Source organism: Streptomyces roseochromogenus subsp. oscitans DS 12.976, from assembly GCF_000497445.1.
In the GTDB taxonomy this organism is placed as follows: Bacteria; Actinomycetota; Actinomycetes; order Streptomycetales; family Streptomycetaceae; genus Streptomyces; species Streptomyces oscitans.
Genome location: NZ_CM002285.1, coordinates 8,151,685 through 8,193,374, shown reverse-complemented (window position 1 = coordinate 8,193,374; position 41,690 = coordinate 8,151,685). Strand labels below are relative to the sequence as shown.

Genomic DNA, 41,690 nt, shown 5'->3' with positions numbered 1-41,690 from the left:
CCACCTCGCACACCACAGCCGGCACCGGGCCGACGTCGGCCACCTCGCCCATCCCCCCCGACACCGAACCGCCGTCGGCCACCTCGCCCATCCCAGCCGACACCGAACCGCCCTCGGCCACCTCGCACACCACAGCCGGCACCGGGCCGACGTCGGCCACCTCGCCCATCCCAGCCGACGCCAGGCCACCATCGGCGCCCTCGTGTATCGCCTCCGACACCGCCCGCACCACCCGCCGTACGTTCCCGTGCCGTTCGGCGAAGCGGGCGGCGAGGAAGCCGTCCTGGCCCACCGGCAGCAGCCCGCGGCGCGGATCGCGGGTGCCCAGCAGGGACGCGACCGCCTCGGGGTCGTCAGCCGGCGGTCGCGGGGCGTCCGGTCCGCGGCGCCGCAGGACCCGGTGGCCGCCCAGTACCACGGTCTCCGAGCCGTCGAGGGTGCGCAGCACCGACCGGACCGCCTCCGGCAGCCCCGACTCGGGGAGCAGCGCGAGCTGGCTGTCGAGGACGACCCCGGCGGCACCGCCGGCCACGGCGGCGGCCGCCGTACGCGGCCCGATGCCGCCGCACGCCCAGACCGGTACCGTGCCCGACTCCTCGTCGGACAGCAGCTGCTGCAGCAGCACGAAGGTGCTCAGCTCCCCGATCCGGCCGCCGCTCTCGGCGCCCCGGGCGATCAGCCCCTGGGCGCCGGCGCGTACGGCCGCGCGCGCCTGACCGAGGTCGGTGACCTCCGTCAACACCCGGCATGACGAGGGGAGCTCAGCCGGATTCCAGGTGGCGTCCGGGGTGTGGACCACCGTGTCGAGGGCGTCGCCGACATCGGCCGGGGTCAGGGCGCAGCGCCCGGTCACCCGTATCCCGAAGGGGCCCGGGGCGGCCCGTCTCAGCCGCGCCAGCTCCTCTCGTGATATTCGGTCGCCGGTACCGAGGTCGAGGACGCCGAGCGCGCCGGCGGCGCACGCAGCGGCGGTGAGACCGGCGTCGGGTTCTCCGCAGGGGGTGAGGCAAAGGACGAGGTCGAGGGCGCGCGCAGGGGGGGTCATGATGGCTCCGGCACGATCGTCGAGACTGCACGGTGGGGGGTGTGCGGCGGAACGCTCTGATGTGAGGGCACCGGAACCTAGCCCCGGGTTACTCACGGGTCAATAACGTCACGCCCTTTTCTTGGCTGGTGAGATCGATTCGGCCAGCGGGTCGAATTCCCCACAAGAACGGGGAAACGCTGTTATTCCGCTCGTGGGTGCGGGCGCGGGACCACCGGGGTCCACACGCCACACCACCACAAGCCCGTCAAAGCGTCCGACCGCTTCACCGTGCACTCACCCTGCCGCAACGCGCCGGGGCATTCACTCGACGTCGGTAAATTTCACATGACTTTAGCGCTGTGACTCGAACGCGATCAGGCGTTCGGGAGACGGCACGAGGCGGCAGGTCAGCGCAGCAGCGCCCCCACGGTCGCCGGTACGGCGGCGACCGCGTCGGCGGCCGACGACACGACGTCGTGGGCCGCGTGCACCGCCTCGGCCGGCGGCACGGGAGTGGCCCGCCGCCGGTCGCGTTCGGCGCTGACCGGAGCGATCCGGGTCTCGTTCGCCGCACCCGATTCACCCGGCTCCCCCGGCCCGCCGCCCGCGCCCTCCGGGTTGCCGCCCGACGCGTCTCCGTAAGGCGCGCCCTGGGCATCCCCCTTCGGATCCCCCGGCTGCCGGCCCCTCGGCACCCCGGCCCCGCCCGAAGCACCGTCAGCACCGTCAGCACCGCCGGCGCCCGAAGCAGCCGATGCGCCAGGAGCGCCCGGCTCATCCGGCCCGCCAGGCCCACCCCGCGCCGCATCGGGCCGCCGTACCCCGTCCGCCCCCGGCTCCAGCACCCAGCGCTGCTCAGGCGAACCGTCGCGCGGCGCCAGCCCGACCCGGGCTGACGTACCACCGGAGCCGCAGCCGGAGCAGGGAGCGAGCGCGAGGCCTTCCTGCCCGCGGAGCAGGATCTCGCCGCGCACGGTGAAGTCGTACGTCACCTCCCCGGCGTGGACCACACATCCGGCCAGTACGACGCTCTTCGTACCCGGGTCGGCGGCAAGGCACAGGGACGGGTCCGCGGCGCTGCGCAGCAGTCCGTCGTCCTGGTACGACCACTGCTGCGTGGCGGCGGACGAGCACGGTGCGAGCCCGACGCCCACGCCGGACTCCACGCTGTCCCCGATGACATCCAGACAGCGGCCGGAGCCAAGACCCCGCAGGTTGCCGAGGGCGACCTCGACGGGATCGCCGGCCGAGGCGGCGGAGGAGGCGGAAGAGGAGGCGGACCGGGCGCCGGTGCCGCCCGGCCGGGTGGTGCGGTCGGCGGGGGCGCCCCAAGTGGCGCCGGGCGTGGGGACACCGTTGTCATCGGACCAGCTTCTGACCACGAGGACGGTGGCGAGCAGCACGAGCGAGGTCAGTCCGACGCCGATGGCCAGAGCGGTGCGGCGGCCGCCGGGCGTGGTGCGGTGCCTGCCGCCGGGCGCCGCCGTCGGTTCATGCCTCGCAGGGAAGAACGCCGAGGGGGGTGGCAGCTCCTCGGCGGCGCCGCGGCCGGGGCGCGAGTCGAGATAGCGGCGGGCTCCCCAGCCGAGCACGGTCTCGGCGAGCAGGAGGCCCAGGCCGTCGTCGAACAGCGCGAAGGTCTCGGCGGCGTGCCGGCAGTACGCACAGACCGTCAGATGCTGCCGCACATCCGGCAGCAGGGCGCCGCCGCGGCGCATGGGGACGTCCAGGAGCCGGTTGTGGAAACGGCATTCCCTGGACGGCGCGAGTTCCCGGTGCGCGCGTACGCATCCCGCCCGGAATTGCTCACGCGCCTGCTCCAGGGCCGCCGACGCGGTGGCCGGGGCGATACCCAGCAGACCGGCGGGTATGTTTATGGGCTCGGCTTCGACCTCGGTGTGCCACAGAAGGCATTGCGAGGCACCGGGAAGGGCGCGGAAAGCGCGTTCGGCGAGTTGTCGCCTTTCTGGCGTTCCGGGCTTTGTCGCACGCAGTCCGCGACCACCGGTAGGCCTGCGCAATTCCGGCAGCGCCGCACAGGCCGCGTCGTCCGCCGCCCAGGCACGGACGGTGTCGCGGACGGCGACGAGCAGTTGGGGGCGCAGGGCGCCGCCGATCGCCCCGCCCTCCAAGCGGCCGAGAACCTCGTGGAAGGCGGCCGTGGCCACGAGGTGGGCGGTGGGACCGGCGGAGGCCAGGCAGACGATGGCGTGGTCGCGGGCGGCCCGCCAGTGGCGGGCCAGCAGCAGGGCGACGGCGTGATGGCGGGCGTAGTGGGGACCGCCGAGCCCGGCGACGAGATTGCGGTCGGACTCTCCGGGCGAACCGGGCACGGGCGGATACGGTGGGCGTGGGGGGTATGGGGACTGCACGGAACCATTTCCTTTCCAGCGACAGGGCCGCACACGAAATGCCGTCCTATCGGAAAGCAGTGCCGATTTGGTGCACACCTGGATCTGGTACATACCTAAAGGGCCGGCCGGGGCGCTCAACGCCTGCCTTTGCCCTCCCGCGGGAAGGCTTACCTTCGCACACGCGACTCACAGGAAACAAGAAGTTCGATTGACTCGACTTCAAAGTCGGCGAATTGCACAACAGTTACCGGCCGTATCACCGGTATCACCTCACAGCCGGTTCCCATGCTTCTCCGGGCGTGCTCTCATCCGCGTCCCGCAGCATGGGCCGCATGATCGCCCCCCACTCCTCAGCGACCCCCGCCGCCCGCCCCGCGGTCCGCAAGGCGGTCGTACCCGCCGCCGGACTCGGCACCCGGTTCCTGCCCGCAACCAAGGCCACCCCGAAGGAGATGCTGCCGGTCGTCGACAAGCCGGCCATCCAGTACGTGGTCGAGGAGGCGGCCGCGGCCGGTCTGGAAGACATCCTGATGGTCACCGGCCGGCACAAGCGCGCCATCGAGGACCACTTCGACAACGCCTTCGAACTGGAACAGGCGTTGGCGGCCAAGGGCGACACCGTGCGGCTGGACGCGGTGCGCGATCCGGCGCGGCTCGCCGACATCCACCACATCCGCCAGGGCGACCCGCTCGGCCTCGGCCACGCTGTGCTGTGCGCCCGCCACCACGTCGGGAACCAGCCCTTCGCGGTCCTCCTCGGCGACGATCTCATCGACGCGCGCGAGACCTTGCTGAGCCGCATGCTGGAAGTCCGCGAGGCTCACGCGGGCAGCGTGGTCGCGCTGATGGAGGCCGACCCGGAGCAGATCCACCTCTACGGCTGCGCGGCGGTGGAACCGACGGACGAGGAGGGTGTCGTACGGGTCACCGGCCTGGTGGAGAAGCCGGCGCCCGGGACCGCGCCGAGCCGGTACGCGGTCATCGGCCGTTATGTCCTCGACCCGGCCGTCTTCGACGTCCTGGAGCGCACCCCGCCGGGCCGCGGCGGCGAGATCCAGCTGACCGACGCGCTCCAGGACCTCGCGGCGGGCGGCACCGTGCACGGGGTCGTCTTCGACGGTCTGCGCTACGACACCGGGGACAAGGCCGATTATCTGCGCACGGTGGTCCGCCTGGCCTGCGCACGCCCAGACCTCGGACCCGAATTCACCGCCTGGCTCAAGGAGTTCGTGGCCGACCTGGAGGACGACGAAGCCGACGGCCGGGACGGGCACCGGGCCGCCTGAGGCGACGCACAGGCATACAAGAGGCGCCCCGGCGGGCCCCCTTCCCCATATGCCTTGCCGATCCTGGCTGTTGGGACGCAGCGTCCGGACGACCGTCATCTCGCTCGTCACGGCACCTCCGCGCACCGGATCCCGATCGCCGCGGGGAACTCGGGGCGCTCTCGGGCGTCGAGTTCGGCGCCACCCTCGGCGGGGCCGGGCAGCCGAGCGTGGCGGTGGAGACCAGCAGGCCGAATGGGTCGGTGAGCTGGTCGGTGTCGCGGCGCTGGCGGGTGGCCAGGAGCAGTACGCCGTTGCCGCGGTGCGGGTGGTGGGCGCGACGGAAGAAGCCGGGCGGGCGTCGTCCAGGGCGTCTTGCGCGACGCCGTAGTTGGAGTGCCGCTCGGTGGCGGGGAGCGTGTCCGGTGTCCGGTGAAGACACCGACAGTAGGGCAGTGGCAGCCAGTCGCGGTGAACGAATTGCGGCCCGGTGTCTACGCATGGGGTGCGGCGGCGGAACGGAAGGGCGGGTGCGGGCAGGGGCGGGAGGCGCGCACAGGGCACGGGCCGGGCGGCATGCCGACGTTGATTCGCGAGTCACGGTCGATGGCCGGGTGGGTGGCGTTCTTGTCGACGCCGGCGATTTCGGTCATGGACAGCGGTGCCGGTGAGGGTTGTGAGAAGTGCTTGCGGTCGCCGCCTGGGTGGGTGGGGGCGGCCGGCTCTGGGCTTGGCGAGTGTGAGGGGCGCACCGCGTGCAGCGGCCGGCATCCGTGTGCGAGGCCGTGTCGGGCCTGGCTGATGCCGCTGTTGGCCTGCCGCCGTCTCGTCAGTCGCCGGTTGCCGACGACCGCTGCTTGTCCTCCAGGCCCTCTTCACGCTGCGGGCGCCGGGTGAGCACGAGCGGACCTTCCTCGGTGATGGCGACCGTGTGCTCGGAGTGGGCGGTGCGCGAGCCGTCGGCCGAGCGGATCGTCCAGCCGTCGGGGTCGTACACGATCTTGTTCGTGCCGGCGGCGAGCCAGGGTTCGATCGCGATCGTCAGGCCGGGGCGCAGCTTGAAGCCGCGGCCGGAGCGGCCGTCGTTGGGGACGTGCGGGTCCTCGTGCATGGTGCGACCGAGGCCGTGCCCGCCGAACTGGAGGTTGACCGGGTATCCGTACTCCTTGGCGACGGCGCCGATAGCCGCGGAGATGTCACCCAGCTTGCCGCCTGGCTGGGCCACCTTGATCGCGGCCTCCAGGGCGACCTCGGTCGCCTCTATCAGCCGCAGGTCCTCCTCGGCCGGCGTGCCCACGATGAGGGAGTAAGCCGAGTCCGCGACCCAGCCGTCGATACTGACGGCCAAGTCCATGCTCAGCAGGTCCCCGTCGCGCAGCTTGTACGTGTGCGGCAGTCCGTGCAGCACGGCGTCGTTGACCGAGAGGCACACCACGTTGCGGAAGGGACCACGGCCGAACGCGGGCGAGTAGTCCCAGTAGCAGGATTCGGCGCCGCGCTCCTTGACCCGGCGGCGGGCGTGGTGCTCCAAGTCCATCAGATCGACTCCCGCATCGGCGAGTTCGCCCAGCTCCGCGAGCAGCTCGCCGATGAACTGACCGGTGACACGCATACGTTCGATCTGATCAGGAGACTTGAGCTCGATCACCAGCGATCCTCGATTCCCGCGACATGTAGAGGTATTTTTATACCAGACGGTGGAGTGGTTGCCCTCAACAAGGCCTGGCCATACCGTGGTTGCATGGTCCGCCTCCCCCTCGCCCCCGAACAGATCGCTGCTGGTCGACGCCTCGGGAGCGTTCTGCGCAGCGCCCGGGGCGGACGCCGCCTCGTCGAGGTGGCCCTGGAGGCGGGCATCTCGCCGGAGACCCTCCGCAAGATCGAAACCGGTCGGCTGCCCACACCCGCGTTCGGCACCGTCGTTCAGCTCAGTGAGGTGCTCGGCATCTCCCTGGCCGAACTCGCCGACGTCTGGCGCACCGGTCCGGCGCATGGCTCGGCGCGGGAGAAGGCCGCATTCGCCGCCGATGCGGTCGAGGCGGCGTCGCAGCACAGGTGACACCGAAGGGGCGCCTCACCCGCTCCGGGCCGCTGCGGCCTCACGTCTGAGCGCCCCGGACCGGACGCTCGACATGATGCTCCGCACGGGCCGGGACGGAACCCCCGAGGACCCCGTACCCACTGCGGCTCATCGGCCGACCTCGCACCCGTCGCGGGCATGGCGCACCTGAACGGTGCGGCTGCCCGTCCTGAGTCAACGGCGGCGGAATCCCGCTCCTGCCGGTGCACACCTCCCGGGAACCCCCAGGACAGACCAGGCAATCCCCCCACGCAATGTGGCCCCGACCGAGGCAAAACACCAGGTCGGGGCCACAAAGAAACAGGTCTGGGCCAAAAAGACAGACGAGTCGAGCTGTACGCCGGATTCTGCCTACAGTTGGAGACGGCGCCAAGGCGCGCACTCTGATCGAGCCGAGCCAACGGGGCTACGGCATCTCCCCCTGCGACTCAGCCATTCAGCCGCAAGGTCCATACGACCGTCATCTCGCCCGTGACGGCCCCGTCTTCGCGCTGTATGGCGATACCGACCGGAAACTCCGGCCGCCCGCCTGCGTCAAGCTCGGCGATGACCTCGGCCGCCGGGCGGCCCAGCGTCGCCGTGGCCGTCACCGGTCCCATGGCCAGCTTCTTGTAATCGATCTCGGCCCGCACCGCGAGCGGCACCGCACGCGAAAGCTGATCGCCGAAGGCCGTGAGCACGATGGCCCCACTGGCGGACTCGGCCAGAGTGAACATGGCGCCGGCATGGGGGCCGCCAATGTGATTGTGGTAGTCCGGCTGGTCCGGCAGCCGCAACACGGCACGCTCCGGGGTCACCTCGACGAACTCCAGGTTCAACGTCCGCACCATCGGAACCGCGGCGGCCAGCATCTCGCCCATCGAGGCGCTCTCAACTGTCATGAGCCAGATGTTACCGGCGGGTAGCGTCACTGGCCAGCCCCTGACGCCCGGCGGCGTGCCCACGTGGTGGTGATACGCGTCCTGGTCCCGCAGGCCCACGAGTTGCCGCCCACCCCACTTCGCTACCACCCTGACGAGGGCCGGTGACCGAATCGTGTCCCTGACAGCACTAGGGTTACTGGCCATGTGGCCAGATCAGCAGCCGCCAGGGGGCGCGCCAAACCCGCAGGGCAACCCACAGGGCAACCCGCAGCACAATCCGTATCAGCAGCCGGGATACCAACAGTCGGGTTACCAGCAGCCGGGTCATCAGCAGCAGAACCCGTACCAGCAGCCCGGGTACCAGCAGTATCCGCAGGCCGGGCCGTACGGTCAGCAGCCGCAGTGGGGGCAGCAACAGCCGCCCACCGCGCCCGTCCCGCAGGCCCCGCAGGGCGGCGGCCGCACGAAGCTGATCGCGATCGTCGCGGCCGCCGCAGTCGTGATCGCCGCCGGCGTGACCGGCTATCTCGTCCTCGGCAAGAAGGGCGGCAAGAACGACCAGGCCGACGGCGGCAAGGGCGGGCAGCACGCGAGCCAGTCGCCCGCCCCCCAGCCCACGCCCACCTCGTCGGTGACCGACGACCCGCGCGGCACCCAGTCGGAGAAGCCGACCATCCCCGGCTGGAAGGTCGTGGTGAACCCCAGGTGGGGCGTCGCCTACGACGTGCCTGCGGACTGGCAGATCCAGTCCCCGGGCCTCGACATCGGCTTCGACCTCCCGAAGCAGAAGAACGGGATGGCCGACAACATCATCCAGTCGGGCACCGCCGAGGACCAGCCGAAATGGTGCAGCTCCGACGACGACAAGGACGGCCGCACCGAGGACACCCCCCTGGCCGTCGTGGGCTCCAAGGGCGCGAGCGGCGCCAAGAGCACGGACGAGATCGCGATCAACACGCCGGCCTGGTGGGTCTACGGCGGCTACACCCAGCCCGACAAGAAGAGCATCACCTTTGACAAGAAGGCCACCCCCTTCAAGACCAATTCGGGCATCACGGGCAGCTACGGGTGGGCCCAGTCGGCCCACACGCCCCAGAAGGGCAAGTGCGCCAGCGACGGCAAGGCGCTCACCTTCGGCTTCCAGAACTCGGTCCACGACTACGTGTCGTTCAACTTCTACGGGGCCAAGGGCGTGAAGGGCGAGGTGCCCGAGGCGACCATCATGAAGATCCTCAGCACGGTCCGGCTGCACGGGGACCCCACGAACCAATGAGCCCGCGGGCCGGTCGGAGAAGCGCCCCGCACGGCCGGTTGGCGAGGCGGGCGTTCGCTGGAGAAATCGTTTGCCCGGGCGACGCGCGCCAGCGATAGTCGCCCGGTGAACCCAGCGTCCATCCCGCACGGCCCGCGCAGACCCGCCTGGGCGGGCCGCAACTACTCCCTGCTGACCACCGCCGCCGTCGTGACCAGCCTGGGTGCGAACGGCTCGCTCATCGCCGCCGCGTTCGCGGTACTGGACGCGGGCGGCGACGGCGGGGACGTGGGACTCGTCGCCGCCGCGCGCACCCTGCCACTGGTGGTGTTCCTGCTCATCGGCGGCACGCTCGCGGACCGAGTGCCCCGGCACCGGGTGATGGTCGCCGCCAACGCCCTCAACTGCCTGTCGCAGGGCACCTTCGCCGTGCTCGTGCTGGCCGGCGAGCCCCGGCTGTGGCAGATGATGCTGCTCTCCGCGCTGGGCGGCACGGGGCAGGCGTTCTTCGGCCCGGCGGCCGAGGGCATGCTGCTGTCCTCCGTGGAGGGCGAGCAGGCGGGCCGGGCGTTCGCCGTCTTCCGCATGGCCACGCAGGGAGCGGCTCTAGGCGGCGCGGCGCTCGGCGGTGCCCTGGTCGCCGCCGTCGGCCCCGGCTGGGTGCTCGCGCTCGACGCGGCCGCCTTCGCCCTCGCCGCCGCCCTGCGCTCCTTCCTCGACGTCAGTCACATTCCGCCGCGCGCACCCGGCGAGGGCATGCTGGCCGATCTCCGCGACGGCTGGCGGGAGTTCATCGGCCGTCCCTGGCTGTGGAGCATCGTCGTACAGTTCTCGATCGCCAACGCGGTGGTCGGCGCGGCCGAAGCGGTCTACGGCCCGCTCGTCACCCGCGACAGCCTGGGCGGCGCGGGACCGTGGGGCCTGGCGCTGGCCGCGTTCGGCGCGGGCACGGTGGCCGGCGCCCTGCTGATGACCCGCTGGAAACCCCGCCGGCTCCTCCTCGCCGGCACGCTCTGCGTCTTCCCGCTGGCCCTGCCCTCGGCCGCCCTGGCCGTGCCGGTGCCGACCGGCGTGCTGTACGGCGTGATGTTCGCCGCCGGTACGACGGTGGAGGTGTTCGGCGTGTCCTGGATGACCGCGCTGCACCAGGAGATCCCCGAGGAGAAGCTCTCCCGGGTCTCGGCGTACGACTGGTTCGGCTCGGTCGCGCTCACGCCCCTGGCCACGGCGCTGGCGGGCCCCGCCGAGGCCGCTCTCGGCCGGGCGGCCGCGCTGTGGGGCTGCGCCGTCCTGGTCGTCCTGGTCACCGCGCTGGTGCTGCTGGTCCCGGACGTCCGCACCCTGCCCCGCCGCACCCAGCCGATCGCCGCCCCCAAGGCCGCGTCAACCGATGCCGAACGCCCCGTCGAGGGGCTCCGGTGACGGCACAGCGCCGGCATCCCCCACAGGGCACGCACCACCGATGAACTCCCGCACCGGAAACGCGTCCGCCGCGGCACGACGAGCCACCACGGCGAAGTCGACAGGCCGACGCGCACGTCCACACCGGCCCCACCACACCCAACCGATCGCCGCCCCCAAGGCCGCGTCAACCGATGCCGAACGCCCCGTCGGGGGGCTCCGGTGACGGCACAGCATCGGCATCCCCCACAGGGCACGCACCACCGATGAACTCCCGCACCGCCACCCCGTGCTCGACCCGCGCCGGAAACACGTCCGCCGCGGCACGACGAGCCACCACGGCGATGTCGACAGGCCGGTGCGAGGCGACGAGCACCGCGTTCCCGAACCGCCGGCCGCGCAGCACACCCGGCTCGGCGATCAGCACCAGCTCCGCGAAGTACTCGGCGAATGTGGCCAGTTGGGAGCGCAGAAAGCCGAACGGCGCCGCGTCGGCGAGGTTGGCCAGATAGACCCCGCCGGGACGCAGCACCCGCTCGGCCTCACGGGCGTAGGCGAGCGTGGTCAGATGTGCCGGCACCCGGGATCCCCCGAACACGTCCCCGATCACCACGTCGGCAGAGTCATCCGCCGCGGCCTCCAGCCAGGCCCGGGCATCGGCGGCGTGCAGCGCGACACCCGAGCCCGCCGGCAGCGGCAGATGCTCGACCACCAGCTCCAGCAGCCCCGCGTCGGCCTCGACGACATCCTGCCGTGAGCCGGGCCGGGTGGCCGCCACGTACCGCGGGAGCGTCAGCGCCCCTCCCCCGAGGTGCACCACGTCCAGCGCCCGCCCGGCCTCGGCCACGGCATCCAGCACATACCCGAGCCGCCGCGCGTACTCGAACTCCAGATGTGTCGGCTCGTCCAGATCCACATACGACTGCGGCGCCCCGTCGACGGTGAGCAGCCAGGCTCGCTCCCGATCCACATCGGGCATCAGCTTGGCGGTCCCATGGTCGGTGGTGCGGATGACAGGTCTGGCTTCACTCACGACACCATTGTCACCAGGAGTCCGCAAACGCCGGATGCGGGGACCTGTCCGAGGGCGCGGGGCTGCATCGATATGCGGCTACCGCCGCGTGGGCGCGACCAGCCACGACGAGCCCGCGGTCCCCCGCGCACCTCAGCCCCTACGAACCGACGGAGTGAATGGTGCCCGCGCCGACGGTCCGCCCACCCTCACGGATGGCGAACCCCAGCCCGGGCTCCAAGGGAACCTCCCGTCCCAGCTCGACACACATCTCCACGGTCTCGCCAGGCCGGGCCACGCCCGCCGAACCGAGGTCGACGTCCCCCACCACATCCGCCGTACGGATGTAGAACTGCGGCCGGTACCCGGTCGCGACCGGCGTCGTACGACCGCCCTCCCGCGCGGAGAGCACGTACACCTGCGCGGTGAACCTCCGACGCGGCACCACGCTGCCGGGCGCGGCCACGACATGCCCGCGGCGGACCGCATCCCTCGGGACGCCCCGCAGCAGCAGCGCCACGTTGTCCCCGGCCTGCGCCTCCTCCATCGGCTTGCCGAAGGTCTCGACGCCGGTGACGACCGTCTCGACCCCCGCGCCGAGCACCTCGACCCGGTCACCGACCCGGACCGTGCCACGTTCGACGGCCCCGGTGACGACGGTCCCCCGCCCGGTGATGGTGAGCACGTTCTCGACAGACAACAGGAACGGCGCGTCCAGGTACCGCTCCGGCATGGGCACATACGTGTCCACCGCGTCGAGCAGCGCCTCGATGGACGCCGTCCAGCGCGGGTCGCCCTCCAGCGCCCGGAGGCCCGAGACCCGTACGACCGGTACGGAGTCGCCCGGGTAGCCCTGGGCGGTGAGCAGGTCGCGGACCTCCAGCTCGACGAGGTCGATGAGCTCCTCGTCGTCCGTGCCGTCGGCCTTGTTGAGGGCGACGACGATGTGGTCCACGCCCACCTGCCGCGCGAGCAGTACGTGTTCGGCGGTCTGCGGCATGATCCCGTCGAGCGCGGAGACGACGAGGATCGCCCCGTCGAGCTGCGCGGCTCCGGTGACCATGTTCTTGACGTAGTCGGCGTGGCCCGGCATGTCCACGTGGGCGTAGTGCCGGGTGTCGGTCTCGTACTCGACGTGCGCGATGTTGATGGTGATGCCTCGGGCGGCCTCCTCCGGGGCCCGGTCGATGCGGTCGAACGGCACGAACGTGCCGGTGCCGCGCTCGGCGAGGACCTTGGTGATGGCGGCGGTCAGGGTGGTCTTGCCGTGGTCGACGTGACCCATGGTGCCGATGTTCAGGTGCGGCTTGGTGCGCACGTAGGCCGTTTTGGACATGGCTGTACCTCGAAGCCTCTCAGCCGTGGAAGGAAACGCGGGACCCCGAGGACTGGCCGGCCCTCCCCTGCGGGGTCCGCCGGACGTTCCGGAGAGGGTCAGCTTCGGGCGCCGTCGACGGCAGCCACGAGGAGCGGGACGGCAGCCTTCGGCGCATCCGCGACGGCGGATGCTGCGAGGAGGAAGGCGTACCGGAACATGCCCTCGATCATCGTGGAGGGCATGTCCGGAGTCGAATGATTTTTCGCGGTAAGCGAGTTGGGCCGCGGCAGGCGATCCGGGCCGGGTTCAGGCGCCGATGTTCTTCAGCGCCTCCCGCACGGTCAGCGGGGCGAACCGGCCCCGTTCCCGCGCCAGGAAGGCCCGTACGGCCTCGGGGTCGGTCCTCGCGTACTCGCGCAGCGCCCAGCCGATCGCCTTGCGGATGAAGAAGGCGGGGTGCCCGGACTGGAGCAGGCAGTAGGCGAACAGCCGCTCGGGGTCGGTGCGTTCCTTGTACGGCAGCTGGTGGAGCAGGGCCGTACGGGCCACCCACAGGTCGCCGTCGCCGATCCAGGTGTCCATGGCGGCGGTGAGCCCGGGGTCGGCGGCGACCAGGCGCCCGACCACGTGCGCGGCGAGCAGGTCGACGGTGTCCCACCAGGGGACGGTGGACACGAGGTGCCGGGCCACCGGCAGGAAGCCGGAGGAGCAGCGGGCCGCGTGCCGGCGCACGAAGTCCACCGCGAAGTAGTGGTACTCACGCTCGGGCAGCGCCCAGCAGCGCAGCGCGATCGCGGTGCAGTCGGCCTCGTCGGGGCGGGGTGTGCCCGCGAGGACGGTGCGGGACAGGGCGCGGCGCTCCGGGGTGGGAATGCCGAGGAAGGGCGCCACGTCCTTCATGTACGCCCGCATCGCGCCGGCCCGGTCGGGGTCGGCGGCGGGCGGGAACACGGCCGTCACCCGTTCCAGCACGGTGTCGGCGAGCGCACTGCGCGGCACGTCCGGCGGGGTCGCGCCGGGGACGGCCATGAGACGAACCATGATGTCGAATATACGTTCGCAAGCCGGACGCCCGCCACAGCGCGTCGCCACCGCCCGACGGGGCTTGCAACCCCTTCCGTACCGGCGTTACCTGGAAGTACCGGCGGTGATGCGGGCGCATGGGGCCACGGCGCAGTCCGAGGGCCCGCGCCTTCGTGTGCGTCCCCTCCGCAGCGGCCCCTCCGTGCCGCCGTCGTCCAACGCTGGACGCGGAGGTGACACAGGTGAAAGCCGTTGTCTACGAAGAGCCTTTCAGTGTGGTCGTGAAGGACGTCCAGGATCCTCGGATCCAGCACCCCAACGATGTGCTCGTACGCGTCACGTCGACCGCCATATGCGGCTCGGACCTGCACATGTACGAGGGCCGCACCGCGGCCGAGTCGGGCATCGTCTTCGGACACGAGAACCTCGGCATCGTCGAGGAGGTCGGCAGCGGCGTGACCTCCCTGGCCAAGGGTGACCGCGTCGTGATGCCCTTCAACGTGGCCTGCGGATTCTGCAAGAACTGTCTCGTGGGAAAGACCGGCTTCTGTCTGACGGTCAATCCCGGATTCGCCGGCGGAGCCTACGGCTATGTGGCGATGGGCCCGTACACGGGCGGCCAGGCCGAGCTGCTGCGGGTGCCGTTCGCCGACTTCAACTGCTTGAAGCTGCCTCCAGCCGACTTGGAGACCGATTTCGTGCTGCTCGCCGACATCTTCCCGACCGGCTACCACGGTTGCGAACTCGCCCAGGTGTCCCCCGGTGAGAGCGTGGTCGTCTTCGGCGCCGGACCGGTGGGTCTGATGGCCGCCTACTCGGCGCTGCTGCGTGGCGCGGCGAAGGTGTTCTCCGTCGACCGGGTGCCCGAGCGGCTCGCCAAGGCCGCGGAGATCGGAGCCATCCCGATCGACTTCACCAAGGGCGACCCGGCGGCGCAGATCAAGGAACAGACCGGAGGTGAGGGAACCGACAAGGGCGTCGACGCGGTCGGCTACCAGGCCCAGGCGCACGACGCCAGCCACGAGGAACCCGCCATCGTCCTCAACGAACTGGTCGAGACGGTACGGCCGACGGGCATGCTCGGCGTACCGGGTCTTTACGTGCCCTCGGACCCGGGCGGTCCCGACGAGCACGCCAAGCACGGCCAACTGCTCGTCTCCATCGGCCGGATGTTCGAGAAGGGCCAGCAGATGGGCACCGGTCAGTGCAACGTCAAGCGGTACAACCGCCAGCTGCGCGACCTGATCATCGCCGGGCGGGCCAAGCCCAGTTTCGTGGTCTCCCACGAGCTGCCGCTGGACCAGGCACCGCTGGCGTACGAGAAGTTCGACAAGCGGATCGAGGGCTACACCAAGGTCGTCCTGCACCCCGGGCACGCGCTCGCCGCGTGACGGGACACCCTTGGCGGCGATCACCGGCGCGCGTGGGTTAGTGTCACCCGATGCCCGATGCCACCAACCGCTCTGGGGGCACCGTCACGGCCCCTCCCCGGGTCGCCGCCACGGAGTGTGCCGTACCCGCGTCGTCCCTGACGGGCGCGGGGTTCGCCGCCCGCTGCACGCGCGCGGCGCGGTCTCCCTACGCCCGGCTCTCGCTGCTCCTCGCCCTGCTGGCCGGTGCCGCCGCGGGCGTGCTGGTCTTCGAGCCGCAGCGGCTGCTGACCCACGGCTGGCCGCCGCAGCTCGGCGGGGCCGCGGCGACCGTGGTGTTCGCGGTGGCGTACGGACTGTGCACGGTGGCGTTCGTGCCGCGGCCCTTGCTCAACCTGGCCGCGGGCGCGCTGTTCGGCTCGCAGCTGGGGCTCGTGGCCTCGCTGGCGGGCACGGTGCTCGGGGCGGGCGTGGCGTTCGGGCTCGGCCGGATGCTCGGGCAGGACGCGCTGCGCCCGCTGCTGCGGGGCCGCTGGCTGAAGGCGGCCGACGCGCAGCTGAGCCGGCACGGGTTCCGGTCCATGCTGGCGGCCCGGCTCTTTCCGGGCGTGCCGTTCTGGGCGGCGAATTACTGCGCGGCCGTCTCCCGGATGCGCTGGCGGCCGTTCCTGCTGGCCACGGCCGTGGGGTCGGTGCCGAACACCGCGGCCTACGCGGTCGCCGGCGCCCGTGCCTCGGCGCCGACGTCCCCCGCCTTCCTGATCGCGATGGCCGGCATCGCCGTACCGGCGCTGCTGGGCACGGTGGTGGCCTGGCGCAAGCGCCACCATCTACGCGGCCGGTAGAGGTCAGACACCTTCCAGGATCATCGCGTTGGCCAGTCCGCCCGCCTCGCACATCGTCTGCAAGGCGTAGCGAGCACCGCGCTCGCGCATCGCGTGGACCAGGGTCGTGGTCAGCCGGGTGCCGCTGGCGCCGAGCGGGTGACCGAGGGCGATGGCGCCGCCGTGCACATTGACCTTGGCGAGGTCGGCGCCGGTCTCCTGCTGCCAGGCGAGAACCACGCTGGCGAAGGCCTCGTTGACCTCGAAGAGGTCGATGTCGGCCACGCTCAGACCGGCCTTGTGCAGCACCTTCTCGGTCGCCGGGACGACCCCGGTGAGCATCAGCAGCGGGTCGGAGCCGGTGACGGCGAAGCTGTGCAGCCGGGCGAGCGGGCGCAGGCCCAGGCGGGCCGCGGTCTCGCTGGAGGTGATCAGGACGGCGGAGGCGCCGTCGTTGACGGGGCTCGCGTTGCCCGCGGTGACGTTCCACTCGATCTGCGGGAAGCGCTCGCCGAAGCCGGGGTCGTAGTAGGCCGGCTTGAGGCCGGCGAGGACCTCCGGGGTGCTGCCGGGGCGGACGCTCTCGTCGCGGGCGACGCCGTCGAGCGGGGCGACCTCGGCGTCGAAGAGCCCGGCCTGCCACGCCGCGGCGGCCTTGTGGTGCGAGGACACGGCGAACTCGTCCATCCGCGCACGCGTCAGGGACCACTTGGCGGCGATCAGCTCAGCGCTGATCCCCTGCGGGACCAGGCCCTCGGGGTAGCGCTCGGCGACCCCGGGCCCGAACGGGTCCTTTCCGGCGGGCACGTTGGACCACATCGGCACCCGGCTCATCGACTCCACACCGCAGGCGATCACGAGGTCGTAGGCACCGGAGATCACGCCCTGCGCGGCGAAGTGCACGGCCTGCTGGGAGGAGCCGCACTGGCGGTCCACGGTGGTCGCCGGGACCGTCTCGGGGAAGCCGGCGGCGAGGACGGCGTACCGGGTGGTGTTCATGGCCTGCTCGCCGACCTGGTCGACGGTGCCGCCGATGACGTCGTCGATCAGCGCGGGGTCGACGCCGGAGCGCTCGACCAGGGTGCGCAGGGTGTGGGCGAGCAGTTGCACGGGGTGGACGTGGGCGAGGGAGCCGTTCGGCTTGCCCTTGCCGATGGGGGTGCGTACGGCTTCGACGATCACTGCGTCGCGCATGGCGCCGGCCTCCTTGGCCGCCTGGCTGTCCGTAACGGGCTACGGCAGCTACCAGTGAGTAGGAAATCCAAACTCACGATAGCTCGTCGAGTTGGGAAATCAAACCCTCCTCTAGACTGGCCTCCATGGCCGCAAGGAAGTCCGCGCAAGACCCACGCCCCTGCTCGATCGCCGACGCCCTCGCACTGGTCGGCGAGAAGTACTCCCTGCTCGTCCTGCGCGAGGTGTGCCTGGGCAACGGCCGCTTCGACCAGCTCGTACGCAACATCGGCGCCCCGCGCGACATCCTGGCCACGCGACTGCGCCGGCTCGTGGACGCCGGGATCCTCACCAAGCGCGTCTACAGCGAGCGCCCGCAGCGTTTCGAGTACCGGGCCACCCAGGCAGGCCTGGAGCTGGAGCCGGTCCTGATGACGCTGAAGGAATGGGGCGACCGCCACATCCGCAAGGGCGCAGGTCTGCCCATGGCCGTCGAGCACAGCTGCGGCCATGAACTGGTCCCGGTCGTCACCTGCCAGGCGTGCGGCGACGAGGTGCGTCACGAGGACCTCACGGCCCACCCGCAGGCCCCGGGCTGGACGATCAAGGGCCCGGCCGCGTAGCGCTCCGCCGAGTGGAGCCGAAACGCCGAGGGGCCCGGGACACCGAGGAGCCCGGGACACCGAGAGGCCGAGACAAGGGGCGCCGCCGAACCCGGGCCCGCCCCCGTTTCCCCGCTGTCACCTCCGCCCGCTACTCTGCCCTCGGCATTTGGTCACTTCTTTACCCGACAGCACTGGACGTCCTGCCTTCATGTCTTGGTTTGAATCCCTCGTCCTCGGACTCGTCCAGGGGCTGACCGAGTTCCTGCCCGTCTCCTCCAGCGCGCACCTGCGGCTGACGGCGGCGTTCTCGGGCTGGGAGGACCCCGGAGCGGCCTTCACGGCGATCACACAGATCGGCACGGAGACCGCGGTGCTGATCTACTTCCGCCGGGACATCGGCCGGATCCTCGCGGCCTGGTTCCGCTCGCTCTTCGACAAGGCGATGCGACAGGACCACGACGCCCAGATGGGCTGGCTGGTGGTCGTCGGCTCGATCCCGATCGGGGTGCTGGGCGTGACGCTGAAGGACCAGATCGAGGGGCCGTTCCGCGATCTGCGGGTCACCGCCACCATGCTCATCGTCGTCGGCCTGGTCATCGGCGTCGCCGACCGCCTGGCGGCCCGCGACGAGACCGGCGGCCGGCACCGCGCACCCAAGCAGCTCAAGACGCTGGAGAACCTGGGCGTCAAAGACGGCCTGATCTACGGCCTGTGCCAGGCCTGCGCGCTCATCCCCGGCGTCTCCCGCTCCGGTGCGACCATCAGCGGCGGCCTGTTCATGGGCTACAAGCGGGAGGCCGCGGCCCGCTACTCCTTCCTGCTCGCCATCCCGGCAGTGCTCGCCTCGGGCGCTTTCGAGGTGAAGGACTCGGTGAGCGAGGGCCATGTGGCCTGGGGCCCGACCCTGTTCGCGACGGTCATCGCGTTCGCCTCGGGATACGCGGTGATCGCATGGTTCATGAAGTGGATCTCCCACAAGAGCTTCATGCCGTTCGTCTGGTACCGCGTGGCCCTCGGCATCGTCATCATCGCCCTGGTCTCGGCCGACGCACTGAGCCCCCACGCGGCGGAATCGGCGAGCTGAGCGCACGACTGCGGCCCTGAACTTCCCGGCGCCTACGACAAGTTCGCGCCCCGGCTCCTGCCCACCGCCGCTGTTTCGGACAACTCCCACGCCCCGCACGAACTCCGCCGGAGCGGAATATGCCCGGTGGCCTGGATCGACTGCGGACGCGGCCGCCGACGGCGGTGACCAACCCCATACCTACGCTGTAGCCGGGCGGTAGCGCAGTGTCAGTGCTTACCCCTACGCTGTCCGCATGTCCCCCGATTCCCTGCCCTCTGGTTCCGTGCGGTCTGCCGCCGAGGTGAACGAGCAGATCCGGGCGCTGTGGCTGCGTGCGGGCGGCACCCTGTCGGCCCAGGAACGCGCGGAGTACGAGCTGTTGGTGGTCGAGTGGGCCGCGGCGATCCGCAGCGCGGTGATCAAGGCGGCCTGACCTCTGCCGGGCCGCACGAAGACCGGATGCCCCGGGTCCGGAGGCTACGGCCGCAGATGCGCGAGCACCTCGTCTCCGATCGGATACGGCCGCTCCACGGGCAACAGCCCGCTCGCGCACTCCAGTTCACCGGCCCGCACCAGCGCGTGGACCTCGGTCGCCGGCGGGGCCACGTCCTCGACGCCCGCGATCCACTCGTCGGCGTACCGGGCCGCCGCCTCCCCGGCGAGGCCGAGCTGCAACGAACGGTGCGGCAGCGCGTTGTGGTGCGGATCGCGCTCGGGATCCCACTGGACGCGCGCCGGAGCCTCCCTCAACTGCCGCTTCCAGGAGGCCTGGTCCGCGTGCAGGTCCGGGACGTAGTGCGACAGACAGGCGTGGCGCAGGGCCCACTCGAAGCCGGCACGGTCGATCTCGGCCACGACGGGTCGGGGTGCCGCAAAGCGGGTGCCAGGCCGCAAGCGGGGGCTGCGGTGGACGTGTTGGGCCTGGTCATCACGGTGGTCGTGCTCGCGGCGAGCGCGTACGAGGACACCGCCGGCATCGCGCTGCTCGACCAGGTCGCCGGGCACTCCGTCACCGTAGAGAAGGCGCTGGTCGATCAGGGCTTCAAGACGGCCGTGGTCGAGCACTGCGCCGCGCTCGGGATCAACGTGGAGGTCGTCGAGCGGAACCCGCAGGACAAAGGGATGACCCACGTCATGGCCCGTCGGCTCACCGGCGCGGCCGCCCTCACCTGGCGCGAAGCGACGCCGACAGTGGACGCGCGATGCTCCAGCCCCTCCTCGATGTGCGATCCGACGGCCCGGGGCCTCTCCAACCTCGGGCTGTACCTCCGCTGGCCAGAGTTACCGAAAAGGGCTCGGGGCGCCCTGAAAGATCCCGTAAGGTCCATCCTGACCAAAGCGAACAACTGTTGCAGTCACCGTGATGTGACCGCCCAGGGGGAAGGAAAGAACTGCATGAAGGCATCCCGGGTCCGGCGAGGCGCGGCCGTCGCCGCCACCGTCGCCGCGCTGGCCGCCGCCGGCACTGTCGCCACCGCGCCCACGGCCGCGGCCAAGACCAACCTGCTGGACATCACCAAGGTCTCGCTCAACAAGCCGGGCCTGCAGCTGGACATCAAGTACTCCTGCGACACCGGCGTGGACCTGCAGATAGCCGGCTACGCCTCCAAGGTCACCGAGTCGGCTGCCGGAAAGCGGAACGCGACGGGAACCATCGAGGCCTCCAAGGTCACCTGCGACTTCGTCAGCCGCACCGTGCAGATGAAGCTTCGCCCGGCCGGCAACGGCTTCGTCGAGGGCGACAAGGTGAAGGTCACCGTCTTCTACTGGGACGAGAACGGGGCCTTCCGCACTCAGGAGGAGACCACCACCGTGGTCCTCTGAGGCACCGTGCCCGTCACATAGGCCCTCGACTCAACCGACCCGTGCAACTGGGCACGGCACCGCCCGAGTTGAGGGCCTTCGGGGCGTCTCCACGGTGACGGAGTGCCCGGCGACCTGGTCGAGCAGCGCGATGCCGGCGGTGTCCTCGTACGCGCTCGCCGCGAGCACGACCACCGCGATGACCAGGCCCAACACGTCCACCGCAGCCCCCGCTTGCGGCCTGGCACTGCTCGTCGCTACGGCAAGGGTCTGCCCGGAGGGCGAGAATCCAGCAGCAGAAGTCCGCCGACCGGGGCGTAAGCGATGCGCCGCCAGGGCTCGGGGCCTGTACCACCGGGGCGGCGAGGAGCCTTTGCCGCATCGCCTGCCGGTAGGGGGAAAGCTCCGGCTGCACTGTCCAGCCCGCTTCGAAAAGAGTTCGGTTTCTCGCGACGGACGCCGCCTGCCTCCTCGTAGAGCAGACGAAGGCACCACCCGTACCGCCACGCACCACCCCCCTTGGTCCGACTCGCGAACCCACGAGGTACCTGTGGCTTTCCTCTCGACACTCCGTCTTCACCGCCACCCGCGGTCGCACGGGCGTCTTGCCGTTGGGTTGCTGGCACTCATCGCCGGAACCCTGCCGAGTGTGTCGGCCGACGCCGCCACCCCGCCCTCCGGATCGGTCAGCGACACTGCGCCCACGACCACGTGGAGCGCCGGTCCCTTCGCCGTCCCGAACGTCTCCGGCACCGCCGGGACGGTGAGCTGCGGGAATGCGCAACCCTGCGACGACTACACCCTGAAGGTGTCAGTGCCCGTGGGCTACGACGCCGGTCACAGCCTGCGCGTCGATGTCAAGTGGCCGGACTCCGCAGCCGACTTCGACCTGTACGTCCTCGACGCGGACGGCCGCCAGGTGGCCGCCTCCGCCTCTTCCAGTGACCCGGAGACCGTGCTGCTTCCGGCGGTGACGGCGTCGTACACCGTGCGCGTGGTGCCGTACGCCCCGCTCGGCGACAGCTTCACCGGCACCGCGAGCCTGGTCGCCGATCCGGCCGATCCGCCGCCGAGTACGGCGACCCCGCCGATGTACGCGAACTCCTCGGCGCCCGACGCCATCAAGGACGCGCACAACGCCGGCGAACCCTCGATCGGCGTGGACCGCGCAACCGGTGCCGCGATGTTCCAGGCGTACACCTCGACGCTCAAGGTCACCTACGACGGCGCCGGCGCCGCCACCTGGCAGGACAAGAGCGCAAACGCGGCCAACGGCTGTCCCCAGGGCAGCACCACCAGCCTCGACCCGATCCTGTTCACCGACCCGGCCACCCACCGCACCTTCGAGTCGCAGCTCGCCGGCAAGACAGCTCTGACGTGCTACACCGACGACGACGGCGAGACGTGGACGCCGACAGGCGGCTCGGGCATCAACTCCGGTGTGGACCACCAGACCATCGGTGGCGGCCCCTTCACCACGGGCGAGCCGGGCGCCGTCACGGCGTACCCCAACGCCGTCTACTACTGCTCCCAGGACATCGCCGACGCCTCGTGCGCCGTCAGCCGGGACGGCGGTCTGACGTACGGGCCCGCCGTTCCCATGTACTCGCTGCTGGACTGCGGCGGCCTGCACGGGCATGTGAAGGTCGCCCCGGACGGCACGGTGTACGTGCCCAACAAGGGCTGCGGCGGCAACCAGGCCGTGGCCGTCTCCGAGGACAACGGGCTTACGTGGACCGTCCGCAAGAACCCGTACAGCACCCCCGGTGACTCCGACCCGAGCGTCGGAATCGGCGCCGGCGGGACTGTGTACATGGGCTACCAGAACAGCGACGGCACCGCGCGGATCGCCGCCAGCCACGACAAGGGCAAGACGTGGCTGTACGACCAGAACGTCGGCGCCGCCCTCGGCATCAAGAACATCGTCTTCCCCGCCGTGACCGCGGGCGACGACAACCGCGCCGCCTTCGCCTTCCTGGGCACCACGACCGGCGGCAACTACCAGGACACAGCCAACTTCAAGGGCGTCTGGCACCTGTACGTGGCCACCACCTACGACGGCGGCCAGTCCTGGGTCACCGTCGACGCCACCCCCACGGACCCGGTACAGAAGGGGTCCATCTGCACCGGCGGCACCACCTGCGGCCAGGACCGCAACCTCCTGGACTTCATCGACGTCACCCTCGACGCCCAGGGCCGCGTGCTCGCCGCCTACGCCGACGGCTGCACCGGCGCCTGCGCCACCGGCGGCGCGCAGAACTACGACGCACTGGCCTCCATCGCCCGCCAGTCCTCCGGCAACACGCTGTACGGCGCGTACGACGCCGTGGTCGCAGGCAAGCACAAGAAGTCCAACGGAGGCCGCTAGATGAAGCCGTTCGCCCCGGCTGCCGTGCTGGTCAGCGCCGTCCTCGGTCTGGCGGCCGGCACCGGATGCTCGCCCGCGCCCCGGAACGCCGGGCCCTTGCGTGCGACGCCGTACACGGCCGCCCCCGCGCCCGGCGGCTGCCCCACCGCCGCCTCACTGCCGCTTCCCAGGGCCTTCCCGGCGGAACTGCCGGTGCCCGAGGGCGCGGTCGTGACCTCGGTGGAGCACCGCACCGGCGGCCGGTTGATCGTCGCCACGGTCGTACGGGGCGGCTTCGACGCCACCCTGGCCTTTCTGCACAAGCAGCTCCCCAAGGCCGGATACACCCCGAAGGACGGTGAGGTGGAGAAGGACGACGCCGAGTCGACCTTCTCCTCCACGACCGTCCGGGGCCGCTGGACGCTGCGGAAGATGCCCGACTGCGAGGGAGGGGTTTACCTGACGTACCTGACGTCTGCGGTCTCCTGAACCCGGCCCGGCCGAGGACTGGAAGACCGCTGGTTCGGGGTCGGCGGATCGGGGATCACGGGAATGATCGTTCATGGGGGACGGAGCCGACTCTCGGCCATGCCCCGCACCACCGAATATTCCCGTACGACCGAATATCCCGCCGCGCCTCTTGGCTCCGCGCCCGCCATGCCCAAAACTGTGCCGATGACGCAGCGTACGGAGCTGGCGACCGTGCTGGACCGGCTGGCCGTGGACGAGCTGATCACCGCGTACGCGGTGGCGGTGGACGACGGCGACTGGACGGCGTACCGAAGGCTGTTCACGGCGGACGGGCGGGCCGACTACCGTTCGGCCGGCGGCATAGAGGGCGACGCCGGGCAGATCGCCGCATGGCTGGCCGAGAGCCTCGCCCTGTTCGCCATGCGCCAGCATCTGATCGTCAACCGCCGGGTCCGCTTCGGCATCCTGGACCACGACACCGGCGACACGGCATCAGTACGGGCCGACTACCTCAACCCGATGCGCTTCGCGACCGACGACGGCCCCACGGCCCCGGACCTGGTCTGCGGCGGCCGCTACGACTTCGCGCTGCTGAGGACACCGGAGGGCTGGCGCCTGCGCGAGGTGAGTGTCGAAGAGAAGTGGCGCCGCCTTCCAGCCAAGGGCACGGCAACCCCCTGAGGGGCGCGGGGAACTGCGCGACCAGCCACACACGACCCGCACACGCCCGACGACAGCAAGACCCGAGCTCTACCGCGCACCCTTTCCACGCACCCTTTCCACGCACCCTGGAGAAGATCGCTCCCCACGCGCACACTGGAATCAGCGCTCGGTAGGGAGGGTGGGTCCATATGAGGACGATCAACCACTGGCTCAACTCCCCCTGGCGCCGCTCCGCCGTCGCCGCCCTCGCCGGTGCCCTGCCCGTGCTCGCTTTCCCTGCCCCCTCCCTGTGGTGGTTCGCCTACGTCGCCCTCGTCCCCTGGATCCTGCTGATCCGCTCGGCCCCGACCGGCCGGCGGGCCGTGTACGACGGCTGGAGCGGCGGCTTCGGCTTCCTGCTGGCCGTGCACCACTGGCTGCTGCCCAGCCTGCACGTGTTCATCTTCCTGATCGCCGCCCTGCTGGGCGTGCTCTGGGCGCCCTGGGGCTGGCTGGTGCGCCGATATCTCGGCGAGCAGCCGTCGCCGGGCCGGGGAGCCGTCGCGCTGCTGGTGCTGCCGTCGGCCTGGCTGATGGTGGAGCTGGTGCGGTCCTGGCAGGGGCTCGGCGGGCCGTGGGGCATGCTGGGCGCCAGCCAGTGGCAGGTGTCGCCGGCGCTGCGGCTGGCCTCGGTCGGCGGGGTGTGGCTGCTCAGCTTCCTGATCGTGGCCGTGAACGTGGCGGCGGCCGTACTGATCTCCGTGCGTGAGGCACGCGTACCGGCCGTGGCCTCGCTGGTCGCCACGGCCGCCGCGACCTCGGCCGCGTGGGCCTGGGCGCCACGCCCGGAGGTGGACGGGAGGGTCCGGATCGCCGTCGTACAGCCGGGGATCATGGACGGCGGCCTGAAGCGGTTCGACCGCGAGGAGCAGCTGACCCGGCAACTCGTCGGGCAGCACGTCGACCTGGTCGTGTGGGGCGAGTCCAGCGTCGGTTTCGATCTGGGCGACCGTCCCGATCTGACCCGGCGGATCGCCGCGCTGTCCCGCGCGACCGGCGCCGATGTGCTGGTGAACGTGGACGCCCGCCGCTCCGACCGGCCCGGCATCTACAAAAGCTCGGTGGTGGTCGGCCCGAACGGCCTCACCGGCTACCGGTACGACAAGATGCGGCTCGTGCCCTTCGGCGAGTACATACCCGCCCGCTCGCTGCTCGGCTGGGCCACCTCGGTCGGCAAGGCCGCCGGCGAGGACCGCAGGCGGGGCACCGAGCAGGTCGTGATGAACGTCGGGCACGGGCTGCGGATCGGCCCGCTGATCTGCTTCGAGACGGCGTTCCCGGACATGAGCCGGCACCTGGCGGAGGACGGCGCCGATGTCCTCCTCGGCCAGTCCGCCACGTCCACCTTCCAGGGCAGCTGGGCGCCGGAGCAGCACGCCTCGCTGGCCGCGCTGCGGGCCGCCGAGACCGGCCGCCCGATGGTGCACGCGACCCTCACCGGTGTCTCGGCCGTCTACGGGCCGGGCGGGCAGCGGCTCGGGCCGTGGCTCGGCACCGACGCGAGCACCGCCCGCGTGTACGACGTACCGCTGGCGCACGGCATCACGCCGTACGTCCGCTACGGCGACTGGCCGGTGCAGGGCGCACTGCTGGTGCTGGCCGCGCTGTGCGCCGCGGAGGGCCTACGGACGGTCAGGCTGCGGCGCAGCGGTCCTGAACCGCTCGTACCACCCGCTCGCACAGTTCATGAGTCGCCAGCGCGTCCCGGGCGCTGAGCACCTTCCCGGCGCGCACGGCGTCGAGGAAGGCCAGGGCCGCCTGCTCGATGCCGCGCTGCCGGGCCACCGGCACCCAGTCGCCCCGGCGGCGCACGGTCGGCTGGCCCTTGTGGTCGATCACCTCGGCGAGGTTGAGCACCTGACGCTTGGTGTCCTGCCCGGAGACCTCCAGGATCTCCTCCGTGGAGCCGCTGAGCCGGTTCATCACACCGAGCGCGGTGAAGCCGTCGCCGCCGAGCTGGAGCACCACGTGGTGCAGCAGTCCGTCCGCGACACGGGCGCGCACGGTGACGTCGTCGACCGGCCCTGGCACCAGGAACCGCAGGGTGTCGACGACATGGATGAAGTCGTCCAGGATCATCGAGCGCGGATCCTCGGGCAGCCCGATGCGGTTCTTCTGCATGAGGATCAGCTCGCGCGGGTGCTCCAGGCACTGCGCGTACCCGGGCGCGTACCGGCGGTTGAAGCCGACGGAGAGGGAGACCCCGCGCTCCTCGGCGAGACTCACCAGCCGTTCGGAGTCGGCGAGTTCGTAGGCGAACGGCTTGTCCACGTACGTCGGTACGCCCGCCTGGAGCAGCCGGGTGACGATCTCGGGGTGGACGGCGGTCGGCGCGTGCACGAAGGCCGCGTCGAGGCCCGCCGCGAGCAGGGAGTCGAGCGTGCTGTGCCGCCGGTCGGCGGGCAGGTGCAGGGTGTCCGCGACCCGGTCGAGGGTGGCGGGCGTCCGGGTCTGCAGATGCAGGTCGATCCCCGGCTGAGCGCCCAGCACCGGCAGGTATGCCTTCTGCGCGATGTCCCCGAGTCCGATGCAGCCGACCTTCACGTGCTCTCCCCTACGGCTTTCCTGCGATGGCTTCCCCGGCAGCATACGGGGGCCGCCAGTCGGCGATGCCGTCGAAGCCGTGCAGGAAGAGCGCGGGTCCGGCCTTCGACAGGGCCGCGATCGCGATGTCGCGTACGGCGACGGCGGCGGGGTTGCCGGTCATGTTCAGGCGGGCGGCCCTGACGGCCTGGCGGGCGATCGCGGTGGTGCGCGGGAGGCGGGCGGCGGTGTACGCGGCCAGGTCGTCGCTGTGGTGTGCGAGCACGATGGCGTCCTCGATGGCCTGGTTGCCGCCCTGGCCGAGGGTCGGCGGCATGGCGTGGGCGGCGTCCCCGAGCAGGGCGACCCGGCCCACGTGGTGGGAGGGCAGGGGCGTGGCGATGTGGTGGACGTCGTGCCGGAGCACGTCCTCGGGGCGGGCGGCGGCGAGAACGGCCGGGACGGGGTCGTGCCAGTCGCCGAACCGGCGCAGGAGTTCGGCCTTCTCATCGTCCGGCGCCCGCTCGCCCGCCGGGGTCATGGCGGCCGCGTAGGCGTAGACGCGGCCGTCCTTGAGCGGTTGCGTGCCCCAGATCCGGCCCCGGCCCCAGGTCTCGTGCGAGGCGAACTCCGCGCCGGGCACCGGGATCAGCACCCGCCAGGTGGTGAACCCCGCGTACACCGGGCCGGGGTGGAGCGGGAAAAGAGCCCTGCGGACACGGGAGTTGATGCCGTCTGCGCCGACCACCAGCCCGGCCTCCAGCTCCTGTCCGCCCACACTCACCCGGGCGGGCCGCCGGCTGTCCCCGGGGTCGGCGAGGGTCGCGGCGGCCGCGGTGCGGACGGCGCCGGGCGGGAGCAGGGCGGCGAGCCGGTCGACCAGGGTGGCGCGGGAGAGCAGGACCAGTGGCCCGCCGAAGCGGGCGGCGGCCGCCTCGGCGCTGGAGCGGGAGAGCCAGCGCCCGCCCGGAGTGCGCAGCCCTCCCCCACCGCCCTGCCAGGCGGCGAGGTCGCGGATCTCGTCACCGATGCCGAGCACGTCGAGGGCGCGCAGGGCGTTCGGGGCGAGGGAGATGGCCGCGCCGACCGGGGCCAGGGAGGGCGCCCGCTCCAGCACGGTCACGTCCCAGCCTTTGCCGTGCAGGGCCGCCGCCCCCCAGCGCCTCCCGCGCCGATGTGGTCGCCGACGCCGCACTGGCGCTGCTCGCCGAGCGCGGGATGCGCGGGCTGACGCACCGCGCCGTGGACGAGACGGCCGGGCTGCCGCTCGGCTCGACCTCGAACGTGGCCCGCACCCGGCAGGCGCTGCTGGAACTCGCGGTACGGCGGCATGCCGAGCGCGAGGCACGGGTGCTGGAGGTGACGGAGATGCCGGATCCGAGCGCCGGTCCCGACGCGCTGGCCGACGGGCTGGCGCTCGCCGTGCACCGCTCGCTGACGGAGGGCCGCGAGCTGCTGATCGCCCGGTACGAACTCGCCTTGGAGGCCACCCGCCGCCCCGAGCTGCGGGCCTTCTACGACCGGACCGGTGCCGTCTTCGAGGAACAGCTTGCCGCGCTGCTCACCGCCGTGGGCTCGCCCGATCCGGCCCGGCATGTGCTGTCCCTGGTCGCCTGGGCCGACGGGTTGATGTTCTCGTGCGCGGCGGGTTCGTTCAGCGCCGAAGTGCCTGGCCTGGCGGAAGTGCGCGCGGGCCTGCGGGAGTTGCTGGCCGGCATGCTGGGCCGGTGAACGACGACGGCCCCGTGGACCGACGGCGACAGCGGCGGCCGGACGTCACCCTCGATACCGCGAAAACCCCCGTACGGGGCACGAGATCACCCGTGCGGGGGCGTCACCGTCGGCTCCCTGCTGCCAAGCCGGGGGCCGACCCAGCAGAGTTGCGCGGGTGCATCGAATGACGACCACCGCAGCGCTCCTGGTCACCGTGGCCGTCTCGGCCCTCGCCGGCTGTGTGACGCTACAGCATCCGGCGACCTCCGCACCGCCCCCTTACCCGACACCCGCGCTGCCGGCGGTGCCCCGCCCGGACGGCAGCGCGGAGCCCCGGGTGGTGCAGGCACCGGCTCGGGAGGCCCTGGAGATGACCGGCCCGTCCCGGCATCCGAAGCACCCGGCTCCGCCCTCCCCGCGGCGCCCGGCCGAGGCGCCCCCGGTCACCCATCGGCCACCGGTCGCCCCAGCCGCTCCCCCACACCCACGCCCTCACCCCGAGATCCCCCCGCAGCCACACACCAACGCCCCGGTCCTGCCGAACCCGGCCCCGAAAGCCCCGGGCGTGTGCGCCCTCGGCAGGCAGTACGGCGGCTGGCGGGAGGACAGCCCCGAGTCCCAGATCTGCGACCGGACATACGGCCACTGACAGGCGCCGGCCGGGCGGCTTCCCTGAGGGCGCGGGGAACTGCGTGACCAGCCACAACGGCGCAGCAGACGCCTGATGACACAGCGCGGCACAACCCCCCGCGCGCCTAGCCGACCTCCCCCAATCGCAGCTCCAGCCGGCCGATCGCAGCCCTGACCCCGTCCCCATAACCGTCGTCGGCCAGAGCGCCGGCGGCCCGGCGGGCCCGGCGCAAATGGCTTCGGGCGGCTTCGGGGCGGCCCAGTTTGACGTAATCCGCGGCCAGATTGAGATGCAGGGAGGGGAAGAAGCCCCGGATGCTCAGCGGGTCGCCACCGGGGTCTTCGGGCCCGTCGGTCAACTCCTCCGCCGCGGACAACGCCCTGAGATCCCAGGCGAGTTCGTCCTCCGGGTCGTCGTGGGTGTCCGCCAGGTAGTGGGCCAGGGTGCAGCGGTGCAGCGGGTTGCCGGCCTCGCCGAGCTCCGTCCACAGGTCGAGGAAGCGGCGGCGGGCCTCCTCGCGGTCGCCGCCGTGGTGCAGCATCACGACCTGCCCGATCCGCGTCAGCATGGCGTCCGGTGCCGGCTGCTCTTGTTGCTCCGCCACGGGTGCCCTCCGGGGGTTTGCGGGGTTTTCCGCTCCCGACGGTAATCGGCAGCATCGGGATTGCGGGTCAGGCTGCGCCGTTGCGGTGTCGGCCGGTGGGCCGCTGCGGGTCCGTTGTGGCTGGTCGCGCAGTTCCCCGCGCCCCCTGGGGAGCTGTAGTGCCCCTCGCTCCACCGCCCCTGTCGCCCCTCAGCCCAGGTTCGGGATCCGCCAGTCGACCGGCTCGTGGCCCTGCGATGCGATCGCCTCGTTGATCTGGGTGAACGGGCGGGAGCCGAAGAACTTCTTCGCGGAGAGGGGGGAGGGGTGCGCGCCCTTGACCACCGCGTGCCGCTTCTCGTCGATGAGCGGCAGCTTCTTCTGCGCGTAGTTGCCCCAGAGGACGAAGACCGCCGGATCGGGCCGGGAGACCACCGCGCGGATCACGGCGTCCGTGAACTTCTCCCAGCCCTTGCCCTTGTGCGAGTTGGCCTCACCGGCCCGGACGGTCAGCACCGCGTTCAGCAGCAGGACGCCCTGCTCGGCCCACGGCATCAGATAGCCGTTGTCCGGGACGGGCAGGCCCAGCTCTTCCTTGATCTCCTTGTAGATGTTCCGCAGGGAGGGCGGGGTCTTCACGCCGGGGCGGACCGAGAAGCACAGGCCGTGGCCCTGGCCCTCGCCGTGGTACGGGTCCTGGCCGAGGACCAGGACCTTGACCTTGTCGTACGGCGTCGCCGCCAGCGCGGCGAAGACCTCCTCGCGCGGCGGGTACACGGGACCCTTCGCCCGCTCCTCCTCGACGAACTCGGTCAGCTCCTTGAAGTAGGGCTGCTGCAGCTCGTCGCCCAGAACCCCGCGCCAGGACTCGGGCAGCATGGCGATGTCGGTCACGTCAACATCCTCACAGTGTGGATCAACTACGGCGTGCGGTCACTTGCAGGATTCAGAACCTACAGGCGACCACTGACAACCGGTGCCACAAGGGGGATTCACCAGCTGGTCTTGCGGTGCAGTGCCCACATCGTCATGATCGTCGACGGGTCGAGAGCCTGCTCTCCGCCGGAGATGTCCTCGCTGGCGGCGATGAACTGCCGGCCCTGCCACAGCGGGATCAGCCGGGCGTCGTCCACGAGGATCTGCTGGGCCTGTTCCATGTCCTTGACCGTCTGGGCTCGGTCGCTCTCCGCGCGTGAGTGGGGCAGCAGCTTGTCGGTGATCTCCTTGGACGGATACGGCGTACCGAGCGCGTTGTGGTCGCCGACGAAGGGGGCGATGAAGTTGTCCGCGTCGGGGAAGTCCGGGAACCAGCCGCGGCCGAAGACCGGGTACTCGCCGTTCTGGTAGCCGACCACGTAGGTCTTCCAGGGGCGGCTCTTGAGCGTGATCGTGAACAGGCCGGAGCCCTCCAGCTGCCGCTTCAGCTCCTGGAACATCAGCGCCGTCTCGGAGCCGTAGCGGTCGGTGGTGTACCAGAGGGTGAGCGGGACGGGCTGGTGGATGCCCGCGTCGGAGAGGATCTTGCGGGCCTTGGGCACACTCGGGTCGCCGTAGTCGTCGAAGAAGCCGGTGGTGTGTCCGGTCAGGCCCTTGGGGACCATCGAGTACAGCGGGTCGACGGTGTCCTTGTAGACCTTGTGCGCGATGGCACCCCGGTCGACGATCTGGGCGATGGCCTTGCGGACGGCGGGCTGCTTGGCCCAGGGGTCCTTGGGGTTGAACACGAGATAGCTGATGTCGGTGCCGGTGCCGTCGACCAGCTGGAGGTTGCTGTTGCCGTGCTGCTGGAGGGCGACGATGTCGTCGGCGGCGAGGCCGCGGTAGGTGACGTCGATCTGCTTGGCGCGCAGCGCCTTGACCATCTCGGCCGAGTCCTGGAAGTAGCGGATGGTCACCGCGTCGTTCTGCCGCTTGGCGAAGCCCTGGTAGTTCCCGTTGCCGACGAGGACGGCCTGCTTGCCCTCGTCGTAGGACTTCAGCTCGTACGGTCCGGAGCCGTAGACCGTGTCGTCCTTGCGCAGGGAGTCGGCCGGGTAGTCGTCCGGGTCCACGATCGACATGGCGGGGGTGGCCAGCACGAAGGGGAAGGTGGCGTCGGACTGGTTGAGCTGGAAGACGACCTCGCGGTCGCCGAGCGCCTGCACCCGGTCCAGGCTGCCGAGCAGACCGGCGGGGCCGCCCGGGGCGTTGATCTTGCGGATGCGGTCGATGGAGTACTTGACGTCCTGGGCGTTCAGCGCGGCGCCGTCGGCGAACTTCAGGCCCGAGCGCAGCGTGCAGCGGTAGGTGCGGCTTGAGGAGTCGGTGAAGGAGCAGCTCTGGGCGGCGTCGGGCTGGGGGGTGGTGGCGCCGTTGGGGTAGGCGAGCAACGTCTGGAAGATGTTGCGGTACAGCTCCCAGGAGCCGTCCCAGGCACCGGCGGGGTCCAGCGTGCTGGGGGCGCTGGTGGTGCCCACGACGATCGGCCCCTTGTTGCCGCTCTCGCCGCTGGACAGCAGACCGCAGCCGGCCACCAGGGACATGGACGCGATCGCCGCGACTCTCCGCAGGAATCGGTTCCGGTTGAACACGCGCACGCTCCTCGATCTGCCATACCAAGGGTCGGCAGACGATACCGCAGCGTTCGAGCGCCTGAACCTCCGCTGAAAGAGGACTTCTTGATCGATTTTGCTTTTGACGACGTTGTCAGTCCGCTGTGCGGACTCGGTGGGGTGTTCCGGGCGCCGATCCGTCCGAAAATCGGCGCCCGGAAGGTTTGCTCAGGCCCCGACGCCGGCGTTCAGGAAGATGCCGCCGTCCACGACGAGCGTCTGACCGGTGATCCAGTCGGACTGTCCCGAGGTGAGGAAGGCCGCGGCCCCGCCGATGTCGGAGGGCACGCCGAGCCGGCCCAGCGGGTAGGCGGCGGCCGCCTCCTCCTCGCGGTTCTCGTACAGGGCCTGGGCGAACTTGGTCTTGACGACGGCCGGGGCGATCGCGTTGACGCGCACCTTCGGCGCGAACTCGTGCGCCAGCTGCTGGGTCAGGTTGATCATCGCGGCCTTGCTGACACCGTAGGCGCCGATGAACGGCGAGGGGGCGAGGCCCGCGATCGAGGCGATGTTGACGATCGCGCCGCCGTTGTCCTTCTGCCAGGCGTGCCAGGTCTTCTGGGCGAAGCCGAGTGCGGAGATCACGTTGGTCTCGAAGACCTTGCGGGCGACGTTCAGGTCCAGGTCGGCGATCGGCCCGAACACCGGGTTGGTGCCCGCGTTGTTGATCAGGAAGTCGACACGGCCGAAGGCCTGCATGGTGCGCTCGACGACCTCGGCCTGGTGGTCCAGGTCGTGCGCCTTGCCGGCGACGCCGATAACCCGGTCGGAGCCGAGCTTCTCGACGGCCTCCTTCAGGGCGTCCTCGTTACGGCCCGTGATGCACACGCGGTCGCCGCGGGCGACGAGCGCGTCGGCGATGCCGTAGCCGATACCGCGGCTGGCGCCCGTGACGAGGGCGGCCTTGCCCGAGAGCTCGGGGAGTTCAGCGGAAGTCATGTACCTGTTCCTCAGTTGAGCGGTCCGCCGGCGACGTACAGCACCTGGCCGGAGACGAAGCCGGCCGCCTCGCCGGTGAAGAAGGCGATGGCGTTGGCGATGTCCTCGGGCTCGCCGACGCGCTGCACGGGGATCTGGGTGGCGGCGGCCTTCTTGAAGTCGTCGAAGTCCATCTTGACGCGGTCGGCGGTGGCCTTGGTCATCTCGGTGGCGATGAAGCCCGGGGCGACGGCGTTGGCGGTGATGCCGAACTTGCCCAGCTCGATGGCGAGGGTCTTGGTGAAGCCCTGCAGGCCGGCCTTGGCGGCGGAGTAGTTGACCTGGCCGCGGTTGCCGAGCGCCGAGGACGAGGAGAGGTTGACGATCCGGCCGAAGCCCGCGTCGACCATGTGCTTCTGGACGGCCTTGGTCATCAGGAACGAGCCGCGCAGATGGACGTTCATGACGGTGTCCCAGTCGGAGACGCTCATCTTGAACAGCAGGTTGTCACGGAGCACGCCCGCGTTGTTGACCAGGATCGTCGGGGCGCCCAGCTCCTCGGCGATCCGGGCGACGGCGGCCTCGACCTGGGCCTCGTCGGAGACGTCGGCGCCGACCGCGATCGCCTTGCCGCCGGCTGCGGTGATCTTCTCGACGGTGTCCTTGCAGGCGGCCTCGTCCAAGTCGATGACGGCGACCGCGCGGCCTTCGGCGGCCAGCCGTACGGCGGTGGCGGCGCCGATGCCGCGCGCCGCGCCGGTGACGATCGCGACCCGCTGTTCAGTGGTGGACATTGCTGCTTCTCCTCGCCCTTGAGAGAACATGTCTGGCTCTTGAGAGAGCCCGTCTGGTGCGGTGAGCGACCGCTTAGTACCTTCAGCACACGTGACGCTAGAAGCCCTGGCACCCGGTGTCAACGGGACACCGGACCGGTGTGATCCATTACCTCACCAGGAGGTCCAGCAGACGTTCTGTTTCGGCCGCCGGGTCAGTGGTCAGTCCGGTGTGCACGGGTCCGGGCTGGACGACGGTGGAGCGGGGTGCGATCACCCAGCGGTAGCGCCGCCCGGCGTCGTCCCGGGCCGCCTGTCCGGCCTCCTCTCCGCCCGCGCAGTGCCGCTCGATCGCACCGAGCGCGGCCCGTACCCCGGCCACGTCGGCCTCCGGATCGAGGGCGAGCAGCCGGGCCTCGTCGAGATGGGTGCGGGCACCGACGTAGGCCTGGGCGCGGCAGTAGACGACGACGCCCGCGTTGATGCACTCGCCGCGCTCGACGCGCGGTACGACCCGCAGCAGCGCGTACTCGAACACGTCCCGGCCGCCGCCCTGGCCCGCCCGGGTGATGTGCCGCTCGACGACATGGCCGGCCATGTGGATGTGGGTCCCGCTCACTTGCCCTCCTCGATGCCGGTGATGCGCTCGGCGATGACGGCCGCCCGCACGAGCAGCGGTCGTGCGTAGGCCCGGCGCAGGTCGTCCGGGGTGTCGAAGCCGGGCTCGTCGGCGAGCCAGGCGTCGGGGATCTCGGCGGTGACCTCGGCGAGCAGGTCCTCGGTGACCCGCGGTGCCAGCTCGGCCGCGGCGGCGGTGACGTCCGGGGCGAAGCGGGCGAGGGCGTGGTCGGAGGCGTCGTAGGGACGGGCCGCAGAGGCCTCGGCGGAGGGCCAGTTGTGGTGCCAGATCATCGTGGCGCCGTGGTCGATGAGCCACAACTCGCCGCGGTGCACCAGGAGGTTGGGGTTGCGCCAGGAGCGGTCGACATTGTTGATCAGCGCGTCGAACCAGACGATCCGGCCGGCCTCCTCGGGGCGCACCGGGAAGGCGAGCGGGTCGTAGCCGAGGGCGCCGGAGAGGAAGTCCATGCCGAGGTTGGTGCCGCCGCTGGACCGCAGCAGGTCCTGCACCTGCTGCTCGGGCTCGCCGAGTCCGAGGACCGGGTCCAGGTGGAGGGTGACCAGCCGGGGCATCCGGAATCCGAGGCGGCGGGCGAGTTCGCCGCACACCACCTCGGCGACCAGGGTCTTGCGGCCCTGTCCGGCGCCGGTGAACTTGATGACGTAGGTCCCGAAGTCGTCGGCCTCGACGAGCCCCGGCAGCGAGCCGCCCTCACGCAGCGGCGTGATGTAGCGGGTCGCGGTGACTTCCTTGAGCATCGCCCCAGGTTACTGGGGCACGGCCGGGGGCCCGGCGGGATGGGCCGACAGCAGTCCGACAGCTGTGGCTTACGGCCGTCTCATGTCCCGGCGGCCAGGATCTGGGTGCCCGTCTGAACGGGTCGCGCCCCGGCGCCGTACCCCTGGACGGATCACGAGAAGCTCCGTGGAAGGGAACCCCACATGACCAGCGCATCGTCCCAGCACGCTGCGGGACCGGCCCGCCGTACCGTCGTGGCGGCGGCCGGAGCGGCTGGGCTCGCCGCCGCACTGACCGCCTGCGGCTCCAGCGACAACTCGTCCGACAAGGTCAACACCGGTTCCGGTTCCTCCGGCACGACCGGGGGCGCGGGCGGCGGTTCCGCAGGCGGCACCGCGCTCGCCAAGACCTCTGACATCCCCGAGGGCGGCGGCAGGATCTTCAAGGACCAGGGTGTGGTCGTCACCCAGCCGACGGCGGGCACGTTCAAGGCGTTCTCGGCCAAGTGCACCCACCAGGGGTGCGCGGTGGGCAGCGTGACGGGCGGCGCGATCGTCTGCCCGTGTCACAACAGCCACTTCTCCATCGCGGACGGCAGTGTGAAGCAGGGGCCCGCGACCCAGCCGCTGCCCGCCGAGAAGATCACCGTCTCCGGCGAGGACATCAAGCTGGCCTGAGCCGCATCAACCGCGCCGGCGCGGCCGTTTGAGACAGCCGAGCACCTCGTCGGTGGCCGCGACCGTGGCGACCAGCGCGAGGGTGTGCCGGATCATCGCGGAGGTGTAGTCGGCGGGCACCCCTGCGACGGCGTCTGCCGGGACGACGGCCGTATAACCGAGGTTGACCGCGTCGAACACCGCGTTGGGTATCGCCACGTTGGCGGAGACACCGGTGACGATCAGCGTGCGGCAGCCGAGGTTGCGCAGCAGGGCGTCGACTTCGGTGCCGTGGATCGGGGAAAGCCCGTGCAGCCGGCGTACGACGAAGTCCTCCTCGGCGACCTCGATCGGTGGTGCGACGCGCACCGCCGTACTACCGCTCAGCTGCAGCACGGGGAGCCGTTCCGCGGCCCGGAACAGCCGGGCGTTGCGGTTCGCGCCCCGGCCGTCCGGACGGCGCTCGGCGATCGCGTGGACGACCTGGACGCCGGTCTCGTGCGCGGCGGCGACCAGCCGGGCCACATTGCGCAGCGCACCGGAGGAGCGGGCCTCGCGGGCGAGTTCGGGCAAGGCGCTGTCCGGGCCGACGACCCCCTGCTGGCACTCCACGGTGAGCAGCACGGTGCTGACCGGTTCGAGGAGTTCGCTGAGCTGTTCGTACGACGGCATGGCGCGCCCCCTTGAAGACGACCCGACGGAGAGACGACCCGGCGGAAGACGACCAGATGAACGACGATCCCCTTGAAGACGAGCCATCTCAAGACGACCCGTTCTCTTTTCTGACGTGTTGTCAGAGGATCGCCAGGACACGATAGTTCTCTGGCACGACGTGGGAGAAGAGGGGGCCGCATGACCGTCACTCAGCAGCGCCGGGGCCGGAAGATCATGATGACGCCCGGCGAGCTGGACGAGTTCCTCACCAGTCAGCGCACCTGCCGGGTCGCGACCGTCTCGGCGGACGGCACTCCGCATGTCAGCGCCCTGTGGTTCGCCTGGGACGGCACCTCGCTGTGGCTGTACTCGGTGGTGCGCAGCAGGCGTTGGGCCCAGCTGTGCCGCGATCCACGGGTGGCCGTGGTGGTCGACTCGGGCGAGGAGTACGACCAGTTGCGCGGGGTCGAGCTGTCCGGCCGGGTGGAGTTCGTGGGCGAGGCGCCGCGCACCGGGGAGCTGTGCGCCGAACTCGACACGGCCGAGACGCTGTTCGCCCGGAAGAACTTCGGCCTGGACGAGATGCCGCACGACGGCCGCCACGCCTGGGCCCGGCTGACCCCGGAGAAGATCGTCTCCTGGGACTTCCGGAAGCTCGGCGGAGCCTAGGGCCCGTCCGGCGGATCCTGTCGCGGACGCGGGGGCCGGTACGCCCGGCTGCGCCCATGAGGTGTCGTCGATGTCCTGCGACCTGATCTGCTGGACGGTCCCCCGACAGGCTCAGCCGATCTTCCCCGCCGCGCCGCGCAGGGCCTCGAACGCGGCGCGGATCGAGGGGCGGCGGTCGGCGTCGGCCCGCCAGATCACGTAGACGTGCCGGCGCACCCGCTGCTTGAGCGGCACGAGGACCACACCGTCCGGAACCGGGTGCCGGCCCAGCAGTGGCGCGATGCACACGCCCAACCCGGAGGCGACCAGGCCGAGTTGGGTGTGGGTCTCGCCGGCACGGTGGCCCACGATCGGCTCGACGCCCTTGGAGCGCAGGGTGAACATCAGCCACTCGTGGCAGAACTCGCCCTCGCCCCAGGTGATCCACTCGTCCTCGGCGAACTCGGTGAGGTCGACCTCGTCCCGGCCGGCGAGCCGGTGCCCGACCGGCATGGCGACATCGGCCGGATCGTCCAGCAGGGGCGCCTTGACCAGGCCATCGGGCACGGGCATCGGCTTGTTGTACCAGTCCAGCACCACCGCGAGATCCAGGTCGCCGCGGACGACACCGGCCATACCCTGCTCCGGCTCCAGCTCGCTGGAGCGCACCCGCAACCCGGGGTGCTCGGACCGCAGCGCGCCGAGCGCGGCCGGGAAGAGCCCGCGGGCGGCGGTCGGGAACGCCGACAGCCGCAGTTCGCCGACGACCTGACCGCGGTGCGCCTCCAGATCGGACTCGGCGAGTTCGACGTGCGACAGGATGCGTGCCGCGTGCTCCGACAGCAGCCGCCCGGCGTCCGTGAGCCGCACCCCCCGGCCGTGCTTGGCGAGGAGCTGCTGGCCGATCTCACGCTCCAGCTTGCCCAGCTGCTGCGAGACGGCGGACGTGGTGACGTGCAGCGCGTCCGCGGCCGCGCTGACCGAGCCGTGCCGGGCGAGGGCGTCGAGGGTGCGCAGGCGCTCCAAGTTCAACATGTAGCGATTCTAAGAGGTACCAGGTGAGAAATCTCGATTGTGCTACGAGGTTGCCTGCAGCATCGTTGAGGCCATGAGCAGCACGGTCACCGCGACTCGAACCCAGTCCCCCGCCCCCGCCCGTCCCCGCGCCCGCCTCGGCTGGCGGATCCGCTTCGGCGTCCTGTCCCTGATCTGGGGCTTCAGCTTCCTGCTGATCAAGGTCGGGACGGGAGGATACGCGCCCTTCCAGGTCACCCTCGGGCGGCTCGTGTTCGGTACGGCGGTACTGGCGGCCGCGATGGCGGTCAAGCGCGAGAAGCTGCCGCGCGGGGCCCGGCTGTGGGGTCATATGGCGCTCGCCGCGTTCTTCCTCAACGCCCTGCCGTTCTCCCTCTTCGCCTACTCCGAGCTGACGATCCCGTCCACGCTGGCCGGCATCTGCAACGCGACGTCGCCACTGTGGGGCATGGCCCTGTCGCTGGTAGCCCTGTCCGAGGACCGGCCGACCAGGGTCCGCGTGGCCGGGCTGGGGCTGGGCTTCTTGGGTGTGCTGACTGTGCTGGGAGCCTGGCAGGGCTTCCATGGGCTGGATGCCACGGGTACGGCGATGGCCCTGCTGGCTTCGCTGAGCTACCCGGTGGGCTGGATCTACGTCCGGCGGACGCTCGCAGGAACGGGCAACTCCCATCTGTCGATGACGGGGGCCCAGTTGCTGTTGGCGACGGTTCAACTAGCTGTTGTGACACCGTTGTTCACCAGCTTCCCCGCGCATTTCTCGCTCGTTCCGCTGCTGGCGATCGCCGCGCTGGGTGCGCTCGGCACGGGGTTGGCTGTGCTGATCCAGTACGGGTTGGTCGCTGAAGTCGGGCCTACGACCGCGCAGATGGTCACGTACTTCATTCCGGTCATCGCCACGGCAGCGGGCGTCGCGATTCTTGGGGAGTCGTTGCGGTGGACCACCCCGGTGGGGGCGGTGATCGTGCTGGCGGGGGCCGCGCTTACTCAGGTGCGGCGAAAGGGTGCCTGATCGGGAGGGGGCGCGGGGTTTCGTTCGCGAGTGCGGGTCCGTTGTGGCTTGTCGCGCAGTTCGCCGCGCCCCTTCACAGCTCGCCGTCAGCCATAGACGCGGGCCGGAGACGGTCGTACCGCTGCTGACACCGCCTCCGCCAAGGGGGCGATGTCCTCCTGCGTGAGCGTCGAGATCGTGATGCGGATCGCCTGCCGGCTGTTCAGGCGGTAGCGGGCGCCCGGGGCGACCGCCCAGCCCGCTTGGAGGAGGCGGGCAACGGCGCCGGTCTCGTCGGGGACCGGCACCCATACGTTCATGCCGCTACGGCCGTGGGCGGCGACTCCGCGGTCCGCCAGCGCGTCGACCAGTGCGTCCCTGCGGGCGGCGTACGCCCGGGCCACCGCCACCCGGTCCACTGCGCCCTGCGTCCAGAGCCGGACCACGGCCCGCTGCAGCAGCAGGCTCACCCAGCCGGGGCCCAGGCGCTGACGGCCGCGTACCCGGTCGACGGTGACGGGGTCGCCGGCCACTACGGCCACGCGCAGGTCGGGGCCGTAGGCCTTGGAGGCGGAGCGGACGACGGCCCAGTGGTGGGTGACGCCCGCGAGGGGGTGCAGCGGGAGGTCCACGATGCCGTGGCCGTGGTCGTCCTCGATCAGCAGGGTCTGCGGGTGGTCGCGCAGGACCGCGCGCAGGGCACGCGCGCGTGTGGCGGTCACACAGGCGCCGGTCGGGTTCTGTGCGCGGTCGGTGACGATGAAGGCGCGGGCGCCGGACTCCAGGGCGCGGCGCAGGTCGTCGGCGCGCGGGCCGTCGTCGTCCAGGCCCACCGGGAGCGCGCGCAGCCCCAGCGCGGGGACCAGGTCGAGGACGCTGCCCCAGCCGGGGTCCTCGACGGCGACCACGTCGCCCGGCCTGAGGTGGGCGGACAGGACGCGCTCGATGGCGTCGAGGGAGCCCGACGTCACGGTCAGCGGGCCCGCGGGGACGCCGTCGGCGTCGAGTTCGGCGCGGGCGAGGCGGGCGAGGTCCGCGTCGACGGGGTCGTCGCCGTAGCGGACGGGCCGCCGGTCGCCCTCCTTCGCCGCCGCGGTGAGGGCCGGCGCCAGGCGGGGCAGCAGGGCCGGGTCCGGGTTGCCGGAGGCCAGGTCGCGGCCGCCTGCCGGGACCTCCACGCGCAGTTCCTCGCGCCCGGTGGTGGCCGGCTTGGGCCGGACCCGGCTGCCCCGGCGGCCGGCGGTCTCGATCACCCCGCGCTCGCGCAGGGTGCGATACGCGGCCGCGACGGTGTTGGGATTCACGCCCAGCCGGGTCGCCAACTCCCGCATGGGAGGCAGGGTTTGGCCCGGCACCAGCTCACCGGTGCCGACCGCGCGCTCCACGCTGGCCGCGATCTCCGCTGCGCCACGCCCTTCGATGGGATACTCTCCTAGCACAAAGGACATTATGCACTAGTGCAATCCAGATCGCCACTGCTGCAGTTTGTCACTGCTGTTCAGATCGCCATTGCTCGCCACGGAGGGACCGCCATGCAGGGGACGACCGAGGAAACCCAGGCCGCCGCCTATGCCCCGACCGACCGCACCGTGCCCACGCGCGCCGCGGACCGGGCGTCGTACGACAGGGAACTGGTGCACGCGATACTCGACGAGGGGTACGTCTGCCACCTCGGCTTCGTCCGCGACGGCGCCCCCGTGGTGCTGCCGACGCTGTACGGCCGGGTCGGCGAGCGGCTCTATGTGCACGGGTCCACCGGTTCCCGTCCGCTGCGGATGACCGGCGAGACCGACCCGGGCCTGCCGGTGTGCCTGACGGTCACCCACCTGGACGGGCTGGTGCTGGCCCGTTCCGCCTTCCACCACTCCCTCAACTACCGCTCCGTGGTGGTGCACGGCATCGCCCGCCAGGTCACCGACCCGGAGGAGAAGCGGACGGCCCTGGACGCGTTGGTGGACCACGTCGTCCCGGGCCGCGCCGCCGACTCCCGGCCCGCGAACAAGAAGGAGCTGGCCGCCACCGCGGTGATCCGCCTGGACCTGGACGAGGTCTCGGCCAAGCTCCGCACCGGCGGCGCCAACGACGAGCCGGAGGACCTCGCCCTGCCGCACTGGGCCGGCGTCGTCCCGGTCCAGCGCGGCTACGGCGCCCCGGTCCCCAACGCCGACCTGGCACCCGGCATCGAGCTGCCGGACTACCTGAAGGCCCGGTAGGCGCCGGTCCGGGGGCTGGCCGGTCACACCGGGATCGACTCCCGGCGGCCGGATCCGCGGGCCTCGCTCACGGCGAGGCCCGCGACCGCGCCGAGCAGAAGCAGGGTGCCGGCCACGGTGGTCGCCGTCAGCCGCTCGCCGAGCAGGGCGACGGCGAGCATGGCCGCGGTCACCGGCTCCAGGAGCATGATCACGGAGACGGTGGCGGACCGTACGACGGCCGCTCCGGCGAAGTACAGGGCGTACGCGAGCGCCGTGGGCACGGCGGCGATGTACAGCACCAGCCACAGCAGTCGTGCGGGGTGGGCGGTGTGCGGGAGCATGCCTGCGTGCAGCGCGAACGGCAGCAGGCACAGGGCGGTCACCGCGAACGCCCCGACGGTGGTGTCGGAGGGGTCGGCGCCGCCGTCCCTCCCCCACCAGCGGGTCAGCAGGGTCATGGCGCCGT

At 71.4% G+C, this 41,690-nt stretch carries 42 protein-coding genes and 3 pseudogenes; 20 read left to right on the top strand and 25 right to left on the bottom strand.

Annotated elements, in window-relative coordinates:
* Together M878_RS85125 and M878_RS85120 are read right to left on the bottom strand one after the other, a co-directional pair.
* Positions 1 to 1,045: nitronate monooxygenase (locus M878_RS85125; RefSeq protein WP_031226766.1), on the bottom strand; the 1,045-nt coding region annotated here is incomplete at its 3' end.
* 389 nt (positions 1,046 to 1,434) lie between these two features.
* Positions 1,435 to 3,399, bottom strand: a complete 1,965-nt coding sequence (locus M878_RS85120) for an RICIN domain-containing protein (protein ID WP_031226764.1) — start codon at positions 3,397 to 3,399, stop codon at positions 1,435 to 1,437.
* 314 nt (positions 3,400 to 3,713) lie between these two features.
* Between M878_RS85120 and galU the strand changes: the two genes are divergently transcribed.
* The gene (gene galU, locus M878_RS85115; RefSeq protein ID WP_023552407.1) at positions 3,714 to 4,667 is read left to right on the top strand and encodes a UTP--glucose-1-phosphate uridylyltransferase GalU; all 954 of its coding nucleotides are present in this window, start codon (positions 3,714 to 3,716) and stop codon (positions 4,665 to 4,667) included.
* A gap of 473 nt (positions 4,668 to 5,140) precedes the next feature.
* Here galU and M878_RS97875 read toward each other — a convergent pair whose 3' ends face one another.
* Together M878_RS97875 and map are read right to left on the bottom strand one after the other, a co-directional pair.
* Entirely contained in the window at positions 5,141 to 5,299 is a 159-nt protein-coding gene (locus tag M878_RS97875; RefSeq protein ID WP_158692824.1) for a hypothetical protein, read from the bottom strand.
* A gap of 176 nt (positions 5,300 to 5,475) precedes the next feature.
* The gene (gene map, locus M878_RS85110) at positions 5,476 to 6,294 is read right to left on the bottom strand and encodes a type I methionyl aminopeptidase (RefSeq protein ID WP_023552405.1); all 819 of its coding nucleotides are present in this window, start codon (positions 6,292 to 6,294) and stop codon (positions 5,476 to 5,478) included.
* Between the two features lie 93 nt (positions 6,295 to 6,387).
* Between map and M878_RS49660 the strand changes: the two genes are divergently transcribed.
* Positions 6,388 to 6,705, top strand: coding sequence for a helix-turn-helix domain-containing protein (locus M878_RS49660; RefSeq protein WP_051430147.1), 318 nt, complete (start codon positions 6,388 to 6,390; stop codon positions 6,703 to 6,705).
* A 449-nt stretch (positions 6,706 to 7,154) separates the two neighbouring features.
* Here M878_RS49660 and M878_RS85105 read toward each other — a convergent pair whose 3' ends face one another.
* Complete coding sequence (locus tag M878_RS85105; RefSeq protein WP_031226761.1) at positions 7,155 to 7,607, bottom strand: DUF4442 domain-containing protein; 453 nt, start codon at positions 7,605 to 7,607, stop codon at positions 7,155 to 7,157.
* Between the two features lie 184 nt (positions 7,608 to 7,791).
* Here M878_RS85105 and M878_RS49655 point away from each other — a divergent pair, with 184 nt between their 5' ends.
* Complete coding sequence (locus M878_RS49655) at positions 7,792 to 8,862, top strand: DUF8017 domain-containing protein (RefSeq protein WP_031226760.1); 1,071 nt, start codon at positions 7,792 to 7,794, stop codon at positions 8,860 to 8,862.
* Positions 8,863 to 8,967: 105 nt separating this feature from the next.
* A complete protein-coding gene (locus M878_RS85100) occupies positions 8,968 to 10,263 on the top strand; it encodes an MFS transporter (protein WP_023552396.1) in 1,296 nt (431 codons plus the stop codon).
* A gap of 166 nt (positions 10,264 to 10,429) precedes the next feature.
* Here the strand turns inward: M878_RS85100 and M878_RS85095 are convergent, their stop codons facing one another.
* The 4 genes from M878_RS85095 to M878_RS85085 all read right to left on the bottom strand — a co-directional run bounded on the left by M878_RS85095 (position 10,430) and on the right by M878_RS85085 (position 13,601).
* On the bottom strand, positions 10,430 to 11,275 hold the full coding sequence (locus M878_RS85095) for a spermidine synthase (protein WP_023552394.1): 846 nt from the start codon (positions 11,273 to 11,275) through the stop codon (positions 10,430 to 10,432).
* A 139-nt stretch (positions 11,276 to 11,414) separates the two neighbouring features.
* Positions 11,415 to 12,590: an elongation factor Tu gene (tuf, locus tag M878_RS85090; protein WP_023552392.1), complete on the bottom strand. Its 1,176-nt coding sequence runs from the start codon at positions 12,588 to 12,590 to the stop codon at positions 11,415 to 11,417.
* 98 nt (positions 12,591 to 12,688) lie between these two features.
* Entirely contained in the window at positions 12,689 to 12,814 is a 126-nt protein-coding gene (locus M878_RS000000101160) for a hypothetical protein (protein WP_023552391.1), read from the bottom strand.
* A gap of 64 nt (positions 12,815 to 12,878) precedes the next feature.
* On the bottom strand, positions 12,879 to 13,601 hold the full coding sequence (locus tag M878_RS85085) for a DNA alkylation repair protein (protein WP_023552388.1): 723 nt from the start codon (positions 13,599 to 13,601) through the stop codon (positions 12,879 to 12,881).
* 236 nt (positions 13,602 to 13,837) lie between these two features.
* Between M878_RS85085 and M878_RS85080 the strand changes: the two genes are divergently transcribed.
* Both M878_RS85080 and M878_RS85075 read left to right on the top strand, forming a co-directional pair.
* Positions 13,838 to 14,986 (top strand): glutathione-independent formaldehyde dehydrogenase, encoded by a 1,149-nt coding sequence (locus M878_RS85080; RefSeq protein ID WP_031226759.1) that lies wholly within the window; start codon positions 13,838 to 13,840, stop codon positions 14,984 to 14,986.
* A gap of 50 nt (positions 14,987 to 15,036) precedes the next feature.
* The gene (locus tag M878_RS85075) at positions 15,037 to 15,810 is read left to right on the top strand and encodes a TVP38/TMEM64 family protein (protein WP_023552379.1); all 774 of its coding nucleotides are present in this window, start codon (positions 15,037 to 15,039) and stop codon (positions 15,808 to 15,810) included.
* 3 nt (positions 15,811 to 15,813) lie between these two features.
* Here the strand turns inward: M878_RS85075 and M878_RS85070 are convergent, their stop codons facing one another.
* Positions 15,814 to 16,983: a thiolase family protein gene (locus tag M878_RS85070; RefSeq protein ID WP_023552376.1), complete on the bottom strand. Its 1,170-nt coding sequence runs from the start codon at positions 16,981 to 16,983 to the stop codon at positions 15,814 to 15,816.
* A 125-nt stretch (positions 16,984 to 17,108) separates the two neighbouring features.
* Between M878_RS85070 and M878_RS85065 the strand changes: the two genes are divergently transcribed.
* The 3 genes from M878_RS85065 (at position 17,109) to M878_RS85055 (ending at position 19,066) form a co-directional block, all read left to right on the top strand.
* Positions 17,109 to 17,585 (top strand): winged helix-turn-helix transcriptional regulator, encoded by a 477-nt coding sequence (locus M878_RS85065; RefSeq protein WP_023552375.1) that lies wholly within the window; start codon positions 17,109 to 17,111, stop codon positions 17,583 to 17,585.
* A gap of 190 nt (positions 17,586 to 17,775) precedes the next feature.
* On the top strand, positions 17,776 to 18,651 hold the full coding sequence (locus tag M878_RS85060; RefSeq protein WP_023552372.1) for an undecaprenyl-diphosphate phosphatase: 876 nt from the start codon (positions 17,776 to 17,778) through the stop codon (positions 18,649 to 18,651).
* Positions 18,652 to 18,886: 235 nt separating this feature from the next.
* Entirely contained in the window at positions 18,887 to 19,066 is a 180-nt protein-coding gene (locus tag M878_RS85055; protein WP_031226758.1) for a hypothetical protein, read from the top strand.
* A 44-nt stretch (positions 19,067 to 19,110) separates the two neighbouring features.
* Here the strand turns inward: M878_RS85055 and M878_RS85050 are convergent.
* Positions 19,111 to 19,482, bottom strand: a pseudogene (locus tag M878_RS85050) (DUF4291 family protein); the annotation flags it as partial.
* Between M878_RS85050 and M878_RS95270 the strand changes: the two are divergent.
* A pseudogene (locus M878_RS95270) lies at positions 19,433 to 19,812 on the top strand (transposase); the annotation flags it as partial. The pseudogenes M878_RS85050 and M878_RS95270 sit on opposite strands and share 50 nt — an antisense overlap.
* Before the next feature lie 753 nt (positions 19,813 to 20,565).
* Here the strand turns inward: M878_RS95270 and M878_RS000000101520 are convergent.
* Positions 20,566 to 20,690, bottom strand: a pseudogene (locus tag M878_RS000000101520) (IS5/IS1182 family transposase); the annotation flags it as partial.
* 395 nt (positions 20,691 to 21,085) lie between these two features.
* Here M878_RS000000101520 and M878_RS85040 point away from each other — a divergent pair.
* The 4 genes from M878_RS85040 (at position 21,086) to lnt (ending at position 25,671) form a co-directional block, all read left to right on the top strand.
* Positions 21,086 to 22,804, top strand: coding sequence for a sialidase family protein (locus M878_RS85040; RefSeq protein WP_023552361.1), 1,719 nt, complete (start codon positions 21,086 to 21,088; stop codon positions 22,802 to 22,804).
* Positions 22,805 to 23,272, top strand: coding sequence for a hypothetical protein (locus M878_RS85035; protein WP_023552359.1), 468 nt, complete (start codon positions 22,805 to 22,807; stop codon positions 23,270 to 23,272).
* A gap of 186 nt (positions 23,273 to 23,458) precedes the next feature.
* Positions 23,459 to 23,935, top strand: a complete 477-nt coding sequence (locus tag M878_RS85030; protein WP_023552358.1) for a nuclear transport factor 2 family protein — start codon at positions 23,459 to 23,461, stop codon at positions 23,933 to 23,935.
* Between the two features lie 170 nt (positions 23,936 to 24,105).
* The gene (lnt, locus tag M878_RS85025; RefSeq protein WP_023552356.1) at positions 24,106 to 25,671 is read left to right on the top strand and encodes an apolipoprotein N-acyltransferase; all 1,566 of its coding nucleotides are present in this window, start codon (positions 24,106 to 24,108) and stop codon (positions 25,669 to 25,671) included.
* On the opposite strand, the gene M878_RS85020 is transcribed toward lnt, so the two are convergent.
* Entirely contained in the window at positions 25,589 to 26,500 is a 912-nt protein-coding gene (locus tag M878_RS85020) for a Gfo/Idh/MocA family protein (RefSeq protein ID WP_023552353.1), read from the bottom strand. The genes lnt and M878_RS85020 overlap by 83 nt on opposite strands.
* A 10-nt stretch (positions 26,501 to 26,510) precedes the next feature.
* Positions 26,511 to 27,674 carry an FAD-dependent monooxygenase gene (locus M878_RS85015; protein WP_051430146.1) on the bottom strand — a complete coding sequence of 388 codons (1,164 nt, stop codon included), beginning with the start codon at positions 27,672 to 27,674 and terminating at the stop codon, positions 26,511 to 26,513.
* Between the two features lie 23 nt (positions 27,675 to 27,697).
* Here M878_RS85015 and M878_RS85010 point away from each other — a divergent pair, with 23 nt between their 5' ends.
* Both M878_RS85010 and M878_RS85005 read left to right on the top strand, forming a co-directional pair.
* Positions 27,698 to 28,210 (top strand): TetR/AcrR family transcriptional regulator, encoded by a 513-nt coding sequence (locus tag M878_RS85010; RefSeq protein ID WP_158692939.1) that lies wholly within the window; start codon positions 27,698 to 27,700, stop codon positions 28,208 to 28,210.
* A gap of 166 nt (positions 28,211 to 28,376) precedes the next feature.
* Positions 28,377 to 28,841, top strand: coding sequence for a hypothetical protein (locus M878_RS85005; RefSeq protein ID WP_023552346.1), 465 nt, complete (start codon positions 28,377 to 28,379; stop codon positions 28,839 to 28,841).
* Positions 28,842 to 28,947: 106 nt separating this feature from the next.
* Here the strand turns inward: M878_RS85005 and M878_RS85000 are convergent, their stop codons facing one another.
* From M878_RS85000 to M878_RS84970, 7 genes are all read right to left on the bottom strand, one after another.
* Entirely contained in the window at positions 28,948 to 29,427 is a 480-nt protein-coding gene (locus tag M878_RS85000) for a tetratricopeptide repeat protein (RefSeq protein ID WP_023552344.1), read from the bottom strand.
* Positions 29,428 to 29,616: 189 nt separating this feature from the next.
* A complete protein-coding gene (gene ung, locus M878_RS84995; protein ID WP_023552341.1) occupies positions 29,617 to 30,300 on the bottom strand; it encodes a uracil-DNA glycosylase in 684 nt (227 codons plus the stop codon).
* 98 nt (positions 30,301 to 30,398) lie between these two features.
* Entirely contained in the window at positions 30,399 to 31,976 is a 1,578-nt protein-coding gene (locus tag M878_RS84990) for an ABC transporter substrate-binding protein (RefSeq protein ID WP_023552339.1), read from the bottom strand.
* A 189-nt stretch (positions 31,977 to 32,165) separates the two neighbouring features.
* Complete coding sequence (locus M878_RS84985) at positions 32,166 to 32,936, bottom strand: SDR family oxidoreductase (protein ID WP_023552331.1); 771 nt, start codon at positions 32,934 to 32,936, stop codon at positions 32,166 to 32,168.
* 11 nt (positions 32,937 to 32,947) lie between these two features.
* A complete protein-coding gene (gene fabG, locus M878_RS84980; RefSeq protein WP_023552328.1) occupies positions 32,948 to 33,709 on the bottom strand; it encodes a 3-oxoacyl-ACP reductase FabG in 762 nt (253 codons plus the stop codon).
* 148 nt (positions 33,710 to 33,857) lie between these two features.
* Positions 33,858 to 34,307 carry a DUF3037 domain-containing protein gene (locus tag M878_RS84975; protein WP_023552326.1) on the bottom strand — a complete coding sequence of 150 codons (450 nt, stop codon included), beginning with the start codon at positions 34,305 to 34,307 and terminating at the stop codon, positions 33,858 to 33,860.
* A complete protein-coding gene (locus tag M878_RS84970) occupies positions 34,304 to 35,068 on the bottom strand; it encodes a HipA family kinase (protein WP_023552324.1) in 765 nt (254 codons plus the stop codon). Before M878_RS84970 ends, M878_RS84975 begins: the two co-directional genes overlap by 4 nt.
* 183 nt (positions 35,069 to 35,251) lie before the next feature.
* Between M878_RS84970 and M878_RS84965 the strand changes: the two genes are divergently transcribed.
* Positions 35,252 to 35,725, top strand: a complete 474-nt coding sequence (locus M878_RS84965) for a Rieske (2Fe-2S) protein (protein ID WP_023552321.1) — start codon at positions 35,252 to 35,254, stop codon at positions 35,723 to 35,725.
* A 6-nt stretch (positions 35,726 to 35,731) separates the two neighbouring features.
* On the opposite strand, the gene M878_RS84960 is transcribed toward M878_RS84965, so the two are convergent.
* Complete coding sequence (locus M878_RS84960; protein ID WP_023552319.1) at positions 35,732 to 36,376, bottom strand: cysteine hydrolase family protein; 645 nt, start codon at positions 36,374 to 36,376, stop codon at positions 35,732 to 35,734.
* 180 nt (positions 36,377 to 36,556) lie between these two features.
* Here M878_RS84960 and M878_RS84955 point away from each other — a divergent pair, with 180 nt between their 5' ends.
* Positions 36,557 to 37,027, top strand: coding sequence for a pyridoxamine 5'-phosphate oxidase family protein (locus M878_RS84955; RefSeq protein ID WP_023552317.1), 471 nt, complete (start codon positions 36,557 to 36,559; stop codon positions 37,025 to 37,027).
* 111 nt (positions 37,028 to 37,138) lie between these two features.
* On the opposite strand, the gene M878_RS84950 is transcribed toward M878_RS84955, so the two are convergent.
* Positions 37,139 to 38,041, bottom strand: coding sequence for a LysR family transcriptional regulator (locus tag M878_RS84950; protein WP_023552315.1), 903 nt, complete (start codon positions 38,039 to 38,041; stop codon positions 37,139 to 37,141).
* A gap of 73 nt (positions 38,042 to 38,114) precedes the next feature.
* Between M878_RS84950 and M878_RS84945 the strand changes: the two genes are divergently transcribed.
* The gene (locus M878_RS84945) at positions 38,115 to 39,050 is read left to right on the top strand and encodes a DMT family transporter (protein ID WP_245238268.1); all 936 of its coding nucleotides are present in this window, start codon (positions 38,115 to 38,117) and stop codon (positions 39,048 to 39,050) included.
* A gap of 86 nt (positions 39,051 to 39,136) precedes the next feature.
* On the opposite strand, the gene M878_RS84940 is transcribed toward M878_RS84945, so the two are convergent.
* Complete coding sequence (locus tag M878_RS84940) at positions 39,137 to 40,468, bottom strand: aminotransferase class I/II-fold pyridoxal phosphate-dependent enzyme (protein ID WP_031226753.1); 1,332 nt, start codon at positions 40,466 to 40,468, stop codon at positions 39,137 to 39,139.
* A gap of 93 nt (positions 40,469 to 40,561) precedes the next feature.
* On the opposite strand from M878_RS84940, the gene M878_RS84935 reads away from it, so the two are divergent.
* Complete coding sequence (locus M878_RS84935) at positions 40,562 to 41,242, top strand: pyridoxamine 5'-phosphate oxidase family protein (RefSeq protein ID WP_023552308.1); 681 nt, start codon at positions 40,562 to 40,564, stop codon at positions 41,240 to 41,242.
* Positions 41,243 to 41,265: 23 nt separating this feature from the next.
* Here M878_RS84935 and M878_RS84930 read toward each other — a convergent pair.
* On the bottom strand, positions 41,266 to 41,690 hold a 425-nt coding region (locus M878_RS84930), incomplete at its 5' end, for a DMT family transporter (RefSeq protein WP_023552305.1).

Coding starts and splice junctions, on each gene's coding strand:
- M878_RS85085 (WP_023552388.1), bottom strand. CDS start 13,601: ATGGCCGTCCCCGGCGCGACCCCGCCGGACGTGCCGCGCAGTGCGCTC.
- lnt (WP_023552356.1), top strand. CDS start 24,106: ATGAGGACGATCAACCACTGGCTCAACTCCCCCTGGCGCCGCTCCGCC.
- fabG (WP_023552328.1), bottom strand. CDS start 33,709: ATGTCCACCACTGAACAGCGGGTCGCGATCGTCACCGGCGCGGCGCGC.
- M878_RS97875 (WP_158692824.1), bottom strand. CDS start 5,299: ATGACCGAAATCGCCGGCGTCGACAAGAACGCCACCCACCCGGCCATC.
- tuf (WP_023552392.1), bottom strand. CDS start 12,590: ATGTCCAAAACGGCCTACGTGCGCACCAAGCCGCACCTGAACATCGGC.
- M878_RS84970 (WP_023552324.1), bottom strand. CDS start 35,068: ATGCTCAAGGAAGTCACCGCGACCCGCTACATCACGCCGCTGCGTGAG.
- M878_RS49655 (WP_031226760.1), top strand. CDS start 7,792: ATGTGGCCAGATCAGCAGCCGCCAGGGGGCGCGCCAAACCCGCAGGGC.
- M878_RS84955 (WP_023552317.1), top strand. CDS start 36,557: ATGACCGTCACTCAGCAGCGCCGGGGCCGGAAGATCATGATGACGCCC.
- M878_RS84985 (WP_023552331.1), bottom strand. CDS start 32,936: ATGACTTCCGCTGAACTCCCCGAGCTCTCGGGCAAGGCCGCCCTCGTC.
- galU (WP_023552407.1), top strand. CDS start 3,714: ATGATCGCCCCCCACTCCTCAGCGACCCCCGCCGCCCGCCCCGCGGTC.
- M878_RS85005 (WP_023552346.1), top strand. CDS start 28,377: ATGACGACCACCGCAGCGCTCCTGGTCACCGTGGCCGTCTCGGCCCTC.
- M878_RS000000101160 (WP_023552391.1), bottom strand. CDS start 12,814: ATGCCCTCCACGATGATCGAGGGCATGTTCCGGTACGCCTTCCTCCTC.
- M878_RS85065 (WP_023552375.1), top strand. CDS start 17,109: ATGGCCGCAAGGAAGTCCGCGCAAGACCCACGCCCCTGCTCGATCGCC.
- M878_RS49660 (WP_051430147.1), top strand. CDS start 6,388: ATGGTCCGCCTCCCCCTCGCCCCCGAACAGATCGCTGCTGGTCGACGC.
- M878_RS84950 (WP_023552315.1), bottom strand. CDS start 38,041: ATGTTGAACTTGGAGCGCCTGCGCACCCTCGACGCCCTCGCCCGGCAC.
- M878_RS84965 (WP_023552321.1), top strand. CDS start 35,252: ATGACCAGCGCATCGTCCCAGCACGCTGCGGGACCGGCCCGCCGTACC.
- M878_RS85075 (WP_023552379.1), top strand. CDS start 15,037: ATGCCCGATGCCACCAACCGCTCTGGGGGCACCGTCACGGCCCCTCCC.
- M878_RS85070 (WP_023552376.1), bottom strand. CDS start 16,983: ATGCGCGACGCAGTGATCGTCGAAGCCGTACGCACCCCCATCGGCAAG.
- M878_RS85010 (WP_158692939.1), top strand. CDS start 27,698: ATGCGCGGGCTGACGCACCGCGCCGTGGACGAGACGGCCGGGCTGCCG.
- M878_RS85060 (WP_023552372.1), top strand. CDS start 17,776: ATGTCTTGGTTTGAATCCCTCGTCCTCGGACTCGTCCAGGGGCTGACC.
- M878_RS85055 (WP_031226758.1), top strand. CDS start 18,887: ATGTCCCCCGATTCCCTGCCCTCTGGTTCCGTGCGGTCTGCCGCCGAG.
- M878_RS85105 (WP_031226761.1), bottom strand. CDS start 7,607: ATGACAGTTGAGAGCGCCTCGATGGGCGAGATGCTGGCCGCCGCGGTT.
- M878_RS84960 (WP_023552319.1), bottom strand. CDS start 36,376: ATGCCGTCGTACGAACAGCTCAGCGAACTCCTCGAACCGGTCAGCACC.
- M878_RS85035 (WP_023552359.1), top strand. CDS start 22,805: ATGAAGCCGTTCGCCCCGGCTGCCGTGCTGGTCAGCGCCGTCCTCGGT.
- M878_RS84945 (WP_245238268.1), top strand. CDS start 38,115: ATGAGCAGCACGGTCACCGCGACTCGAACCCAGTCCCCCGCCCCCGCC.
- M878_RS85030 (WP_023552358.1), top strand. CDS start 23,459: ATGACGCAGCGTACGGAGCTGGCGACCGTGCTGGACCGGCTGGCCGTG.
- M878_RS84935 (WP_023552308.1), top strand. CDS start 40,562: ATGCAGGGGACGACCGAGGAAACCCAGGCCGCCGCCTATGCCCCGACC.